General features: G+C 69.2%; 42 protein-coding genes (1 of these 42 running past the window's edge). 28 read left to right on the top strand and 14 right to left on the bottom strand.

Annotation, left to right across the window (positions count from 1 at the left end):
* Both E8A74_RS38145 and E8A74_RS38140 read right to left on the bottom strand, forming a co-directional pair.
* A protein-coding gene (locus E8A74_RS38145; RefSeq protein WP_136934028.1) for a flotillin domain-containing protein crosses the window boundary here: on the bottom strand, window positions 1-754 show its beginning. The gene continues 1421 nt to the left of window position 1, outside the view; only the first 754 of its 2175 coding nucleotides appear in the window; its start codon is at window positions 752-754; its stop codon lies off the left edge, out of view.
* Between the two features lie 99 nt (window positions 755-853).
* Complete coding sequence (locus E8A74_RS38140) at window positions 854-1690, bottom strand: OB-fold-containig protein (RefSeq protein ID WP_170229684.1); 837 nt, start codon at window positions 1688-1690, stop codon at window positions 854-856.
* 265 nt (window positions 1691-1955) lie between these two features.
* Between E8A74_RS38140 and E8A74_RS38135 the strand changes: the two genes are divergently transcribed.
* Window positions 1956-2909, top strand: coding sequence for an amidohydrolase family protein (locus E8A74_RS38135; protein WP_136934026.1), 954 nt, complete (start codon window positions 1956-1958; stop codon window positions 2907-2909).
* Here E8A74_RS38135 and E8A74_RS38130 read toward each other — a convergent pair.
* The 3 genes from E8A74_RS38130 to E8A74_RS38120 all read right to left on the bottom strand — a co-directional run bounded on the left by E8A74_RS38130 (window position 2901) and on the right by E8A74_RS38120 (window position 7252).
* Window positions 2901-3668: a DUF1295 domain-containing protein gene (locus E8A74_RS38130; RefSeq protein ID WP_136934025.1), complete on the bottom strand. Its 768-nt coding sequence runs from the start codon at window positions 3666-3668 to the stop codon at window positions 2901-2903. The two genes, E8A74_RS38135 and E8A74_RS38130, sit on opposite strands and share 9 nt — an antisense overlap.
* 3 nt (window positions 3669-3671) lie before the next feature.
* Complete coding sequence (locus E8A74_RS38125) at window positions 3672-4652, bottom strand: SDR family oxidoreductase (protein WP_136934024.1); 981 nt, start codon at window positions 4650-4652, stop codon at window positions 3672-3674.
* A 122-nt stretch (window positions 4653-4774) separates the two neighbouring features.
* Window positions 4775-7252: a tetratricopeptide repeat protein gene (locus E8A74_RS38120; protein WP_136934023.1), complete on the bottom strand. Its 2478-nt coding sequence runs from the start codon at window positions 7250-7252 to the stop codon at window positions 4775-4777.
* Between the two features lie 434 nt (window positions 7253-7686).
* Here E8A74_RS38120 and E8A74_RS38115 point away from each other — a divergent pair, with 434 nt between their 5' ends.
* On the top strand, window positions 7687-8481 hold the full coding sequence (locus tag E8A74_RS38115; protein ID WP_136934022.1) for an enoyl-CoA hydratase/isomerase family protein: 795 nt from the start codon (window positions 7687-7689) through the stop codon (window positions 8479-8481).
* 110 nt (window positions 8482-8591) lie between these two features.
* Here the strand turns inward: E8A74_RS38115 and E8A74_RS38110 are convergent, their stop codons facing one another.
* Window positions 8592-9479, bottom strand: a complete 888-nt coding sequence (locus tag E8A74_RS38110) for a 3-hydroxyacyl-CoA dehydrogenase family protein (protein ID WP_136934021.1) — start codon at window positions 9477-9479, stop codon at window positions 8592-8594.
* A gap of 313 nt (window positions 9480-9792) precedes the next feature.
* On the opposite strand from E8A74_RS38110, the gene E8A74_RS38105 reads away from it, so the two are divergent.
* The 3 genes from E8A74_RS38105 to E8A74_RS38095 are packed head-to-tail and all read left to right on the top strand — an operon-like array spanning window position 9793 to window position 22624.
* Window positions 9793-21033, top strand: coding sequence for a tetratricopeptide repeat protein (locus E8A74_RS38105; RefSeq protein WP_136934020.1), 11241 nt, complete (start codon window positions 9793-9795; stop codon window positions 21031-21033).
* A gap of 11 nt (window positions 21034-21044) precedes the next feature.
* The gene (locus tag E8A74_RS38100) at window positions 21045-21725 is read left to right on the top strand and encodes a lysophospholipid acyltransferase family protein (protein ID WP_170229683.1); all 681 of its coding nucleotides are present in this window, start codon (window positions 21045-21047) and stop codon (window positions 21723-21725) included.
* A 20-nt stretch (window positions 21726-21745) separates the two neighbouring features.
* Complete coding sequence (locus tag E8A74_RS38095; RefSeq protein WP_136934018.1) at window positions 21746-22624, top strand: aminotransferase class IV; 879 nt, start codon at window positions 21746-21748, stop codon at window positions 22622-22624.
* 65 nt (window positions 22625-22689) lie between these two features.
* Here the strand turns inward: E8A74_RS38095 and E8A74_RS38090 are convergent, their stop codons facing one another.
* Genes E8A74_RS38090 through E8A74_RS38075 form a run of 4 tightly spaced genes read right to left on the bottom strand, consistent with a single transcriptional unit; the run spans window position 22690 to window position 26220 of the window.
* Complete coding sequence (locus E8A74_RS38090) at window positions 22690-24792, bottom strand: hypothetical protein (RefSeq protein WP_136934017.1); 2103 nt, start codon at window positions 24790-24792, stop codon at window positions 22690-22692.
* Between the two features lie 36 nt (window positions 24793-24828).
* On the bottom strand, window positions 24829-25209 hold the full coding sequence (locus tag E8A74_RS38085) for a RidA family protein (RefSeq protein WP_136934016.1): 381 nt from the start codon (window positions 25207-25209) through the stop codon (window positions 24829-24831).
* Window positions 25210-25225: 16 nt separating this feature from the next.
* A complete protein-coding gene (gene recR, locus E8A74_RS38080) occupies window positions 25226-25897 on the bottom strand; it encodes a recombination mediator RecR (RefSeq protein ID WP_232379933.1) in 672 nt (223 codons plus the stop codon).
* Window positions 25897-26220: a YbaB/EbfC family nucleoid-associated protein gene (locus tag E8A74_RS38075; RefSeq protein ID WP_136934015.1), complete on the bottom strand. Its 324-nt coding sequence runs from the start codon at window positions 26218-26220 to the stop codon at window positions 25897-25899. Before E8A74_RS38075 ends, recR begins: the two co-directional genes overlap by 1 nt.
* A gap of 148 nt (window positions 26221-26368) precedes the next feature.
* Between E8A74_RS38075 and dnaX the strand changes: the two genes are divergently transcribed.
* Together dnaX and E8A74_RS38065 are read left to right on the top strand one after the other, a co-directional pair.
* On the top strand, window positions 26369-28414 hold the full coding sequence (gene dnaX, locus E8A74_RS38070; RefSeq protein WP_136934014.1) for a DNA polymerase III subunit gamma/tau: 2046 nt from the start codon (window positions 26369-26371) through the stop codon (window positions 28412-28414).
* A gap of 8 nt (window positions 28415-28422) precedes the next feature.
* On the top strand, window positions 28423-29766 hold the full coding sequence (locus tag E8A74_RS38065) for a WD40/YVTN/BNR-like repeat-containing protein (RefSeq protein ID WP_136934013.1): 1344 nt from the start codon (window positions 28423-28425) through the stop codon (window positions 29764-29766).
* Here E8A74_RS38065 and bioA read toward each other — a convergent pair.
* The gene (gene bioA, locus E8A74_RS38060) at window positions 29763-31100 is read right to left on the bottom strand and encodes an adenosylmethionine--8-amino-7-oxononanoate transaminase (protein ID WP_269749916.1); all 1338 of its coding nucleotides are present in this window, start codon (window positions 31098-31100) and stop codon (window positions 29763-29765) included. The genes E8A74_RS38065 and bioA overlap by 4 nt on opposite strands.
* Window positions 31097-32671, bottom strand: coding sequence for a sensor histidine kinase (locus E8A74_RS38055; RefSeq protein ID WP_170229682.1), 1575 nt, complete (start codon window positions 32669-32671; stop codon window positions 31097-31099). The genes bioA and E8A74_RS38055 overlap by 4 nt, the downstream gene beginning before the upstream one ends.
* 368 nt (window positions 32672-33039) lie before the next feature.
* Between E8A74_RS38055 and E8A74_RS38050 the strand changes: the two genes are divergently transcribed.
* From E8A74_RS38050 to gspN, 20 genes are all read left to right on the top strand, one after another.
* Entirely contained in the window at window positions 33040-35928 is a 2889-nt protein-coding gene (locus E8A74_RS38050; RefSeq protein ID WP_136934011.1) for a vWA domain-containing protein, read from the top strand.
* Window positions 35910-37097: a pre-peptidase C-terminal domain-containing protein gene (locus E8A74_RS38045; RefSeq protein ID WP_136934010.1), complete on the top strand. Its 1188-nt coding sequence runs from the start codon at window positions 35910-35912 to the stop codon at window positions 37095-37097. The genes E8A74_RS38050 and E8A74_RS38045 overlap by 19 nt, the downstream gene beginning before the upstream one ends.
* Window positions 37098-37133: 36 nt before the next feature.
* On the top strand, window positions 37134-37523 hold the full coding sequence (locus E8A74_RS38040) for a (2Fe-2S) ferredoxin domain-containing protein (RefSeq protein WP_136934009.1): 390 nt from the start codon (window positions 37134-37136) through the stop codon (window positions 37521-37523).
* Window positions 37520-37963 (top strand): hypothetical protein, encoded by a 444-nt coding sequence (locus E8A74_RS38035; protein WP_136934008.1) that lies wholly within the window; start codon window positions 37520-37522, stop codon window positions 37961-37963. The genes E8A74_RS38040 and E8A74_RS38035 overlap by 4 nt, the downstream gene beginning before the upstream one ends.
* Before the next feature lie 18 nt (window positions 37964-37981).
* The gene (locus E8A74_RS38030; protein WP_136934007.1) at window positions 37982-38542 is read left to right on the top strand and encodes an isochorismatase family protein; all 561 of its coding nucleotides are present in this window, start codon (window positions 37982-37984) and stop codon (window positions 38540-38542) included.
* A 134-nt stretch (window positions 38543-38676) separates the two neighbouring features.
* Window positions 38677-40080: a sigma-54-dependent transcriptional regulator gene (locus tag E8A74_RS38025; RefSeq protein ID WP_136934006.1), complete on the top strand. Its 1404-nt coding sequence runs from the start codon at window positions 38677-38679 to the stop codon at window positions 40078-40080.
* Between the two features lie 181 nt (window positions 40081-40261).
* Window positions 40262-41233, top strand: coding sequence for a type II secretion system protein GspC (gene gspC, locus E8A74_RS38020; protein ID WP_136934005.1), 972 nt, complete (start codon window positions 40262-40264; stop codon window positions 41231-41233).
* Window positions 41230-41586, top strand: coding sequence for a hypothetical protein (locus E8A74_RS38015; RefSeq protein ID WP_170229681.1), 357 nt, complete (start codon window positions 41230-41232; stop codon window positions 41584-41586). Before gspC ends, E8A74_RS38015 begins: the two co-directional genes overlap by 4 nt.
* Window positions 41587-41626: 40 nt before the next feature.
* A complete protein-coding gene (gene gspD / locus E8A74_RS38010) occupies window positions 41627-44257 on the top strand; it encodes a type II secretion system secretin GspD (RefSeq protein WP_136934003.1) in 2631 nt (876 codons plus the stop codon).
* A gap of 2 nt (window positions 44258-44259) precedes the next feature.
* The gene (gspE, locus tag E8A74_RS38005; RefSeq protein WP_136934002.1) at window positions 44260-46044 is read left to right on the top strand and encodes a type II secretion system ATPase GspE; all 1785 of its coding nucleotides are present in this window, start codon (window positions 44260-44262) and stop codon (window positions 46042-46044) included.
* 13 nt (window positions 46045-46057) lie between these two features.
* Window positions 46058-47284 carry a type II secretion system inner membrane protein GspF gene (gspF, locus tag E8A74_RS38000; protein ID WP_136934001.1) on the top strand — a complete coding sequence of 409 codons (1227 nt, stop codon included), beginning with the start codon at window positions 46058-46060 and terminating at the stop codon, window positions 47282-47284.
* Window positions 47285-47299: 15 nt separating this feature from the next.
* A complete protein-coding gene (locus E8A74_RS37995) occupies window positions 47300-47713 on the top strand; it encodes a type II secretion system protein GspG (RefSeq protein WP_136934000.1) in 414 nt (137 codons plus the stop codon).
* 7 nt (window positions 47714-47720) lie between these two features.
* Window positions 47721-48155, top strand: coding sequence for a type II secretion system protein (locus tag E8A74_RS37990; protein ID WP_136933999.1), 435 nt, complete (start codon window positions 47721-47723; stop codon window positions 48153-48155).
* Between the two features lie 14 nt (window positions 48156-48169).
* On the top strand, window positions 48170-48919 hold the full coding sequence (locus tag E8A74_RS37985; protein ID WP_136933998.1) for a pilus assembly FimT family protein: 750 nt from the start codon (window positions 48170-48172) through the stop codon (window positions 48917-48919).
* A 19-nt stretch (window positions 48920-48938) separates the two neighbouring features.
* On the top strand, window positions 48939-49817 hold the full coding sequence (locus tag E8A74_RS55690) for a type IV pilus modification PilV family protein (protein ID WP_269749915.1): 879 nt from the start codon (window positions 48939-48941) through the stop codon (window positions 49815-49817).
* Window positions 49814-50515 (top strand): type II secretion system protein GspJ, encoded by a 702-nt coding sequence (locus tag E8A74_RS37970; RefSeq protein WP_136933997.1) that lies wholly within the window; start codon window positions 49814-49816, stop codon window positions 50513-50515. The genes E8A74_RS55690 and E8A74_RS37970 overlap by 4 nt, the downstream gene beginning before the upstream one ends.
* Before the next feature lie 3 nt (window positions 50516-50518).
* Window positions 50519-51976 carry a type II secretion system minor pseudopilin gene (locus tag E8A74_RS37965; protein WP_136933996.1) on the top strand — a complete coding sequence of 486 codons (1458 nt, stop codon included), beginning with the start codon at window positions 50519-50521 and terminating at the stop codon, window positions 51974-51976.
* Window positions 51977-51998: 22 nt separating this feature from the next.
* Window positions 51999-53528, top strand: coding sequence for a type IV pilus biogenesis protein PilM (pilM, locus tag E8A74_RS37960; RefSeq protein ID WP_136933995.1), 1530 nt, complete (start codon window positions 51999-52001; stop codon window positions 53526-53528).
* Window positions 53525-54124, top strand: coding sequence for a type II secretion system protein GspM (locus E8A74_RS37955; RefSeq protein WP_136933994.1), 600 nt, complete (start codon window positions 53525-53527; stop codon window positions 54122-54124). Before pilM ends, E8A74_RS37955 begins: the two co-directional genes overlap by 4 nt.
* The gene (gene gspN / locus E8A74_RS37950) at window positions 54121-55425 is read left to right on the top strand and encodes a type II secretion system protein GspN (RefSeq protein WP_136933993.1); all 1305 of its coding nucleotides are present in this window, start codon (window positions 54121-54123) and stop codon (window positions 55423-55425) included. The genes E8A74_RS37955 and gspN overlap by 4 nt, the downstream gene beginning before the upstream one ends.
* Window positions 55426-55493: 68 nt before the next feature.
* Here gspN and E8A74_RS37945 read toward each other — a convergent pair whose 3' ends face one another.
* Together E8A74_RS37945 and E8A74_RS37940 are read right to left on the bottom strand one after the other, a co-directional pair.
* The gene (locus E8A74_RS37945; protein ID WP_136933992.1) at window positions 55494-56063 is read right to left on the bottom strand and encodes a cytochrome c maturation protein CcmE; all 570 of its coding nucleotides are present in this window, start codon (window positions 56061-56063) and stop codon (window positions 55494-55496) included.
* Window positions 56064-56179: 116 nt separating this feature from the next.
* Window positions 56180-56839, bottom strand: a complete 660-nt coding sequence (locus E8A74_RS37940; protein WP_136933991.1) for a hypothetical protein — start codon at window positions 56837-56839, stop codon at window positions 56180-56182.
* Window positions 56840-57087: 248 nt separating this feature from the next.
* Here E8A74_RS37940 and E8A74_RS37935 point away from each other — a divergent pair.
* Window positions 57088-57671, top strand: a 584-nt coding sequence (locus tag E8A74_RS37935) for a hypothetical protein (RefSeq protein ID WP_136933990.1), incomplete at its 3' end; no start/stop codon positions are given.

Here is a 57671-nt window from a genome sequence, read left to right as displayed (position 1 = left end):
TCTGATCCTGCTCGATCGTGAGGGCGCGTTTTTTCGCCTCGGCGTTCGTGAGCTGGATGGCGAGCTCTTTTTCGCGCTGGATCTTCGTGGTCTGCTCGGCGTTCGACTGGACGCTGTCCGTGATGGCGCGAAGGCCCTCGGCGTCGAAGACGTCCTGCGGGTCGAGTTCTTTCACGGGGACCATCGCGAGCGCGGTGATCGAGACGTTCTCCAGCGTGAGGCCGTTTTTCTTGAGCTCGTCGGAGAGCGTGCTCTGGATGTGCTCGGCGAACTGCTTGCGCTGGCCGTGCAGCTCCATGAAGGTCTGGTTCGCCGAGACGGAGCGGAGGGCGTCGGTCAGCTTGCCCTCGATGAGGTCGCCGATGGCCTGCTCGTCGAAGTTTCGCTCGCCGAACGAACGCGCGGCGGCGAGGACGTCCTCGGCGATGGGCTCGACCTTGATGTAGAGCTCGGTCGTGACGTTGGCCTTGATCTTGTCCCGCGTGACGAGGGCGTTCTTGCCCGAGCGCTCGACGGAGAGCTTGATCGAGTGGAGCGAGACGCGCAGGAGCTGGTGGAGGATCGGATAGACGGTGATACCACCGCCGATCACGACCTTGTTGCCGCCGGCGCCGGTGCGGACGAGGGCCTCGTCCGCGCCACAACGTCGATAAAACTTCGCCAGGGTGACGAAGAAGGCGACGAGGAGGACCAGGAAGCCGACCGTCCCGAGGGCGAATAACTGAAACTCGGGTTTCTGGAAGAGCTGAGGCATGGCTCGGATGCTCCGATCAAGAATACGCCACCGCAAACGCGGCCGGTCGATGAGACCGCCTCGCAGGGGGCCATGGCAAGAGAGAACGCGCTCGCCCGCTCAGGGCGCGCGACGTACGTGGGTGGTATCTTTTGTTTCCGAGGCCTCCGCTTCAACCTCTGCTTCGCTTTCGGCCCGCGTATCGCCCGCGATGCGAAGCGCGGGCGCGGGCGGCGCGTCGTCGTCGTCGAGCGGCGCGACGAAGATGCGACCGTCCTTGCTGTCGTAATCGACGATGACCACCTCGCGGCCGGCGCCGAGGACGGGTTCCCCCTCACGAATGCGGCAGATGACGTGCACGAAATGCCCCGCCCGGTCCTTGGCACGAATCTCGCCGAATTCGCTGGTGACGCGGGTCGAGATGACGACACCCGAGCAGCCCACGAGGTTCCTGCGGCTCGTGGCTTCCTCGCCAGCCGGCGCGACGACCTTGCCGAGGACGCGCGAGGCCGTGCGCGTAACGAGGTAAGCGACGAGGAGTGAAGCGGGCAGGCTGAACACGAGGGTCGAGGGCGCGAGGACGCCGGCGCGGCCGAAATACAGGGTGTTGAGCGCGAGGCCGGTGATGCCGAAGGTGACGGCGAAGGTCTGCCAGAGGACCGAAAACGGGACGCGGCCGGCGCCGAGGTCGACGAGGATCTTGCCGCCGAGGCTCGCGTCGTGGTCGTGGTCGGCGTCGTGGTCGTGGTCGTGATCGGCGTCCGCGTCGAGGTCGTGATCAGCGTCGGCGTCGACGTCCGCGTCGTGGTCGGCGTCCGCGTCGGCATCGTGATCGGAGCCGCCGACGAGCAGGCCGAGGACGCCCGTCATTTGCAGGAGCGCGAAGAGGATCGCGACCGTGAATACGATGGCGTAGGGGAGGTTCGCCCAGACGAAGAGGGATTGGAGGAAGTCCAAGGGGCGCGCCTCGACGGTGGCCCGATCGTGTGGCCGCGGCGGAGCGGGGTCAAGATGAAGCGCGACCGATTCGCGCGATGGCTCGCTGAAGGTCGAGGTTGTCCACGCGGGCAAGCGCGTCGAGGCCACGCGGGGCGAGGTGGAGCTTGTGGCTCGGCGCCGGCCCAGCGCAGGACCGATCTCGAGGCGTCATGAGGGCGAGGACACCACGGGCGCGGGGAGGGTCTGTCGCGCGGGGCCCGCTTGAGGCATGCTCGGCGCCGCCATGCACGATTGTCCCCTGCCCTGCCTCGCCGATCACGCGCCGCCCAAGGAAGCCTTCGGTGGGTGGCTTTCGGCGGATCGGGCCCCGCTGCCCGCTGCGAATGACGAGGAAGGCGAGCGCTTGTCGTCGTCGTTGCCCGAGGTGATCGACGCGCACGTGCACCTGTTCCCGGACCCGGTGTTCGTGGCGCTGTGGCGATGGTTCGAACAGTATGGATGGCCAATCCGGTACAAGTTGATGGCGCGGGACGTGGTGCGCTTCCTGCTGTCGCGCGGGGTGTCGCGGATCGTGGCGCTGCATTATGCGCACAAGCCGGGGATGGCGCGGGCGCTGAATCAATTCGTGGCGGGGCTTTGCCAGGAGGAGCCGCGCATCCTCGGGCTCGCGACGGTGCTGCCCGGGGAGCCGGGCGCCAAGGAGATCCTCGCGGAGGCGTTCGGGATGGGGCTGCGGGGCGTAAAGCTCCATTGCCACGTGCAATGCTTCTCGCCGGACGAGGAGTCGCTGCACGATGTGTACGAGGCGTGCGTCCGAGCAAACCGTCCGCTCGTGGTGCACGCGGGCCGGGAGCCGAAGAGCCCGGCGTACAAGTGTGATCCGTACGTGCTCTGCTCAGCCGAGCGGGTGGAGCGGGTGCTCGCGGAGTATCCGGGATTGAAGCTCTGCGTGCCGCACCTCGGTGCCGACGAGTTCGACGCGTACGAGCGGCTGCTCGAACGGTACGACAATCTCTGGCTCGACACGACGATGGCGATGGCCGAATACTTCACGGGCCCGGCGCCGTTGCGGCTCCTGCATTGCCGGCCGGAGCGGGTGCTTTACGGGTCGGATTTCCCGAATGTGCCGTATGCGTGGGACCGGGAGATCAAGCGGCTCGCGGCGCTCGGCATGCGAGAGGAAGCGCTCGCGGCGCTCGTCGGGGGGAATGCGAAGAGGCTGTACGGCTCAGAGTAAGCCCGGGACGAGGGCCTTGCGCTCGGTGGGGTAATCCGGGAATTTTTCGCGGTACCAGCGGTGGTGGGAGAGCGCGCGCGGCAAGAGGTTCGCGATCGTCCAGAGCGCGAACGCGAGGCCCGGCAGCGACCAGGTGCAGATCGCAAAGCCGATCCATTCGATGATCTCGCCGAAATAATTCGGGCAGCTCACCCAGCGGTAAAAGCCGCCACGGGGGATCTTGTAGCCGGTCTCGCCAGGTTTTCGCAGGTGCAGGAGGATCCAGTCCGCCTGCTGGTTGATGGCGAATCCCGCGAGGAAGATGGCCGCGCCGAGGAAGAAGCGAGGATCCGAGAGCCAGGCCGCGGCATATCGATCAGGGCCGGCGAGGCCGAAGAGCCAGCGGCCATTGAGGTAGGCGTTGAGCGAGGTGAACGCGAACCCGGCTCCGGCAATGGCGATCGGCATTCGCTTGGGGCCGCTCTTGATACGGAACGGGAAGATGTAGGCGCGGTGGACGTAGTGGAGCTGCCAGAGGAAAAGGAACGCGAGCGAAGCCGGGTCCGTGGGGCAGCCGCCGACGTAGAAGCAGGCGAAAAAGACGAGGACCGACGGCGACTCCATGAGGAGCCAGCCTGTGCGGTTGTCAACCGTGGGGCCCCAGGATTTCGCCTCGTGGCGGCCGTACGGCGCGGTGATGAAAAACAGAGCCGGGAAGATCAGGGCCGCGACGACGAGGGAGCCCCAAAGGAGGTATCGATAGAACGTGGGCTCGTCCATGGATCAGCGGGGAAGCAAGCCGTTCTCGCGGAACCACGCATAGGTCGCCTCCAAGGTCTCTTTCGTGGGGCGCGGCGTGAATCCCAGCTCGGCCTGGGCCTTTTGATGGCTCGTATGGCGATGAATGCGGAGCGCGTGCAAAGAGACGCTGTTGAAGAGCGGGTCGGTGCGGCGGAGCTTCGCAAGGCCCCCCGCAAGCGGCGCGACGGCACGCGCGAGCCACATGGGCGTGGTGAGGCGCGGCGGGCGGCGGCCCGTGACCTCACCCGCGACCGTCGCGAGTTCGGCAAAGCTGAGCCAATGGCCGGAGAGGAGGTAGTTTTCCCCACGGCGGCCGCGGGTGTCGGCTGCGAGGGCCGCTGCCACGATGTCACGGACGTCGACCCAGGAGAACCCGCCCTCGACGAGCCCCGGCATGCGGCCACGGGCGAGCGATAAGAGGACGCGGCCCATGCGCGAGGGCATGTAATCGTGCGGGCCGAGGACGGCCGCGGGATGCAAGACGACAGCGTCGAGGCCCTTTTCGACGGCGGAGAGGACGACGCGCTGGCCCGCGGCCTTGGAGCGGTCATAGGGAGGCTGGCGCGGGTCGGTGATGAGCGGGCGCTTCTCGTCGAGGACCTCGGACGCAGGTTCGGTGGCGAAGGCGTGGATCGAGCTGAAATGCACGAGCCTTCGGACGCCGTGGCGCATGCACGCGTTCGTGATGTTGCGGACGCCTTCGACGTTGATGGGCTCGACCTCGGGGTCGACGGATTCGAGCGATATCTTGGCGGCGCAGTGGTAGACGAGCTCGGCGCCGCGGATGACACGATCGACCGTGTCGGCGTCGCGGACGTCGCCCGTGGTTCGCTCGCAATCGACGCCGTCGAGCGCGCGTGGCCCATGTCGATAAAGCACATGCACGCGATGGCCGCGCTCGACGAGCGCGCGCGTGAGGTTCGCGCCCACGTGCCCCGTGGCCCCGGTAACGACGACATTCATGGCTGATCGGTCCTCCGTGCGCCCGGCACTATACCGGGCGCGGAGGACACGCCATCCGTTTTTTCCGATTTGGGAGCCGCGAAGCTGCTCTGCGAGGCCGCGCGGCGAACTCGCCTCGGGAGCTAGAGAATCCCGGGGAATTCGGTGTTGACGTCGTCGATGAGGTCCTGACGACCGATGCGCAGCCAGGCGTCGCGCGCCGCGTAGAGGTGGTTCTTGAAGATGTCTGGGTCCGCGGCGACCTGGGCCAGTCGGTAATGCGTCCAGCCGATCGAGTAATCGTCCTTGAGGGCCGAGAAGAGGCTGAGGGCGTTCTCGTAATGCGACCGTGCCGCGTCGTGCTCGAACTGCGTGAGCGCGATGTCGCCGAGGCTCTGGATGCAGTTCGCCTCGCCCATCTTCTCGCCGACCTCGCGGAGCAGCGGGAGCGCCGCGAGGTAGTACGCATGCGCGTCCTCGATCTCCGTGCACGCGAGCGCGACGTCGCCGAGGGTCGACAAGCACGTGCCCTCGGCGAGTTTGTCGCCGAGCTCCTTCAGGATGGGCAGGGCCTTCTGGTAATGCTTCTCGGCCACGGAGTGCTCGCCGAGCGCGAACGCGATGTCGCCGAGGTTCTGCAGGCACTGCGCCATCGAGAGGCGATCGCCGAGCTCTTCGAGGAGCGGGCCGACCTCCTGGTAGAGCGCACGCGCCTCGTCGTACTGCGTGCCCTGGAAGGCGATGTCCGCGATGCCCTTCATGCAGGTCGCGCTCGCCACCTTGTCGCCGAGCTCGTTGTAGATCGGCAGCGCTTCCTTGTACCGCGCGCGCGACTCCTCGTAGTTGTCGCTCAGGGCCGCGATCTCGGCGAGGTTGCGCAGGCAGTTGGCCTCGCCGAGCTTGTCGCCGATGTGCCGGTAGTACGGCGCGGCGTCGGTGTAGCGGAGCTTCGCCTCGTCGTACTCGTCGCGCTCGCTCGCGATGTCGCCGAGGCGCATGAGGCACGCCGCGATGCTGAGGCCCGCGCGCGCCTGGTGGAAGAGCGGGAGTGCGTCGAGGTACCGCGCGCGCGCCTCGTCGACCTCCCCACGCGCGAGCGCGATGTCGCCGAGTGCCTGCGTGCAGTCGGCCTCGCCGAGCTTGTCGCCGCCTTCTCGCGCCGCGTCGCGCGCGCGCTCGACGACGCGCGGCGTGCAGTGGCCCGAGGAGCCGATGAACGTGGCGAGCGCGACGGACGCGTCGATGCACGCGATGCGGTGCGGGCCGTCGATGCCACGCAGGATCATCGCCTCGATGTTGTCGCTGTCCGCCGCGAGGCGCACCGCGCTCTCGTCCCCCGCCGGCCATCCGACGTTCGGGCCGTTCGAGAGCGCGAGGCCAGTGTACCTCTGCGTCGCCTTCGCCGACTCCTCAGCGCCAGGACGCTGCAAGGCGACGACCTCACGCACGGCGCGGCGCAAGCGGGAGCGCCCCGACGCATCCTGCGCGAGGCCGAGGGCGACGAGCGCGACGCCCGCGTCGGCGGTGCCCGAGGACGCGAAGGCCGCGAGGTCCTCGGCGCGGACGCCGTTCGGCAGCGCAGCAAAGAGCGGCGCGAGGCGGCGCGCTTCGTCCGAGAGGCGGCCGCTCGCGAGCGCGAGCGCGACGGCGATCTCGATGGCGCTCGCCGACTCGGGGCCGTCCTCGCGCATGAGCAGTTCGTTCTGCTTCTGGTGCCAGGCGCGGACCGCGAGGTCGAGCGGACCGTCACCAGCCGCGCGCGCGAGCAAGGCGAGCGCGAGGGGATTGCCCGCGGCCTCGGTGAGCGCGAACGAGAGGCCCGGATCAGAGCGGCGTGCGTCGCCGGCGATCGCGAGGAACGCGGCCCGCGCGGAGGCCTCGTCGAAGGGTTTGACCGCGGCGACGTGGAAGCCGTCGGGCGGCGCCACGCTCGATCGCGAGGTGGCGATGACGGCGACGCCGGGGATGGCCGTGAGCCTCTGGAGAAGGTCACGCACGTTCGCGGGGTCCTTCGCGAGGGGCACGTCGAGATCGTCGAGGACGATCAAGGCCGGCGCGCGGCGCAGCGCCTCCGCGATGCGGTTGAGGAGCGGCGCCTCGGGCGTGACGCCGAGGGCGCGGCTGACCTCGACGACTGCCGCTTCGGTGTCGGCCGCCGTGTCGAGGTGCGCGACGTACCTGCGGCCGCCGAAGCGACGGACGGACGCGTCCGCGTGGAGGAGCGCGAGCGCGAGCGTCGTCTTGCCGAGGCCCGCGTCGCCGACGAGGAGCACGGGCCCGGGCGCGTCGCGATGGACGTGCGCCGCGAGCTCGGCGAGGAGCGCGTCCCGACCTACGCAGGGTCCTGCGTCGGGCACCGGCGTTCCGGCGACCCGTTTGTCCTCGGCGAGCAGGTGCTCGTTCCGAGCGACGGCGACCGGGTGCGCGCCGGAGATCTTGTCGAGCAGAACCTTGAGATCGGCGTTGTCCACGAGGAGCGCGATCTTGCCGGCCCGATCGGCTCCGCGCGCGACGCGCCGGGCGATGGTGCCGAAGTTCTGTGCGACGAACGCTTCGACGTCTGCGTCTTGAGGCAGGACTTCCGCGAGCAGCCGGTTCAGACCGGCCTTGGTAAGGACCATACCCGGCAGTTTCACCCCGAGACGCACGCGGGGACAAGATCGGTTGCGTTCCGGTCGAGCCTCGAACGCCGTTTGGAGGCCGGCCCGCGGAGCGACCACGCATCACGTTGCGAAAGGCTCGGTTCTGCCCGCTCCGCCCTCTTCCGTCGTCACGTAGTCCTGAGCACAACGACTGCGCATGACGGAGCCACCCCGGCGGCGAGGTGACCGTGCAGACCTGTCGGATCGGCCCGGTCGATCGTCGTTTCCGTGCACGAGTCGCGCACTTGCGCTCGACAAGGAGCGCGCGGGTGTCACACTCCAACTCGTCGCGCGCGTGCCGGTCCGCCCCCCCCAACCGGTGCGCTGCGCGACTTTTTTTTGCCCTCACGGCAAGCCGCGCCGGCGCATCGTCCCGACTTCCCATCGAGGCCGCGCCCTGGTAACGCGGCGCCATGACGGATACCGACCTCGTCCTCGTGGAGCGGACCGGCGCGATCGCGACGCTCACGATCAACCGGCCGACCAAGATGAACGCGCTGAACGCGCACCTCGTGACAGAGCTCGCGCGGGCGTTCGAGGCGCTCGCGGCTGCGGCCGACGGGGAGGACGCCGTGCGCGCGGCGATCCTCACGGGCGCAGGCAAGGCCTTCGTGGCAGGCGCGGACATCGGGGAGATGTCGGAGATGACGCCGGTGGCCGCGAAGCGGTTCGCCGACGCGGGGCAGCGGCTGTGCCATCGGATCGAGGCGCTGCCGTTCCCGGTGATCGCCGCGGTGAACGGATTCGCGCTCGGCGGGGGCTGCGAGCTCGCGCTGGCGTGTGACTTCATCTACGCGGCCGAGGGCGCGAAGCTCGGGCTGCCCGAGGTGACGCTCGGCGTGATGCCGGGCTTCGGCGGGACGCAGCGGCTGCTCCGGCGGGTGGGCGCGGCGCGGGCGCGGGAGCTCGTGTACACGGGCGACATGGTGAGCGCGGAGCAAGCGCTCGTGATGGGGCTCGTGAACGCGGTGCACCCGGCGGCGGAGCTCGTCCTCAAGGCGAAGGAGACGGCGCAGAAGATCGCGTCGCGGGGGCCGCTCGCGGTGGCGGCGGCGAAGCGCGTGATGCTGCACGGCGAGGGGGTCGACCTCGCGTCGGCGTGCGAGCACGAGGCGCAGTCGTTCGCGGGGCTGTTCGGGTCGGAGGATCAGCGGGAGGGGATGAAGGCGTTCTTGGGGAAGACGAAGCCTTCGTTCCTCGGGCGTTAGCACGCGAGCGACGCGTCGCTCTGCGAGGTCGCGTAGCGAACTCGCCTCGAGGGGGTGAATCGGCCGGGCTTTGCCTGGCCGAGAGGGGGACGCGAGGCGTCCCCTCGGGACTAACTGCTCTTCGTCTTCTGGCCCTTCTCGTCATACACGTAGAAGCCGCGGCCGCTCTTCTTGCCGAGCCAGCCGGCCGCGACGAGGTTCCGGAGCAACGCCGCGGGGCGGTACTTGTCCTCGCCGAGGTCCTTGTGGAGCACCTCGGCGATGGCGAGCACCGTGTCGAGGCCGATGAGGTCGGCGAGCTCGAGCGGGCCCATCGGGTGGTTCAGGCCGAGCTTCGCGCCCGTGTCGATGTCCTCGGGGCTGCCCACGCCCTCTTGCAGGGTGAAGCAAGCCTCGTTGAGGAACGGAATCAACATCCGGTTGACCAAAAAGCCCGGTCGATCCTCGGACGTGATCACGGTCTTGCCGAGACGAACCGAGAGCTCGTGCACGAGCGAGTAGGTCTCGGGCGAGGTCTGCACGCCGCGCACGATCTCCACGAGCTTCATGAGCGGAACGGGGTTCATGAAGTGCATGCCGATGACCCGCTCGGGGCGCGAGGTCGCGGCGGCGAGGCGCGTGATCGAGATCGACGAGGTGTTCGAGGCGAGGATCGCGCCCGGCGCGAGCGCGGCGTCGGCCTTGCGGAAGAGGTCGATCTTGAGGTCGACGTTCTCCGTCGCAGCCTCGACGGCGAGCTCGACGGAAGAGAAGGCGGTCATGCTGCCGGCAGGGACGATGCGCTCGAGCAATGCGCGATGCTCGTCGGCCGACAACTTCCCTTTCTCTACCTGCTTTCCGAGGATACTGCCGATCAGCGACTTGCCCTTGTCCGCGATCTCCAGGGATGCGTCGCAGAGGACGACCTCGATCCCGGCCGCGGCGGCGACCTGCGCGATGCCGCGACCCATCTGGCCTGCGCCGATGACACCAATCCGTTTCACGGAGGAAGCGTTCATGGGCCGCTTGATAACCCAAGGTGCGGCCGCGTGGAACGGCCGAGGGCGCGCGACGGGAGGACACGGGCTTTCCCGCGCGTTTGCCGCGCCACGAGCGGACGGCCGGGCCGGGATGGAAACGGCGCCTTGAAACGCCGGTCGAATGCAGCGTAGAGTCGGCTCGCGTCAAATAAATCCGAGGATCCTTCTCTCGACGACGCATGGCGGGAGAAGGACGAGCTGTCTGGTCCAAGGAGCCTTTCGCTGCACGTCGAGGTGCAGCGTATGGGTGACCGGATGATCGTGTCGTTGTGCTTCGCCGACCGGGGTAACGATGAGCGTTGAGAAAATTCGCGTGGCCCTCGGGGTCCTGCAGTCCGATCCCGAGAACGAGGCGGCCTGGAACGATCTCGCGGAGGCAGTGACGGCCCCCGACACGTCGACGAACGACGTGGAGCGTCTCCTGGGGCTCGCGCGGGCCAAGCAAGAGGAGCGGAAAGAATGGGGCGCGGTCGCCAAGCTCCTCGAGCTGGAGATCTCCTTTGCCGGAGGGACGCCCGTCGAGCCGCCGATGCAGGCGGAGCTCGCGCGCATCTACAACGAGGAGCTCGTCGACGCCGACAAGGCGCGAGCCGCCTACGAGCGCTTGCTCGAGCTTCGGCCGAACGACGACGCCGCAGCCGAGGCGCTGGAGAGCGACGCGACGAAGCGCGAGCGGTGGAGCGAGATCGTCGACCGCTACGTGGCCGAGTCCGAGAACGCAGACGGCCCCGCCTTCAAGAGCTCGCTCCTGGCGAGCGCGGCGGACGTGGCGCTCCGGTACGGGCACGCGGAGGCGCGTGATCGGATCGACGAGCTCATCGGACTCGCGCTGGCGCTCGATCCGAAGAACAGCCGCGCGACGCGGCTGCTCGAACGCGCGAGCGTGAAGGTCGCCGACTGGGACGGCGTGACGCGGGCGCTCTCGTTCACGCTGCGCGAAGGCGCGTCGAAGGAAGATCGGATCGCGGCGGGGCTCCGGCTCGGACGCGTCGCGGCGGAGAAGCTCGGCGACAAGGGCCGCGCCCGCGACGCCTTCGCGCAGGTGCTCGACCTGCAGCCCGGTCAGGCGGACGCGCTCGCGTTCCTCGCCGAACATTTCACCTCGAACGAGCAATGGGACGAGCTCGTCGCGCTCTACGAGGATCAGCTCAAGGGCGGCGGCGTGAAGCCGGGCGAGGAGCTCGGCGTGCTCGTCCAGATCGGCATGGTGCACTGGCGGATGCGCGGCCAGCCGCAAGCGGCGGAGGCGTACTTCGACCGCGTGCGTCGCGCCGATCCGACGCACGCCGGCATGCTCGCGTTTTTCCGGGAGCACCTGCTCGCCAAGGGCGACAAGGCGCGGCTCTACGCGATCCTCACCGACGCCCAGCGCGCGCTGCCCGACGGGGCCGACAAACGCGCGATCGCCTCGGAGCTCGCCAAGCTCGCCGAGTCGACCGAGAACGCGCACAAGGCGATCGATCAGTACAAGAACATCCTGCGCACCGACCCGGACAACCGCGACGCGCGCGACGCGCTGAAGCGGCTCTACATGCAGACGGAGGGCTACAACGCCCTCGTCGAGCTCTACCGGCAGGAGCTCGAGCGCACGCCGCAGACCGACGTGCAAGGTCGCATCCAGGTGCTGCGCGACATCGCCTCGGTCTACCGCGACCGCGCGAAGAACGACGCGGCGCTCGTCACGGTGCTCACGCAGATCGCACAGCTCGACGAGCGGGACATCGACGCGGTGCGTGAGCTGACGCGGGTCTACGAGACGCTCGGTCGCTGGCGTGACCTGCTCTCGTATCAGCAGAGGCTCGCGGAGCTGTCCACGAGCGACGCGGAGAAGGCGAACCTCTACCGCGCGGTGGCGCGGCGCTGGGTCGACCAGTTCTCGAACGTCCAGAACGCGGTGTCGGCCTACGAGTCGCTCCTCGCGGTGGCGCCGGGCGACGACGAGGCCGAGTCGCGGCTGAAGGAGCTCTACCTGAAGCGGCGCTCGTGGGCGCAGCTCTACGCGCTCTACGAGGCGCAGCTCCCGAGGACGGAGGACGCGGCGCGCATCGAGCTGCTCGGCGAGATGGCGAAGCTCGCGGCCGAGCGCCTCGATCGCGGCGCGGACGCGATCGCGCACTACAAGCAGATCTTGGAGCTCGACGCGTCGGCGCCGGGCGTGCTCGATGCGCTGGAGAAGCAAGCCGAGCGCGACAAGGATTTCGCGACGGTCGCCGAGGTGCTCGAGCGCCGCGTGGATGCGGCGACGGACGACGCCGGCAGGCTCAACGCGCTGCAGAAGCTCGGCGCGGTGTACGCGGAGCGGCTCAAGGATCCGGTGGCGGCGGCGCGCACGTGGCGTCGCGTGCTCGTGCTCTCGCCGGGGCACGCGCGCGCTCTCCGCGTGCTGCGCGAGTCGTACGTGGCGTCGGGCGACTGGGACGGGCTCGAAGAGCTCTACGCGTCGCAGAACGACTGGGAGGGGCTCGTCGAGTTCCTCTCGGGCGCGGCCGACAAGACAACCGAGCCGAACGTCAAGCTCGACATCTCGTTCCGCGCGGCGCGGATCTACGAGGAGCAGCTCGGCGCGCCCGAGCGGGCCGTGCGCTCGTACGAGCGTGTCCTCAGCGTGTCGCCGACCGACGCGCGCGCGGCGGCGGCGCTCGTGCCGATCTACGAGAAGGAAGAGAAGTGGGCGCGTCTGCCCGCGCTCTACGAGATCCTGCTCGGCGCCACGTCGGACGTGGAGGAGCAGGTCTCGATGCTGCGCAAGCTCGCCGCAGTGACGGGCGGGCCGCTCGCAGATAAGCAGAAGGCGCTCGGCTACGCGCGGCGCGCCTACGAGCTCGACGCGAGCGAGGACGGTCTGTCGCTGCTCGAAGCGTGGTCGCGCGCGGCGAGTTCGTGGGGTCCGTTCGTCGAGGCCGTCGAGGCGCGGCTGAAGCGCGACGAGGAGATCGACGGCGCGACGCGGCGCGCGCTGAAGCTCCGGCTCGCGGAGGTGTACGCGCGCGAGCTCGGCAAGGTGGACGAGGCCGCGGCGACGTACCGCGAGCTCGTCGAGGCGGATCCGACCGATGAGGAGACGATCCGCGAGCTCGACGCGCTGCTCCGCGCGAACGAGAAGAAGGACGACCTGCGCTGGCTCTTCCAGCTCCGCGCCGATCAAGTCGAGGGCGAGGCCCGCGCCGAGATCCTCGAGGAGTGGGCGACGCTCGAAGAGGAGGTCTTCGGCGACAACGCGCAGGCGATCCTGCTCCTGCGCAAGGTCGTCGAGGTGACGCCCGCGCGTGGGGAAGCGCTGCGTGCTCTCTCGCGCCTGCTCATCGCGGCGGGCGAGGCGGCGGCGGGCGCCGAGGTCGTGGCACGTCACCGCGACGTGTCCGACGGCGAGCAGCGCGGCCGCTGCGAGGTCGAGCTCGCCACGTTGTACCTGGAGAAACTCGAACGGCCGGTGGATGCGTTCGACGCGGCGGTGCGCGCGCTGGAGATCCTCCCGCACGAAGCGGATGCGGTGAGCATCCTCGCGCGCTTGCTCGACAAACCGGAGACGCGCGCGCAGGCGGCGCAGGTGCTGTCGAGCGAGTACGCCGAGACGGGTGACGCGCGCCGCGAGGCGCACGCGCTCCGGGTGTTGCTCGAGACCGAGACCGACACGTCGACGCGCCTCGCGCTCTTCCTCAAGCTCGCGGACGTCAACGAGGAGAAGCTCCGCGCAGTGGGCACGGCGCTCGATGTCGTGCTCGGCGCGCTGAACGAGTTCTCGAGCGAGCTCACGGTCTGGGATCGGGCCTCCGAGCTCGCCGCGCGGGCCGGTCGCCCGACGGACCTCGCCGAGGCGTACCGGACGCACCTCGTCGCGGCGCGCAACGTCGAGAGCGACAAGAAGCTGCCCGACGACGTGGAGATCGAACTCTGCGAGCGCGCGGCGATGCTCCATGACGATCAGCTCGGCGATCCGGAGGGCGCGATGCCCTACCTCGATCGCGTGCTCGCGGTGGACCCGACGAACGAGCGGGCGTTCTCGCGCCTGAAGCAGATCCTCACCAACGCGGAGCGGTGGAGCGAACTCGAAGCGCTCTACGACAAGGCCGCGCAGGGCACGCCGGATCAAACGACGCGGATCTCGCTGCTCAACGACGTCGCCGTGATCGCCGAGGAGATCATGAGCGATGCGGCGAAGGCCATCCGCTACTACGAGCGCATCCTCACGCTCGACGCGTTCTACGAGCCGGCGCTCGACGCGCTGCAGAGGCTCTACGAGCGCGAGGGGCGGTGGAAGGACCTCGCGGCGCTCCTGGAGCGGCGGCTGGAGACCTCGACCGACGAGGAAGCGGCCGACATCAAGCTGAGCCTCGGTCGGATCTACCTCGATCGCCTGCACGAGCCGGCGCTCTCGCTCGAACACCTCGAGCGCGTGCTGGAGCAACGGCCGGGTGACGCGGAGGCGCGCCAGCTCGTCGAGCGTCTGCTCGAAGTGGGCAGCCTGCGCCTGCGCGCCGCGCGCGTGCTGGAGGTCGTGTACGAGGCGCGCGATGAGGTGCGTCAGCTCGTGCGGGTGCTCGAAATCCGGCGCGAAGGCGCGACGGAGGAGCACGAGCGTCGCGAGCTTCTGCGCCGCGTGAGCACGCTGCGTGACGACCGGTTGCGCGACGACCCGGGCGCGTTCGCCACGTTGAGCGAGCTCGTCCCGCTCGAGCCCGACGACGCGATTGTCCGCGAGCGCTTCGTGGACATCGGCCGCAGGCTCGCCGAGCACGAGAAGATGGCGACGGTCCTCACGGCGGCCGCCGACGCGTGCAGCACGCCGCCGACCCAGGGCGAGATCCTTATGGTCGTCGCGCAGATCTGCGCGGACATGCTGGGCGACCTGGATCGGGCCGAGAAGGTCTACAGGCGTGTCCTCTCGATCGACGAGACGGATCCGAACCTGGTGATCCCGGCGGCGCAGGCGCTCGCCGAGATTTACACGGGCAAGGGCAAGCACGAGGCGCTCGCCGAGGTGCTCGGCATCGAGGTGCGCCTCGAAGAGGACCTCGAACGGCGCCAGAACCTCTACCGCCGCATCGGCGAAGTGTACGAGTCGGTCCTCGAAGCGCCCGACAAGGCGATCGGGGCCTGGCGCGCGCGCATGTCGGACGATCCGGAGGACCTCGAAGCGCTCTCCGCGCTCGAACGCCTCTACGAGCGCACGGGCGAGTGGCGCGAGCTCGTCTCCATCCTGGAGGCGCGGCAGACGCTCTCGAACGACGCGAACGAGCGCAAGCGGACGATGGTGCGCGCGGCCGAGACGCTCGCGAGCAAGCTCGACGACGTGTCCGGCGCCATCAGCGGTTGGCGCAACGTCTCCGACGAGTTCGGCCCCGAGCCGGCCACGCTCTCGGCGCTCGAAGCGCTCTACGAGAAGGCCGAGCGGTGGTCGGATCTCGCCGACACCCTCGACGTGCATCTCTCGCTCGCGAACGAGCTCGAGGAGCGGCTCGATCTGTTCGCGCGGCTCGGCGACGTGCGGCGCCTGCACCAGAGTGATCTGCCGGGCGCGCTCGACGCGTACCGCCAGGCGCTCGTCCTCGATCCGGCGAACGCGCGCTGCAGGAACGCGCTCGAAGCCTTGCTCGAGGATCCCGAGGCGCGGCGCGACGCGGCCGAGACCCTGCACCCGCTCTACGAGGCCGACGGCGACAGCGAGAAGCTCCTGCGCGTCCTCGAGATCGAGGTGGAGACGGCGGACAGCACGGGCGAGCGTCTCTCGAACTTGCAGAGCGCGCTCCGCACGGCGGAGGGTCCGCTCACCGACACCGGCCGTGCCTTCGGGTACGCGGTGCGCGGCGTGCGCGAGGCCGCGGGCGAGCCCGAGGTCGCGCAGTGGATCGAGACCGTCGAGCGCCTCGCGAAGGCGACGGGCCGGTGGGCGGAGCTGTCGGAGCTCTACCGCTCGGTCGTGGACTCGATCCTCGACGGCGACGTGCAGCAGGACGTGCGGCTGCGCGTCGGCGAGCTCGCCCGGACGAAGCTCGACGACAAGGCGCTCGCGGTCGAGTGGTACAAGAACGCGCTCGATGCGAGGAGCGACGATCGCCGCGCGATGGTGGCGCTCGAAGAGCTCTACGGCGAGGCGAACGACGCGCCGAACCTCCTCGAGATCCTCCGGCAGCGCGTCGACAACGCTGCGGACGACGTCGAGAAGAAGCGCCTCCTCTTCCGCCAGGCGGAGCTGCAGCGCGACGCGCTGAAGGATCCGAGCGGCGCGATCGAGACGTACGAGGCGCTGCTCGACGTCGAGCTCAACCCGAAGGCGATCGACGCCCTGGAGACGCTCTACAAGGAGTCGACGCGCTGGGAGGACCTCATCAAGCTCTACGAGCGTCAGCTCGATGGAGCGGTGGGCGCGCCGGCCGAGCTCCGCGTGAAGATCGCGAAGGTCGCGCACGAGCGGCTCGAAGACGTGTCCCGCGCGTTCGACGAGCTCGCCGAGGCGCTCGTGATCGACGCGGCGCACGTGGGCGCGGTGGGCGAACTCGAAGCGCTGCTCGAAGCGTCGGAGAACCCGGCGCACCGAGCGCGCGCGGGCGAGATGCTGGAGCCGGTCTACCTCCGTCGCGCCGACTGGGCGCGCGTGAAGATGGCCCTCGATGCGCGGCTCACCGCGAGCGAGGACCCGTCGGAGCGTCGCGACCTGCTCACGCGCTTGGCGACGCTGCACGAGGAGCAACTCGAAGACTACAAGGCCGCCCTCGAGACGGTGGCGAAGCTCCTGCACGAGGACCTCGGCGACGAGGGCGTGTGGCACGAGCTCGAGCGCCTCGCGAAGGTGGCGAGCGCGGAGCGGAGGCTCGCCGAGATCTACTCGGCCGAGCTTACCGAGATCACGGTCGACGACGGCCAGAGCGCCAAGCTTTGCCGCCGGACGGGCGAGATCTACGCGGACCTGAACGACGTCACGAGCGCGCTCAAGTGGTACCGGCGCGCGCACGAGTTCGAGCCCGAGTCGCGCGAGCTCTTCTCCGCGATCGACGGCCTGCTCGTGCGGGAGCGCCGCCACGAGGAGCGCGTCGAGCTCTACCGCTCGTCGCTCGACTACCGCTACGACAAGGAGCGGCTCGACGCGCTGCACACGATCGCGCGGCTCGAACGGATCGAACTCAAGCAGCCCGAGAAGTCGATCGAGACGTACCGGGCGGCCCTCGATGTCGACGAGTCCGACGCGCGCGCGCTCGACGCGCTGACCGAGCTCTACGCGGAGCTCGGCCGTGATCAGGACCTCGCCGATCTCTACCTGCGGCGCGCCGAGGCCGCGGCGAACGGCGAGGCTGGCGCGCCGTACCGCCTCGCGCTCGCGCGGCTGCTCCGCGACAAGATCAAGGACACGTCGTCCGCGATCGATCAGCTCGAAGCGATCGTCACCGACGTGCCCTGGCATCAGGAGGCGATCAAGGAACTCGAAGCCCTCACGCGCGACGAGGAGCACAAGGCGCGCGTGGTGGAGATCCTCCGCCCGCTCTACGAGCGCAGCGACGACTGGCGCCTGCTCGTGAAGCTGAACGAGGAGCGCTACCACCTCGCGAGCGAGGTGCACGAGAAGGTCGCCGTGCTGCGCGAGACCGCGCAGCTTTGGGAGACGCGCGGCAACGATCGAAGCCTCGCCTTCCGCTCGATGCGCGCGGCCTTCGCCCTCGACCCCGAGGACGGAGAGACGCGCGCCGAGCTCGAGCGCCTCGCGACGATGCTGGGCGCCTGGGAGCGGCTCAGCGAGAGCTACGAGCAGGGCATCGAGAAGACGACCGACGACGTGGTCAAGCGCGAGCTCCTGCTCGCCGTGGCCAAGGTCTACGACGAGAAGGTCGACGATCCGCGGCGCGCCCTCGGCGCCTACCGGAGGCTCAGCGAGCTCGATCCGACCGAGCGTGATCCGCTCGAAGCGATCGACATGCTGTCGATGCTGCTCTCCGACTGGCAGACGTTGATCGCGGTCCTCGAAAAGAAGAGCGAGCTTGCTTCGGACGACGAGAACGCCGCCATCTGGCGCCGGATCGCCGAGACGAAGCTGCAGATGCTCGACGACGAGGAGGGCGCCATCAAGGCGTACGAGCGCGCTCTCGAACTTGATCCGGAGAGCACGGTCACGGTCGACGCGCTCATCCCGCTCTACGAACCGCGCGACGCTGCCCAGCGCCTCGTCGAGCTCTACGCGCGTCGCGTGGAACTCGCGGGCTCGGGCGAGGCCGACCTCCGGTACGACCTCAACGTCCGCGCGGCCGAGCGTTACGAGAAGTCCCTCGACAACCGTCGGGAGGCGATCAACGCGCTCAACGCGGCGCTCGATGCGCGGCCCTCGGACGCGACGGTCCTCGCCTCGCTCGAACGGCTCTACCGCGCCGAGAAGATGTGGGACGAGCTGCTCGACAACCTGAAGCTCCAGGCGAGCACGGCGGACACGCGTGAGACGCGCGTCAAGCTCCGGACCGCGATCGGCGATCTCTACGCCGCCGAACTCGCGAGCCCGCAGGACGCGCTCGAACACTACCGCCTCGTGCTCGACGACGACGCCACGAACGATCACGCGATCAAGGCGATCCGCGCGATCGGCGAGGGTCGCGAGGAGCTGCGCCTCGACGCGGCCGACGCCCTCGAGCCCGTCCTCCGCGCGGCCTCGCGCTGGGAGGAGCTCGTCGGCGTCCTCGAAATGCGCCTCAAGGCGCAGACCGAGGGCATCGACCGCGCCCGCACGCTCCGCGCGATCGCGATCGTCGAAGACGAGAAGCTCGGCAAGCCGCTCGCCGCCGAGGGCGCGCTGCTCCGCGCGCTCGAAGACACGCCGGACGATCCCGAGCTCCACGCCGAGATCGAGCGGCTCGCCGAGCGCTCCGAGGGCTTCGGTCGTTACTGCGACGCCCTCTCGCAGCGCGCGGCGGCGACGTTCGACGCGGTCATCGCGAAGGACCTGTGGCTGCGCGTCGGTCGCATCGCCGAGGACAAGCTCAAGGACGATCGGCGCAGCGTCGAGGCGTACGCGAAGGCGGTCGAGCAAGCCGGCGACGAGCCGGCGCTGCTCGAAGCCCTCGACCGTCTCTACTCGCGGCTCGGGGACAACAAGGCGCTCGCCGACGTCCTCGAACGTCGCGTCGCCGCGATCTCCGACGAGCGCGAGCAGGCGAACTTCCACCATCGGCTCGCCACGATCCAGATCGAGGCGTTCGGGGAGAAGTCGCAGGGCCTCGCGACGCTGAAGCAGGCCCTCGAGCGGGCGCCCGATCACGCGCCCTCGCGCGAGGCGCTGGAGAAGCTCACCGACGAGCGGTCGCTCTTCGAGGAGGCCGCCGAGGCCCTGGAGAGCGTCTACAAGTCGCAGGGCGATCACGCGGCGCTCGCGAAGCTCTACGAGAAGCGCATCGGGTTCGTCGGGACGCCCGCCGAGCGCGTGCGGCTCCGGCTCGATCTCGCCAAGGTCCTCGAAGATCGCTCCGGCGATCCGAAGGCGGCCCAGGGCGCGCTCGAAGCCGCGCTCAAGGACGACCCGGCCGACGTCGACGTGCTCGCCGAGCTCGAGCGCCTCTCCCCGATCACGGGCGGGTGGGCGAGCGCCGCGGACGCGCTGGAGAAGGCCGTGTCCGAGAAGAGCGACCTCTCGACGGACGCGGCGCGCGACCTGTGGATGCGCATCGCCGAGTGGCGCAAGGACAAGCTCGCCGACAACGCCGCTGCCGAACGCGCGCTCGAACAGGCGCTCAAGCACGACCCGACGAGCGAGACGATCCTGCGCAACATCGAGGGCCTGCAGCGCGCGGCGGGCCGCGAGCGTGACCTCGTCGGCACGCTGCGCCGCCTCGCCGCGCTCGACGGCCTCGGCCACCTCGCCTCCGACCTGCGCCGCGAGGCGAAGGGCCTGGCCGAGGGCGTGCTCGCGGACGACGCGCTCACCGAGGCGATCCTCCGCGACATGATCAAGGCCGACGACAGCGACGCGTGGGCCCTCGCGGAGCTCACGAAGGTGCGCGACAAGGCGGGCGATTCGAAGGAGGTCTTTGATCTCCTCGTGCGCCAGGCCGAGCTCGCGGCCGAGGGCGAGAAAATCCGGGAGCTCAAGCACCGCGCGGCCTTGGTCGCCCGGGAGAAGCTCTCGGACGACAAGAAGGCCCTCGACCTCTACAGCCAGATCTTCGAGGACGAGCCGAACGACGCGAAGGCCTCCGACGCGCTCCGCGAGCTCTATGCGAAGGGCGGCAAGCACAAGGAGCTCTTGAACGTCCTCTCGCGCCTCGTGGACCTCGCGGAGACGCCTGCGTCCCGCGCCACGCTCCGCCTGGAGAGCGCGCGGATCTGCATCGAGAAGCTCGACGCGACGAGCGAGGCCATGGAGCACCTGCGCGCGATCCTCGACGAGGAGCGCACCCACGAGCAGGCCACGCTGCTCCTCTCGCAGCTCCTCGAAAAGTCGGGCCGCGACGACGAGCTGGCGGAGCTGCTCAACACGCAGATCGACCTCGCCAAGGAGCGCGGCGATCTCTCCGCGGAGCTCGTCTACAGCGTGCGCCTCGGGGAGGTCTTCGAGAACCGGCTGAACAACGTCCCGAAGGCGATCGAGACGTACAAGGCGGTGCTCGAGCGCGACGGCAACCACAAGGGCGCGCTGCTCTCGCTCGCGCGCCTCTACGAGAAGAAGGGCGACAAGGCCGAGGCGGCCAAGGCGCTCGAGACGGTCCTCTCCTCCGCCACCGGCGAAGAGGCCGTCAAGACGTCGCTCCGCCTCGCGGATCTGTACACGGCGCTCAAGGACGAGGCGGCGGTCCGTCGTGTCCTCGAAGCCGGCCTCAAGGCCGACGAGCGCGCCGCGGACATCCGCAAGAAGCTGCACGCGCTCTACGAGAAGCAGCAGGCGTGGGCCGAGCTTGCCGACCTCGTGAAGGGCGACGCCAACGCCGCGACCGAGGCGGGCCAGAAGGTGCAGCTCTACCGCAAGGCCGCGGACATCCACCTCGGCAAGCGGAGCGATCCGGGCGCCGCGGCGGACCTGCTCGTGAAGGCCTCGGAGCTCGCCCCCGGCGATCGGGAGCTGCTCCTCGTGCTCTGCGACGCCTACAGCGCCTCGGGCCGCGGCAAGCAGGCCGCGGAGGTGCTGCAGAAGATCGTGGAGTCGTACGGCGGCCGTCGCTCGAAGGAGCTCGCGACGATCCATCACCGGCTCGCCAAGGCGTACCTCGCCGAAGGCGACAAGGAGAAGGCGCTCGCGGACCTCGACATCGCGTTCAAGATCGATCCGGGCTCGATCGCGATCCTGCGCGACCTCGGCGTGCTCTCGATGGAGCTCGGCGAGGCCACGGAGGAGAAGGCGGCGCGCGACGCGCACTTCGAGCGCGCGCAGAAGACCTTCCGCGCCCTGCTCCTGCAGAAGCTCGACGAGAATTCGCCGATCTCGAAGGCCGCGGCCTTCTACTACATCGGCCGGATCCTCCACGCGCAGGGCGACGACAAGAAGGCGATCCAGCAGCTCGATCGCGCGATCGACGCCGACAAGAACTTCGCGCCCGCGAAGGAGCTGCTCGCCAAGCTGAAGAAGTGACCGCCGGGGGCTTGGGGGCAAAGCCCGACTTGCTCGGGCGTAGCCCCCAAGCGCCGAATACGCGGCGACGAGCCCTCGGCTACGCAGCAGGGCTCGTCGCTCGCGCCTTCCTCCGCTCTGTCCGCTTCTCCCTCCTCACCCACCCCGACCTCGACGGAACCGACGGCACCCCCTGGGTGCTCTCCTTCTGGCACGGCCAGCAGTTCGCCCTGCATCGCTGGCGCAAGCGACGCCGCACCGCCGTGCTCGTCAGCCTCTCCGACGACGGCGAGATCCAGACGGGCGCGCTCGGCTCGCTCGGGCTCGTCGTCGAGCGAGGTTCGTCCACGCGCGGCGGCGCGATGGGCCTCAAGGGCATCGTCCGCCGCATGCGACAGGGTCATGACGCGGCCTTCGCGGTCGACGGACCCCGCGGCCCGCGTGGCGTCGTGCGCGGGGACGGTGATCGCGTCGGCGCGATCCTCGCGGCTCGCCTCGCCGGTGGCCTCGTCGTGCCGCTCGCCTCGGCTTGCTCCTCTGCGTGGGTCCTCGCGCGCACGTGGGACAAGTTCGAGATCCCCCGCCCCTTCTCGCGTGTCGCCGTCGCGCTCGGCGCGCCGCTCGATCCACGCGGCCTCGACGGAACCACCCTCGCGCGCGCGATCGATGCGTCTCGCGAGGCCGCCCTGCGCGCGCTCGACGCCGATCCGTGACACGCTCTCGGGCGACGACCATGCGCCGCATCGCCTGCATCGACGGAAGGCTCCACGCGCCCGAGGACGCCAAGGTCTCGGTCTACGACCGCGGCTTCCTCTACGGCGACAGCGTCTTCGAAACCATCCGCACCTACGGCGGCCGCCCCTTCGCGCTCGACGAACACGTCCGGCGCCTCGAACGATCGGCCGCGCAGGTCGCCATCCCCATGCCGATCGATCCGCCTGCGTTTGCCGCCGAGATCGAACGTGCCCTCGCGGCCGCGGCGAACCCCGAGAGTTACGTACGCGCCACGCTGACACGTGGCTCCGGCCCGCCCGGCCTCGATCCGCGCCTCGCGACGCATCCGCTGCGCGTGATCCTCGTCGAGCCGCTCAAGCTCCTCCCGGCGGCGATGTACCGCGACGGCGTCTCCGTCATCACGCATCGCACCGAGCGCGCTTGCGACGCCGCGCATGGCGCCAAGGTCGGCAACTACCTCGCCAGCGTGCTCGCGATCCGCAAGGCGTGTGACGTCGGCGCGCACGAGGCGCTCATCCTCAACACGGCGGGACAGATCGTCGAAGGTACGACCTCCAACGTGTTTGTCGTGCAAGGACGAACCCTGATCACGCCGCCCGAAGAGGCGGGGATCCTCGCGGGCATCACGCGCGCGCACATCCTCGCGATCGCGGGCGAGGCAGGTCTCTCCGTCACGTTACGCCCGCTCGTCCCGGAGGACGTACACACGGCGGACGAGGTCTTCCTGTCGTCGAGCCTGCGCGAGATCCTGCCCGTCGTCGTGGTCGACGGCGCGCCGATCGGCAGCGGCAAACCAGGCGCGCATACGCAGGCGCTGCACCTCGCCTTTCGGCGGCATGTCGGAATGGGCGACGCAAAAGCGCCCTGGGAAGGCTGAGCGGAGATTCCCCCCTCTCCACGGCGTGGAGAGGGGGTCAGGGGGGTGAGGTCAGGGGAATGAGGTCAGGTCGACGCGTCCGCCGACTCCTCCGCCGGAGCGGGAGCCTGCGGCGCCGCCTGCGGCCCGAGCGGCGCCACCGGGATGCGGAGCGAACCGCCGCCCTGATGCGCGAGCACGCTGATCCCCTTCTGGAAGAAGCCCACCAGGAACGGGATCTCGTTCGGCGGCGACGTGATGAGCCCCGCCTCCTTCACCGCGCGCGCCACCGCGAGCACGTCCGTCGCGCGCTCGTTGCCCTTCCGCGCGCGCACCGAGATCGCCGCGTCCTTCATCCGCGTCGCGACGATCGCGCGCGCCTCCGGCGAGAAGAAGCGATCCGTCGCGGCCGCGATCTCCTCGGTCAGCGCCAGGTTCACCGCTTGCGGATCCCGCACGCCCTCCGGCCCGAGCCGCTGGCCGAGCCGCTGGAGCAGGTCCTCCAGGCTCCCGCGATCGGGCAGCCACGACCGGAACTCCGGCTCCTCGTGCAGCGACGCCGACCCGGGCGCGCGCGCCCAGCCGATGTCGCTCGTCACCTCGGCTTCGAGATCGGCCAGCGGGTGCGGCGGCTCGGCCTCGGGACAGGGCTCCACGAGCTCGCGGCAGCCTTCGAACCCGAGCGGCACGATCTGCCCCGACGTCGCGTTTTGCTTGCGGGCCGTGGCGATCCGATGACGCGCCCACTCCAGCGGCACGGGCGCCGGCGACACGCCGAGCCCTTCGAGCGCGCGGTTGCGGCCTTCCTTGAGCTGCGAGCCGCTCATCCACGCGCTGCCCGCGTTCAAGATGCCGATCGGATCCCTCACGATCACCTCGGCCAGGTGGTACCGGCCGCTCGCGTCGCGGCTCGTGATCGAGATGGCCGACGTCCCGCTTCCATCGGGCGGCAGGAACGTCGCTTCGAGCGTTGCCTCGGCCCGCGTGTCCACGCGCGCCACCCGCGGCTTCGTCGGGATCGCCGTCCCACGCGACTTCAAGATGTTGAGCGCTCGACGCGCGGCCTTGCGCGCGGTGCCCGGCGCTTCCTCCGCGTCGGCCACCGCTGCGATCGCCTCCACGTTCGAGCCCGCGAGCCACGCGTCCACGAGCGCCGCGCTGTGGTCGCCCGCCTTGCGCGCGGCCTCCACGGCCGTGTCCCAGCCGGCCGACAGATCGGCCGCCTCGAATGCCGGGGCTGCGGCGGCTGCCGGGGCCTCCGCGGCGGCGCCTTCCGCCTTCGCGGGCTGCGCCGGCGCCTTGCCCTTCGCCTGCGCGGCCTTCGCCTTCGCGGCGAGGGCTTCCTTCGCCGTCAGGGCCGGCTTCGGCGCGGCGGCCTTCGGGCCTCCGCTCGCCTTCGGGGGCGGCGCGATGATCGTCACGATGTTCGGCTTCGGCGCGGCCGGCTTCGCGACGGGCGCGGGCGCGGGCGCGGCCGGCTTCGCGACGGGCTTCGCGGCGACGGCCGGCTTTGCCTGGGCCTCCCCCGCGGCGGCCGGCGCGGCGGCGCTCGGCGCGCCGGCTTGCGGACGATCCCGACGCGGACCTGCGCCCTCGGGACGCGGCCCACGCTCCGGCCTCGGGCCTCGGTCCGGCCTCGGTCCACGATCCGGACGCGGACCCCGGTCCGGCCTCGGCCCACGGTCCGGGCGCGGGCCTCGATCGAAGCGCGGCGGCCTCTCGCCGCCTTCGGCGCGGGCTTGACCTTCTCCGGGCGGACCGGCCGGGCGGGGCGGGCGGGGACCCGGGCCCGGGCCCATCGCCGAGCGCGCGGCACCCGGGCCGGGGCGCGGGCGCATCCCTTCTTCCTGACGCGGAACGAAGTCGCCGCCGTGGTCCCTGCGGGGACCGCGGGGCGGCGGCCTGCCGCTGCTCGGCCTCGGCGTACCGGCCGGCGGGCGGGGCCCACGCATGTCGATCCGGCGCACGCCTTCCGGCCTCCCGCCGGGGCCGCTCGCGGCGGGCTTCGGCGCGGGCGCGGCGGCGCCTTCACCTGCGGCCGGCTCCGTCTTCGCCTCCCCGGCCTCTTGCGCGGGCTTTCCTTCTGCCGGGTTCTCGCCCCCGGGCTCGCCCTCGCGCCGCGTGCTCGCCGAGCGGACGATCCTGCGCGTCTTCTTTTCCGGGTTGTCGCTATCGTCCTTGGTGGTCATTTCGAGGCTCCCCTGGGGATTGACTTTGCCCAGGCGTCAAACATGGGCAATCGCATCGATTTCGACGGCGGCGCCCTTCGGCAGCGCCGACACTTGGATGGTCACGCGTGCGGGCGGCTCGGCGCCCACGACTTCTCCGTAAATCCGGTTGACGACCGCGAAATCGCCGAGATCGACGAGCCAGATCGTCGTCCGCGCGACATCGGCCCAGGACGCGCCGGCGGCGCGGAGCACCTCGCCGAGGTTCGCGAGCGCTTGCTTCGTCTGCGCCTCGATCCCGCCTGCGACGAGCTCCCCCGTCTTCGGATCGATCGGGATCTGGCCGCTGCAAAAGACGAGGTTCCCGGCGCGCGTGGCCTGCGAATAGGGGCCGATCGCGGCGGGGGCTTCGGTCGTGGAAATGATGGTTTTCGGCATCTCTCGTACCCTCCGTTCAGCCGAAGCTCTTCCGGCCTTCGATGGCGCGGCCGAGCGTGACTTGATCGGCGAACTCGAGGTCGCCGCCGTGGGGCACGCCGCTCGCGATGCGGGTCACGCGCGCGCCGAGCGCGGCCATCTCGCGCGCCACGAGCAGCGCCGTCGCCTCGCCGTCCACCGACGGCGGCGTCGCCACGAGCACCTCGTTCACCGGCGCCTCGGCGTCCGTCACGATGCGCTTGAGCTGCTCGAGCGGCAGATCCTCGGCGGAGATCCCGTCGAGCGGCGAGAGCAGCCTCCCGAGCACGAAATACTTCCCGCGCATCACCCCGCTCCGCTCGATCGCGAGCAGGTCTTGCACCCGCGCGACCACGCAGAGCAGCGCTTTGTCGCGCCGCTCGTCCCGGCAGATCGCGCAACACACGGGCTCGCCCGGCTGCGCGCCTTCGGCGATCTCGCCGATGTTTCCGCAGCGATCGCAGGGCCTCACGTGGTCGCGCAACACGGCGAGCTCGGTGCCGAGATCGTGCGCGACCTCCTCGTCCGCCGTCGCCAGGAACAGCGCGAAGCGTTGCGCGGTCTTCTCGCCGACGCCCGGCAGCCGCGCGAACAGGTGCGCGACGCGCGTGAGGCGTTCCGGCAGAGAAGAGGTGCGCGTGACGTAGGAGGTGGGGCTCCGCGTGGCCACTACGTGTGCATTCCCGGGATCTTCACGCCGCCCGTGACCTTGGCGATCTCGGCTTCGACGTACTTGTCGGCCTGCTCGAGCGCGGAGTTCGCTGCGACCGCCACGGCGTCGAGGGCCATCTCCAGGCCTTCGGCGGCGAGGAAGTCCGGATCGATCGCGATCTTCCGGACCTTGCCTTCGCACGTCACGGTGACCGTGACCTTGTCCGACGCGGCGGTCGCCGAGATCTCGTGGTCCTTGATCTTGGCTTTCGCCTCGTCGATTTTGCGCTGCATCCGGGCCGCTTGGCGGACCAGCTCGTTCATTCCACCGCGAAATTGCATGGGAGGCGGGTGTATGCCGTGAAGTCGGCTGGGCCGCAAGGCCGGACGAACGCCCGCGCGCGCCTCTTTGCTCACGCGGCGCGCCCGCCGTGGCGGTCCGGCTGCGTCGCAAGACGCCAGCGCGCCTTTCTGCTACGCCGAGGCGGCGATGAGCTACGTCGTCCTCGCGCGCAAGTACCGACCGCAGTCGTTCGAGGACCTCGTCGGTCAGGGGCACGTCTCGACCACGCTCGAGAACGCGATCGCCAAGAACCGCGTCGCGCACGCCTTCTTGTTCACGGGCGTCCGCGGCGTCGGCAAGACAACGAGCGCGCGTATCCTCGCGAAATCGCTCAACTGCGTGAAGGGTCCGACGTCGAAACCCTGCCAGGCGTGTGCTCCTTGCAAGGAGATCACCGTCGGCAGCGACGTCGACGTCCAGGAGATCGACGGCGCGAGCTACACGGGCGTCGACGACGTCCGCAAGCTCCAGGAGAGCTTGCCGTACCGGCCTTCGCGCGACCGGTTCAAGATCTTCATCGTGGACGAGGTCCACATGCTCTCGAACAACGCGTGGAACGCGTTCCTCAAGACGCTCGAGGAGCCGCCGCCGCACGTGAAGTTCATCTTCGCGACGACCGAGGTCCACAAGATCCCGGTCACGATCCTGAGCCGCTGCCAGCGCTACGACTTCAAGCTCATCAGCGCGCTCTCGATCACCGCGCGCCTGCGCTTCGTCCTCGATCAGGAGGGCGTCGCGTTCGAGGACGCCGCGCTCTCCATCATCGCCCGCGAGGCGGCGGGCAGCATGCGCGACGCGATGAGCCTGCTCGATCAGGTCCTCGCGTGGGTCGGCGTCGACGGCGACAAGCTCACGGCCGAGGGCGTCGCGCGGGTCCTCGGCGTCGCGGATCGCTCGGTCCTTCACGGCCTCGCGGCCGCGCTCGTCGACGGTGACGCCGAGACGTGCCTGCGCACGGTCTCCGACCTCGCGCACCAGGGCTACGATCTCCCCCACGTCGCGCGGGACTTCCTCGCGCATTTGCGGGACCTCGTGGTCGCCAAGGTCTCCGCGGATCCGACGGGCCTGCTCGACCTCGCCGACAGCGAGCTCGCCGACGTCAAGACCCTGGCGGCGCGCGCGGACGCGGACGACCTCGCGCGCTTGCATCAGGGGTTCTCGCGCTCCTACGACGACATCACGCGGAGCGGCCAGCCTCGCGCGGCGCTGGAGATGACGCTCGTGCGCCTCTCGCGCCGGCCGCCGCTCCTGCCGGTGGACGAGCTCTTGCGGCGGATCGGGGACATGGAGCGCCGCCTGCTCGGGGGAGGCGGCGGCACGCCGGGCCCCTCGGGCGGCGCCGGGCACGGCAGGCCCATGCAAGGCGGCGGAACGCCACCGGGCCCGCGCCGAGGCGCCTCCGCCGATTCGTCGACCGCTCCACCAAGCACGAATGCAACCTCCAACACAATTTCGTCCGTTTCAGCTCCCGCGAACGGCGCCACGAACGGCCGTCCGACCTTCTCGGCTCCCGCGAACGTCGCCGCGCACGAGCGTCCGACCTTCTCGGCTCCCGTGAACGGCGCCGCGCACGAGCGTTCGACCGTTTCGGCTCCCACGAACGGCGCCGCGCACGAGCGTTCGACCGTTTCGGCTCCCACGAACGGCGCCGCGAACGGCCGTCCGACCTTCTCGGCTCCCACGAACGGCGCCGCGGCACGGCCTTCGACCGTTCCGCCTCCCGCCGAGGGCGCATCCCGAGGATCTTCGGCCCCGAGCGCCCCCGACCTCGCCACGTTTCGCGCCGTGATCGAGCTCGTCCGCGCCAAGCGCGCGCCGCTCGCCTCCGTGCTCGAACACGCCGCGTTGCTCCGCATCGGCCCCGACGGCCTCGCCCTCGGCTTCGAGGACAACTCGTTCCTCGGCAAGCAAGCGCAAGACCCCCTCGCCAAGGAGGCCATCCGCGCCGCCCTCGCCGCGCATTTCGGCGGCACGCCCGAGGTCACGTTCGAGACGCTCCGCCCGCAAAGCGGCACCGTCACCGTCGCGCAGATCGACGGCGCCGACCGACGCGCCCGCCTCGACAACGCGCGCCGCGCCATCGCCGATCATCCCCTCGTCACGGCCGCGATCGAGCTGCTCGGCGCGGAGCTGCGCGACGTACGCCTCGGACACGAAGACGCCGCCGCCGCCGAGCGCATGAGCACGCGCTAACCTTCGCCATGCGCTTCTCCCCCTTTGCCGCGGCGATCGCGGCCGTATCACTCCTCGCCCCCGCCGCGGCCCACGCGAACGGCCGTTTCCCCATCGCCGACCAGCTCGTCGTGGATCCCAAGGATCCTGCGCACATCGTCCTCCGCACCACGTACGGCATCCTCGAGACCTCGAACACGGGCAGCTCGTGGTCGTGGATCTGCGAAGGCGCGGTCGGCTACGGCGGCACGCAAGATCCAGCGATCGGCGTGCTCGCGGACGGAACGATCCTCGCCGGCGTCTTCGAAGGCCTCAGCGTGAGCCACGATCGCGGCTGCGCCTGGGGCTTCGTCGAGGCCCCCTTGAAGGACGAGTACGTCATCGACGTCTCCGTGCACCGCGACGACCCCACGCGCGCCGTCGCCATCACCTCCACCGGCAAGGGCACCGACGGCTTCCACGTGATCATCGCCGAGACGGCCGACAGCGGCGCCACCTGGACGCAAGCCGGAAAGCCGCTCCTCAGCGACTTCATCGCCCTGACGGTCGACGTCACGCCCTCGAACCCGCAGCGCCTCTACGCGAGCGGCATCGTCGGCAAATCGTTCGCGCCTGCGATCGAGCGCTCCGACGATCGCGGCGAGACGTGGACGCGCACCTACCTCGACGCGGCCTACGCGAAGTTCGTCCCCTTCCTCGCCGCGATCGACCCGCAAAACCCCGACCGCGTCTACCTGCGCCTGAGCGGCGATCCGGTCGACAAGCTCCTCGTCAGCGACGACGCCGGCGCGACGTTCACCGAGGCCTTCACGGGTACGGACGATCTGCTCGGCTTCGCGCTCTCACCCGACGGCACGCGTGTCGCGATCGGCGGCCCCAAGGACGGCATCCAGATCGCGAACACGGCCGACCTCGCGTTCCAGAAGGTCAGCAGCATCTATACGCGGTGCCTCACGTGGACGACCGCGGGCATGTACGCGTGCGGCAACCAGTTCGTCGACCACTTCACGGTCGGCTTCTCGAAGGACGAGGGCAAGACGTTCGAGAACATCTACAACCTGCCCGAGATCTGCCCGCTCGAATGCGGCGAGGGCGCGACGACGCCGACGGCGTGCTTGATGAGCTGGCCCGGCATCGCGGCCACGCTCGGGATCGATCCGAGCGCGTGCGGCGGCATCGGCGCGGGCAGCGGATCGGGCAGCGGCAGCGGCGGCAGTGGGCCGCGCGAGCTGGAAGCAGCCGGCGGGTGTGATTGCGGCCTGGGGAGCGCGTCGGGCGCGTCCGGCGCCGCGGCCCTCGGCGGTCTCGCGGCGCTCGTCTTGCGCTTGCGCCGCCGGAAGGATCGCCGCGCGCCCGCCACGAAGACGCGCTAACGCAGCGCCGCCCGCACGCTCTCCTCGACGATCCCGAGGAGCGCGTCGAGGTCATCGTCCGTGATCGTGAGCGGCGGCGCCACGTACACCACGTCTCCGAGCGGCCGCAGATACGCGCCGCGCCGCCGCGCCTCGGCATACACCCGCCAGCCGAGCTCACCGAGGTACCCCGCGCCCTTCGACAGATCGAGCGCTCCGATCATCCCGAGCGATCGCGCCCGCGACACGCCCGGGATCTCCCCCATCGAAGCGAACGTCTTCGTGATCCGCGCGGCCTTCGGCTGGGCCTTCACGAGGATCTCCTCTTCGCGGAAGATCGCGAGCACCTCGCGCGCGATGGCCGCGCCGAGCGGGTTTCCGCAGAAGGAATGGCCGTAATAAAAGGCTCGCTCCGGCGCCCCGAGGAACGCGTCGAAGACCCGCCGCGTCGCGAGCGTCGCCGCCATCGGGAACATGCCGCCGGAGAAGCCTTTCGCGCAGCACATCAGATCGGGCGTGATGCCCGCGCGCTCGCTCGCCCACATCGTCCCCGTGCGCCCGTAGCCCGTGAACACCTCGTCGATCACGAGCAGCACGTCGTACCGATCGCAGAGCGCGCGCGCATGCCGCAGGTACGCCGCGTCGTACATCCGCATCCCCGTCGCGCCTTGCACGAGCGGCTCCAGCACGACCGCCGCGATCGTGTCGCTCCCCTCGGCGAGCAGCTTCTCCAGGGCCGCGAACGCCCGCGCGTAGCCCGCGTCGGAAGGCGCGTCGCCCTCGGGCGTCGGCACATGGATGCACTCGAGGAGCACGCCTGCGAAGGGCTTGCGGAACACCTCCACGCCCCCGAGGCTCGCCGCGCCGATCGTCTCGCCGTGGAACGCGCCGTCGAGCGCCACGAACCTGCGCCGCGCGGGCCGCCCCTCGTTGTGCCACATCTGCAGCGCGAGCTTCAGCGCGACCTCGACCGCCGTCGACCCGTCGTCGCTGAAGAACACCTTCGTGAGCCCCGGCGGCGCGACCGCCACGAGCTCCTCGCCGAGCTTCGCCGCGCCCTCGTGCGTCACGCCCGCGAGCGACACATGGCAGAGCCTTTCCGCCTGCCGCGCGAGCGCCGCCACGAGCCGCGGGTGGTTGTGACCGAGCGTCGAGACCCACCAGCTCGAATTCGCGTCGAGGTAGCTCCGCCCGTCGACATCGAAGAAGCGCGCGCCCGCGGCGCGGTCGACGACCAGCGGATCGACCTCGTCGATGTACCGCTGCATCGGCGTGTACGGGTGCCACACGTACTGCTTGTCCGCGCGCACGATCTCCGCGCGCCGCGCGGCCCTCTTGTCGTCGACCTTCGTCACGCCTTCCTCCCGGCGAACGCGCGCCGCACCTCCACCGGCATCGGCGGCAGCGAGCTCGTCCGACTGATCTCCGGCGGCACCGACCTCCGCCCCGGCGCAGGCTCGCCCTGCTGCGGCAAGAAGATCCGCACCTCCGTCCCTGCGCCCACGTCGCTCTCGATCGAGAGCCGCCCGCCGTGCGCGTCCACGATACGCGCCACGATCGCGAGGCCGAGCCCCGTCCCCGCCGCGCGCGTCGTGAAGAACGGATCAAGCGCGCGGTCGCGCACCGACGTGTCCATCCCCTCGCCCGTGTCCGCGACGCGCACCTCGACCCCGGACGCGCCGCTCTCCGCGTGCGGCACGAGCGTCACCGTCAAGGCTCCGCCGGTCGGCATCGCTTGCATCGCGTTCGTCACGATGTTCTCGAACACCTGCCTTAGCAGCATCGGATCCGCGTGGATCTTTTCGAGCGGCTCCGGCTCCACGAGCGTCACCTTCACGGCGGTCTGGTTCTGCGAGAGCGAGAGCGCGCGCTCCACGATCTCGCGCGGCGCCACGAGCTGACGCTCGCACCGCACGGGCCGCGCGTAGCGCAGGAGATCCCCGACGAGCCGGTTCAGCCGCGACGCCTCCTCGTCGAGGATGCCGAGCAGGGTCTGCCGATCGTCCTCGCCGAGGCCTTCGCGCCGCAACGTCGCCACGGCGGTCGTGATGATCGCCAAGGGGTTCCGCACCTCATGCGCGATCACCGCCGACAGCTCGCCGACGGCCGCGAGTTGCTCCTTGCGCACGAGCTCCGCCTGCGCCGCGCGCAGCTCCTCGTACGCCCGCGCGATCTCCGCCGACCTCTGCTTCAGCTCCGACGCGCGCTCCTCCAGGCGTTGCCGCAGCGCCACGTAACGCGACAGGAGCGACATCACGACGCCCATCACGAACGCCGCGTACGCGTACGGGCTCGTGAGCGGCTTGCCTTGCCCGAGCACCCCGTAAAGCGCGTCGTAGCCCGTGCTCACGACGAACGCGATCGAGCCCCACAACGACGGGAGCAGATCCGCCCGGCCGCGCAGCGCGCTCCGCACGAACACCGTCGCGCCGAAGATCGCCGCCGCGAACGAGCCGACCGACACCAGCGCCGCGAGCGGGTGCGCCGGCGTCGCGACCTCCACGACCGAGAGCCCGAGCAACGACACCGGCGCCTCGGCCACGGTGTCGAGCTGCCGCACGTGCTCGACGATGCTCGCGCCCCCGAGCAGCGCCGCCGCGCCGTAGATCGCGACGAGCACCCGCGGGGCGAGCCGCACCTGCGAGAGCTGCGCGACCACGTGCACGAGCAGCGCCGCCCCGAGCACGCGCCCCACGTCCGAAGCGAGCAGCGCCATCCGCACGACCGCCCCGTCGCGCATCAGGTGCAGCGCCGCCGCGCCCGCGGTGTGGACCGAGAGCGCGAGGCAAAAGACCCCGAAGAGCACGAAGTCGGCCTCGCGCCCGCGCAGGCGCTCCCTCCGCGTCGCGAGGAAGCAGAATGTGGCGATCGCGACGTACGCGACCACCCACGCGCTCAAGAATCCGGCGATGGAGTGGGCGTGCACGGTCCTCGGAGCTTTCCCCGATCCGGCGAACCTGGGCCATCGGGAAGCGGCCTCATCGTCGGTCCGGGAAGGGCCTTCGCCCGCGGCGAGCATGCGCGTGGACCCGGGCCCCGACAAGCCCGTTTTTTGACGCTCGCGACGCCCGGATCCGCGCCTCGATGTGAAACGGTTGCGGCCCGCGCAACTTTTTCCCCGGTAGATGTCGTTACCAGGGTCCTCGATGACGAAGCCCCCCACGGGCAATCCGGCTCCGTGTCGGATCGGTCGCGTGCACCGGCGTGGACCGTTCAGGGCACGTTGCTTGCTTCTTTCGCTCCGGATCCTTCAGTCTTTCTCCGCTACGAAGGATCCACCGGAGGTTTCGACCCATGGCGCGTGCGTCGGGCAGATCGACAGGGATGCTCGAGAAAAACGGCTCGACCGGCGCGGGATCACGCGCGGCCTTCCGAGCGACCTTGGCCCTCGCGATGCTCGTGCTCGCGCCTTTTGCCGTGGTCTTCGCCGCGTGCTCGGCCGAAGCACCGCTCGGGGCGCGGCCTGGGGAAGGGGGCAGCGGCGGCAGCGGCGGCACTGGCGGCAGCGGCGCCGGCCCGATCGTGGGCCCCTGCGTGGATGGCCAAGAGCGCGACTGTCACCTCACGATCGGCGAGCAAAACGGGATCCTCACCTGCCTCGACGGCACGCAAGCGTGCGTCGAGGGCACGTGGGCCCCTTGCGCCGAGGGCACCATCTCCTCGCGCATCGCGCCGCCGAAGGCGAAGATCCACGAGACCTCGGCGCGCCCCGACGACGGCGACATCGTCATCCTCAACCACGTCGCGAGCGCTTGCATCAACAACCCCTGCGATCCTTCGTGCCAGGTCTTCGACGAGCAGCCCGACGCTGGCCTCACGCCCGAGGCGGGGGCCAGCATCTACGACTGGCAGAACGGCGACCTCAGCGATTTCCCGAACGGCCTCGTGAACAAGGGCCTGAAGGAGCCGTGCTCGCAGGCGAGCGACTGCCAGTTCAACATGCAGTGCGAGAGCCCGAGCTCGAACACGTGCTCGCACCACAAGTGCTCCATCGGCGAGGGGCTCTACCCCGATTGTGATCCGTGCGTGAAGTCGATCTGCACCGCGGATCCGACCTGCTGCCTCATCCCGTACGCCGGCACGTGCGCGCACGACCCGTGCGTGACGGGCGTCGGCTTGAAGAAGACGTGCAGCACCTGCGTGAACACGGTCTGCACGGCGAACCCGAGCTGCTGCACCGGCACGTGGACGCAGGCTTGCGTGGACGCCTTCGCCGTCGCTTGCCCGAAGAGCTGCGCCGGGGTGCAAGGGAACTGGACGCCGAGCTGCGTCGACAAGGTCTACAGCCTCTGCGGCGCCGAGTGCAAAACCGACCCGCCCTGCACGCACAACAAGTGCTACTCGGGCGCCGCGCTGAGCGCCGCTTGTGATCCGTGCGTCGCGACGATCTGCCAGGCGAGCCCCTCCTGCTGCACGACGAAGTGGGACAACCTCTGCGTCGACAAGGTCAAGACGCTCTGCAACGAGACCTGCCCCGCGAAGGGCGTGTGCACGCCGTGGCTGCCCGGCGAGACCGACCCGAACTGCGCGGGCGTCGACCTCGCCGTCGGCGTCCCGTGCAACGGCGTCGTGCCCGTCTGCAACCACGGGAAGACCGCGGCCCCCACGGGCATCCGCCTCGTGCACTTCCCGGCGAACTCGCAGCAGTACCCGAAGTGCGCGCCCGACCAGACGCAGCCCAACATGATGGAGTGCCTCACGCAGGAGCCCATCCCGCCCGGCAAGTGCATCAACGTCGACGCGAACGCCTGCGGCCTCGGCAACGGCAACCGCGAGATCATGATCAACCCGCCGAAGAAGACGGCGGCGAGCCCCTACGTCACCGAGTGCTTCTGCGAGAACAACTGGTCGCTCTCGAGCGGCGGCAACGCCTGCGAGGCGCCCGATTGCTCCTCCGTCACGAGCCGGACCATCCGCCCCGTGAACATGTTCGTCCAGTTCGACCGCTCCGGCTCGATGACGACGAACGACCGCTGGGGCAAGACCACGGGCGCGCTGAAGGCGTTCTTCCAGGACCCGGCCTCGGCCGGCATCGGCGTCGCGTTGCGCTTCTGGGAGCACTTCAAGCCGGTCACCGGCTGCGACGACACGAACTGCAGCATCGACGCGTGCGCGGTCCCGCTCGTCACGCTCGGCAAGCTCACGACCGCGTCGGCGCCCACCGACACGCAAGAGCAGAAGCTCGTCACCGAGATCAACAACACCACGCCGGCCGCCGACACGCCGCTCCTGCCCGCGCTCGCCGGCGCCGAGAAGTGGGCCAAGGCCTACCAGCTCGCGAACCCGAACCAGCAGACCGTCGTCGTCTTCGTCACCGACGGCTACCCGAACTCCTGCGGCAGCGACGCGACGACGATCGCGGCCTACGCCGAGGACGCGTTCACGAACGCCGGCGTGCTCACCTACGCGATCGGCATCCAGGACGCGAACGTGTCGCTGATGAACCTCATCGCGCAGAAGGGCGGCACGTCGACCGCGTTCTTCGTCACCGACCAGGGCGACGCGCAGCAGCAGATGCTCTCCGCGCTGCTCGAGATCAAAGGCGACGTCGTCGCGTGCGAGTTCGATCTCCCGAACGCGGGCCTCTTCGATCCGACGGCCGCGACGGTCACGTTCATGCCCGCAGCGGGCGCGGCCGTGGCCTTCCCCAAGGTCCTGAACCAGGCCGCGTGCGGCACGGGCTGGTACTACGACACCCCGCAGAACCCGAAGAAGATCTTCCTCTGCCCGACCACGTGCCAGACGGTGCTGAACTCGGCCGGCGCGACGATCGACGTCGAGCTCGGCTGCCCGGGCGCGTACACCTCCACGACGTTCACGCACGTCTACGAAGCCAAGTGCCCCACGGGGTCCCAGGTGCAGTGGGGCTACTTCGCCTACGACAGCGTCACGCCCGGCGACGCGAACCTCGCCTTCGCCGCGCGCACCGCGGACACGGCGGCGGGCCTCACGGGCGCGTTCACCTCACTCGCGACGGCGAAGGCCTCGCCCGTCGACACGCAGCTCTGCACCATGGCCGGCCCCTCGCCGTGCCCGATCGACATGTACAAGACGCTCGGCACGCCCGGCGCGCGGCAGTCGTTCCTCGAGTTCTCCGTCACGTTCAACCCGACGACCAACAAGGGCGCCGCGCCGACCCTCAACGGCTGGGAGATCACGTACTCGTGCGTCGACAGCGAATGACCTCGCGCCTCGGGCCTCTCGCCGTGCTCTTCGGCCTCACGCTCGTCGCGTGCGGCGACGACAAGCTCCCGCCGCGCCCCACCACGACCACGTCGAGCTCCTCCGGCAGCGGCGGACAAGGCGGCGACGGCGGGCAAGGCGGCACGGGCGGCATCGGCGGGCAAGGCGGTACGGGCGGCGTCGGCGGACAGGGCGGACAGGGTGGCGCGGGCGGCAGCCCTCCCGCGCCCGTCTGCGGCGACGGGAACTTGAACCCCGAGATCGGCGAGGAGTGCGACGACGGAAACCCCGGCGGCGCCGACCTCTGCGACGCGAACTGCAAGCTCGTCACGAGCGAGATCGAGCCGAACAACACGGCCGCCCAGGCGAACACGTGGAGTTCGCCGTGGGGCGCGCAGATCACGCCGGCCGGCGACGTCGACGTCGTCTCGTTCAACCTCCCCGCGGCGGCGAGCCTCGTCGTCGAGACCCGCGACACCGGCGACGGCGCGTGCGCGAAGTCCGAGCTCGATACGTTCGTCGAGATCCTCGGCTCGAACGGCGCCACCGTGCTCGCGAGTGACGACGACGCGGGCGAGGGCTACTGCGCGCGCGCCACGCTCTCCTTCGCCGACGCGGGCCTGTACTACGCGCGTGTCACGGCCGCGCCCGCCTTCCCGAACGCGACCTTCCCCTACCGCCTCGTGATCGACACGTTCACCAACACCTGCGGCGACGGCGTGCGCACGCCCGGCGAGCAGTGCGACGACGGCGGCACGACCGCGGGGGATGGATGCAGCCCGACCTGCATGCTCGAGATCCACGAGAGCGAACCAAACGACACGATCGCCCAGGCAGACGTCTTCACGAGCGGCTGGCAGGCGATCCTCTCGCCCGTCGCGGACGCCGACTACGTGTCTGTCCAGGTCGCGACGAACGGCGCCACGATCACCGCGCAGACCCACGACGCCGGCCTCGGCGGCTGCGCGATGAGCACGCTCGACACGGTCGTCACGATCTTCAACGCCATGGGCAACACGCTCGTCACGAACGACGACGCGCTCGGCTACTGCTCGCTCGCCAAGGCGGAGAACGTCGCGGCCGGCACGTACTTCGTGCGCGTCACGGCGGGCGGCCGCGCCTCGGATCCGAGCTACTACGGCCTCTCCGTCCTCGTCACGACCCCCTGACTTGACCGCCGGAAGCCCCGGCGTAAGGCTCGCGTCGTGCCTCAGCGCCAGCGTTACCTCTTCGTCTGCGTGAACCGCCGCCCCGACGGCACCCCCAAGGGCTCGTGCGCGCAGCGCAGCGCCGTCGAGATCCACGCGGCCCTCAAGGACGGTCTCAAGGACCGGGGCCTCGCGAAGACCGAGGTGCGCGCCTGCACGTCGAGTTGCCTCGACGTCTGCTGGGCCGGCCCGGTCATCGCCGTCGAGCCCGACGGCTACTTCTACGGCCGCGTCACCCTGGAGGACGTCCCCGAGCTGCTCGAATCGCTCGCGAACGGCACCCGCGTCGAGCGACTCGTTTTGCCCTCCAACGATTTTGACGAGAAGACCGCTGCGCCTCCCCTCCCCGCGCCGAAGTCCAAGCCGGCGGAGGGCCAGGAGCCGTGAGCGGCTTCGAGTTTCGCGAGACGATGGCGGGCAGCTACCACCGCGTGGACGAGCCGCACGTCGAGCGACCTCTCTCGTTCACGATCCGCGCCCGCAGCGCGCCGCTCCTCCGGTTCCTTCGCCGCCCCGAGGTCGAGATCGAGGGCGCGATCGACGCCCCGGGCCTCGCGGGTCACCGCTACCTTCGCGGCACCCTCGGCATGGATCTCCTCCGCACGGGCACGCTCCCCTACGCGTTCCACTTCCAGGGCGACGACGACAAACCCTACGTCTTCGAGGGCCAGAAAGACGTCTCCCTCAAAGAGCTGCTCGAATCGATGACCGTCTTGCCCGGCGCCATCAAGACCGAAGAAGGCGCCCTCATCGCCCGCGCGCTCCTGCGCTTCGACGCGCGCAGCGACCTCGTCAAATTCTTGAGGAGCTTCCGGCTCTCTCGCTGACCCATTGGAGGACAAACGATGCGACGGCTCGATCCCAAGGCGAGCGTGGTGCTCGTCGTCGACGTGCAGGACAAACTCGCCGCGGCGATGCCCGAGGACCGCATGAAGGACCTCGTCCGCGCCGCCACGGTGCTGCTCGAAGCGGCCGACTTGCTCGGCGCGCGCGTGCTCGCCACCGAGCAGTATCCCGCGGGCCTCGGCCGCACGATCGCCCCGATCGGCGACAAGCTCCGCGCCATGAACGCGCCCGTCGTCGAGAAGATCGACTTCTCCGCCTGTGACGAGCGTGGCTTCGAGCGCGCGTGGGCGTCGATCGGCGCGCCGCGCACCGCGATCGTCCTCGGCATGGAGACGCACGTCTGCGTCATGCAGACCGTGCGCGAGCTCGCCACGCGTGGCACCAGCGTGCACGTCGTCGCCGACGGCGTCGCCTCGCGCCGCGACGATCACCGCGCCATCGGCCTCGATCTCTGCCGCAACGCCGGCGCCACGATCACCACGATGGAGACCGTCGTCTTCGACTGGCTCGGACGCGCAGGGACGGACGCCTTCAAAAAGCTCTCGAAGCTGATCCGCTGACACCCTGGCAATCGGACATCCTGGCACCAGCTCATCCCGTCGATTTTCGTGATCCCAGCTACCTCGCCTTTGCCAAGTTGACGAACCGTCAGACCACGTGGACACCGTGCCTCACGGCGTGACATGTTGTCGCCATGGTTGACGAGCTGTCAGGATCTTCGACGCCCGCGCCTCCCGAGGCGAAGGCGGGGGCCGACGCGCCCACCGTGCTCGTGGTGGACGACGAGCCCAGCAATCTTGCTTCCATCGAGAAGATTTTTCAGCGCGACGGCATGCGCGTCCTCACCGCGCCGTCGGCCCGCGCGGCGCTCGACCTCCTTCGGGGCCACCGCGTCGAGGTCGTCCTGACCGACCTGATGATGCCCGGCACCAGCGGCATCGAGCTGCTCCGCGCGATCAAGCAGCTCGCCCCCGATACCGAAGTCGTCCTCATGACGGCCTACGGCACCGTCGAGACGGCCGTCCAGGCCATGCGCGAGGGCGCCTACGACTTCGTCGAAAAGCCCCTCAAGCGGATGACGATCATCAAGAGCGTCCGCAAAGCCGCGGAGCGCCGCTCCCTCGTCGCCGAAAACCGCTCCCTCCGCCAGGAGCTCAAGCTCCTGACGAAACGCGAGATCATCGGATCCAGCCCCGCGCTTCGGCGTGTCCTCGACGTCGCCACGCAGGCCGCGCCCTCCTCGGCCACCGTGCTCGTCCTCGGCGAAAGTGGCACCGGCAAGGAGCTCGTCGCTCGTTACATCCACGACCACAGCGCGCGCCGCCACGGGCCTTTCGTCGCGGTCAACTGCTCCGCGATCCCCGAGACCATCCTCGAAGCCGAGCTTTTTGGCCACGAGCGCGGCGCCTTCACCGGCGCATTCGCACGCCGCGAAGGCCGATTCGCCAAGGCCGCGGGCGGCACCCTCTTCCTCGACGAGATCGGCGAGCTCAGCCCCTCCGTTCAGGTCAAGCTCCTGCGCGTCCTGCAGGAAAACGAATACGAGCCCATCGGCGGCGATACCGTCCGCGCCGACGTTCGAATCGTCGCTGCCACGAACAAAGATCTTCGCGCCGAGATCGCAGCGGGCCGCTTCCGCGAGGACCTCTTTTATCGTCTGAACGTCATCGCCATCACGGTTCCTCCGCTTCGGGCGCGCCGCGAGGACATCCCCCTGCTCGTCGACCATTTCCTCGGCGTCTACTGCGCGAAGAACAATCGCGGCCGCCTTGAAGCCCCACGCGAGGTCATCGCGCGCCTGCTCGACTACTCGTTCCCGGGAAACGTCCGCGAGCTGGAGAATGTGATCGAGCGCGCCGCCGTGCTCTGCCGCGGCGAGAAATTGTCCGTCGAGGACCTCCCCGAGTCGATCCGCGAGAGCCTCGCGGCCGCGCCCGAGACGATCACGTTCTCGGTCGGCACGCCGCTCGACGAGGTCGAACGCCGGCTCATCCGGGAGACCTTGCGGTACGCCCATGGCGACAAATCCGTCGCCGCCCAGCTCCTCGGGATCTCCACCCGCACGATCTATCGCAAGCTCGGAGAGATCGAGGGTTGATCACCGGGAAGACCGGCGCTCCCCCGGCGCTTGAAAATCCGATTGTCACTTTGGCAATCCTCGCCGCCCCCACCCTCCCCCCTTCGCCACGTTGTCGATCGTGGCCTTCCCGCGCGAAAAAAGGGGCGGGAAGCGCTAGGATCGGGGCTGGCACGTCTCTCGCTAGTACGGAGCTGGGCTCATGGGACTCGACGCGATCCTGAAGCGCTACTTTCCCGCGGTCATCTGCCTCTTGATCGCCTCCGCCGCCTATTTCCAGGCGTCCGGAATGGGCGAGCTCGTCGCCGGCAGCGTGCTGCTCGATCCGTCGTCGATGCCGCCGCCTCCGCCGCCGCCCAAGAGTGGCGCGCCGCACACGAGCTCCGGACAGGAGCGTTCGGTCAACGCCGCGCCGATCCTGGGCCGCAATCCGTTCGACTCGATCACGGGCCCACTCGACGGCAAGCCCGTCGAGCTCCCGAGCGCGTCCGAGGCGCCGCCGCCCGACAACAGCGATCCCTATAACGATCCCGTCTGCGACGTCGGCAAGGTCCTTTTGATCACGCAATCGGAGGATCCCGATTGGTCGTTCGCGGCCATCGCGGGCTCGGACGGCAAAGCGACGCTCCGTCGGCGCGGCGACGACGTCTCGGGGCACCAGATTTACTGGATCGGCTGGGATCGCGTGTGGCTCATGAGCGGCAGCTCGCGGTGCCAGATGCAGGTGCACGGCGAGCCGCCGAAGAAGATCGCCGCCGCGCCGAGCGCGACGACCACGCCGGACGCGCCGAAGCCGAAAGGCAAAGGGAAAGGCGTCCCCAAGGAGATCGCGGACAAGATTCACAAGGTCAGCGAGAACCAGTTCGACATCGAGCGCTCGGTCGTCGACCAGATCCTGGAGAACCAAGCGGAGCTCATGCGGTCGGCGCGCATCGTACCCGAAAAGGAGGGCGACAAGGTCGTCGGGATCCGGCTCTTCGGCGTGCGCCCGGAATCGCTGCTCGGTACACTCGGCCTCGAGAATGGCGACCGCCTCCAGTCCATCAATGGCTTCGAGATGAGCGACCCGCAAAAAGCGCTCGAGGCATACGCGAGGCTCCGCACCGCGGACAAGCTCCAGGTGAGCGTCAATCGGCGTGGCAAGCCGATGAACATCGACTTCAACATCAAGTGACCAGGACGAACGGTTCCGCGACGAACGGCATCGAGACGGGAGACCGAGGGATGGCCAAGCTCAAGCTGCCTGCATTCAACGAGGGGAGCCTGCTCCAGCGAACGCTGCTCTACGTGGGCACGTTCGTCGTGGGCTCGATCGGCTTCGTCGCCCTCGCGAGCCTGCTCGTCGTGACGATCGCGAAATCGGTCCTGCCCGCCCGGGGTGAAACGAGCGAGGCGAGCGAATCGAGCTCGGACAAACCGGCCGAGGTCGCCGCGGCCACGCCGGGGAAGCCCACCAGCAAGATCCCGCGCCCGAAGCGGAGCAAATCGGCCGCCCCGGCCGAACCGCCCGCCGAAGCCACGCCCTGACGTCTTTCCGTAGCGAATGACCGAATCGAATTCGAGGATCATGAACACGCCTTACAGAAACTCCCGGCTGGGAAGGTTTGGCTTCGGCTTCGCGGCGCTGCTTTGCGCCTCCGCGCCTGCGATCGTGTCCGCGCAGAATGGTCCGCCGCGCGGCGCCCCCGTCCTCAAGACGCCCGGCGCGCGTCCCCAGCCTGCCCCGAATGCCGGCGCGCCCGCCGCGGCGGCGCCCGCCGGCGCTGCGGGCGGCCCGAATACGGGTGCTCCTCCCGGCTTCCCGCCCGGCCCGCCGCCGCGCGCGGCCTCGCCCTTCGGCCCCGCGCCCGTCGTCGGCGAAGATCCCATGGCCGGCGTCAAGCAGGGGCCGAAGGAAATCGATTTCAAGCCGCGGAATGGCAATTTCATGGTCTCCTTCAACCTGGAGGAGGCCGACCTCAACGAGCTCGTCAAGGCCATCAGCAACATCACGGGCCGGCGCTTCATCTATGGCGGCAAGCTCCGCCAGATCAAGGCCACCGTGTATTCGCCGGACAAGGTCACGGTGCAGGAGGCGTACAGCGCGTTCCTCTCGATCCTCGAGACGAACGGCCTCACCGTCATTCCGCACGGCCGCTTCCTCAAGATCGTCGAGACGCCCGGCGTCGTCTCGCAGACGACGCCCATTTACGGCGCCGGCACCGCCGTCCCCGCCGAGGATCGTTTCCTCACGCGCATGTATCGCGTCGCCAACGTCGATCCGAACGAGGCCGCGAACGTCCTCGGGAAGTTCAAATCGAAGGAAGGCGACATCACGGTCCACCCGTCCGGCAATCTCATCATCATGACGGACACGGGCTCGAACGTGCAGCGCATGATCCGCATCCTCGAGGACATCGACGTCGGCGGCGCGGGTGATCAGATCTGGTTCGAGCCGATTCATTATGCCGGCGCGAACGACGTCGCCATGAAATTGAACGAGATCCTCGATCTCAAGCCGGGCGGCAGCAAGGCCGGGGGCAAGGCCGGCGCGGCGGGCGGCGGCGGCGGCGCAGGCGGCGCGCGGATCCTCGCGGACGACCGCACGAACTCGCTCGTCATCACGGCCAATCAGCCCGATTACATGCGCCTCCTCGAGCTCATCAAGCGCATGGACGTCCCGCAATCCGGCGACGGGCAAATGCACGTCTTGCCGCTCCAGCACGCCGGTTGCAAGGACCTCTCGGGCACCCTCAATCAGCTCCTCGGCGGCTCGGCCGGCGCCGGTGGTGGTGCCGCGGCCGGCGGTCGCCGCGGCGCGCAGGCGGCCCCGCCCGTCCCCGGCTCGACCGAGGACATTTTCGAGGGCCAGGTCAAGATCACCTGCGACGAGGGCTCGAACAAGCTCGTCGTCACCTCCTCGCTCCGCGATTACGCCGCGCTTCGCAGCGTCATCGACGAGCTCGATCAGCCGCGCCGCCAGGTCTTCATCGAGGCCGTCATCATGGACGTGAACGTCGACCGCACGAACGACGTCGGCGTCCGCTGGCACATGGGCGCGCCCGTGCCCACCAGCATCGACCAGACAACCGGCCCCGGCTTCGTGTACGGCGGCAACGACGCGCTCAACTCCATACTCGCACCGCAATCGGTCGCGACCCAGCTCGGCGCCTTCGCGCTCGGCGTCCGCGGGCCGACCATCAACAATGCGGCGGGCCTCCTCGGCACGGGCGTTACGATCCCGGCGTTCGGCGTCATCATGCACGCGATGGCGACCGACTCCGATTCGAACGTCCTCGCCACGCCGCACATCCTCGCGACGGACAACATCCCCGCCACGATCGAGATTGGCCAGAACATCCCCCTCCAGACGAACGTCGGCGGCAGCCTCGGCGGGCTCGCGAGCGCGGCGGGCGGCGCGGCGGGCGCGGCGGGTGGCCTCGGCGGCCTCGGCCTGCTCGGCGGCCTCGGCGGTTTCGCGGCGCCTCGCCAGGACGTCGGCACGAAAATCGAGGTCACGCCGCACGTCAACGACTCCGATCAGGTCCGCCTCGAAATCACGGAGGGCATCTCCGAGGCCGGCGCGCCGCAAGGCCAGCTCGGCGCCATTCCGATCATCAAGCGCCAGGCGAAGACCACGCTCGTCGTCCGCGACCAGCAGACCGTGGTCATCGGCGGCCTCATGCGCGACGCCGTCACGAATTCGCGCACGAAGATCCCGATCCTCGGCGACATCCCCGTCCTCGGCGCGCTCTTCCGCACCACGAAAAAGACCACGCAGAAGACGAACCTCCTGCTCGTCCTGACCCCGTACATCATTCGTGATCAGGAGGACCTCCGGGCGATCTTCGAGCGCAAGATGCAGGAGCGGCAGGAGTTTCTCGATCGGTACTTCGTCTTCGGCGACTCGGAGTGGGAGCCCCCGAAGGATTACGCGCGCGCCAATGGCCTCGTCGAGGACATCCGGCAATCGCAGCTCAAAATGGCGGAGCGGGCGCGGCTCGAAGAGGAGGCCAAACCCAAGGGCCCGCGCTCGCATGAGCCCGGACAACCCATTGCGGTGCCGAGCATCGCCGTCCGCGGCGGCGACGACGGCGGCGGGGCCGTGCAGACCGCGACGCCGCCGGCGGCAGCGGGCGGCAATGCCCCGGCTGCGCCCACCCCGCGACGCCGCCCGGCCGGCGGCACCACCCCGAGGCCCGTGGAGCGCGTGGAATAAATATGAACCCGGTCGCCCGAGAAGAATACGTTGGCGAGATCCTGGTCCGCCACGGCGTGGTCGACGCGCAGAAGCTCGCGCCGCTCTTCGAGACCGTGCGCGAGCGCGGCCAGACGCTCACGGAGCTCCTCGTCTCCTCGAACCTCGCGGGCGAGGAGAAGATTGCACGCGCCCTCGCGACCGAGATGGGCCTCGATTTCGTGCCGAAGATCGACGTCGATCAGGTCAAGTTCGACGTCGCCTCGCGCCTGCCCATCATGTATGCGAAGCAGCGCTTCATCCTCCCCATTTTCGAGGATGAGCAGACCGTACACGCGGTCGTCGCCGATCCGCTCGACACGCTCGCGGTCGACGACGTCCGCGCGATCTTCGCGAAGCCCGTGGAGATCTCGGTCGCGACGAGCAAACACGTCCTCGACGCGATCAACCGCGTCTGGGAAAAAAGCGACGCGGGCCAGTCGAACCTCGAAGGCGACAAGCACGAGGAAGAAGACAACCTCGTCGACATCATCGACTCGGACGACGACGCGCCGATCATCGCCTGGGTGAACAGCCTCTTCGCGCAGGCCGTCCGCGAGCGCGCGAGCGATATCCACATCGAGCCCGAGGAGCGCGACGTCGTCGTTCGGTATCGCATCGACGGCGAGCTCTACGTCGCGCGCCGCGCCTCGAAGCAGTTCATGGCGCCGATCGTCGCCCGCGTGAAGATCATGGCGAGCCTCAACATCGCCGAGAAGCGCCTCCCGCAGGACGGCCGCATCACGCTGAAGATCGCGGGCAAGAGCGTCGACATCCGCGTCTCCACGGTCCCGACGAGCCGCGGCTTCGAGCGCATCGTCATGCGCCTCTTGCACAAGACGAGCATCCTCCTCGGCCTCGACGATCTCGGCTTCGCTCCGCGCGAGTACGGGATCATGGATCACCTCATCAATCGGCCCGACGGCATCATCCTCGTCACGGGCCCGACCGGCAGCGGCAAGACGACCACACTTTATGCGTGCCTGAACCGCATCAACGATCCGAGCCGCAACATCCTCACGGCCGAGGATCCGGTCGAGTACGAGATCGGCGGCATTCACCAGGTCCACGTCCACCCCTCGATCGGCCTCACGTTCGCGAGCGCGCTCCGCGCCTTCTTGCGCCAGGATCCGGACGTCATCATGGTCGGCGAAATCCGCGACAAGGAGACCGCCGAGATCGCCATTCACGCCTCGCTCACGGGTCACCTCGTGCTCTCGACGCTCCACACGAACGACTCGGCCGCGGCCGTCACGCGCCTCGTCGAGATGGAGATCGAGCCGTTCCTCGTGCGCTCCAGCGTCATCGGCATCCTCGCGCAGCGCCTCGTGCGCATGCTCTGCCAGCAATGCAAGGTCCCGTATCAACCGACGGCGTACGAGCTCAAGCAGCTCGGCCTCGACCCCGAGCGCCTCGCCTGGAAGGCGAAGCGGATCCCGTCGCAGCGGTATTCGGTGCACGGGCTCGAATACGAATACGTCGGGCAGAAAATGGGCGGCTCGCCGGTTTTCTTCAAGCCGGGCGGCTGCGACGCCTGCTTGCAGAAGGGATTCGTGGGGCGGCGCGGGATCTACGAGTTGCTCGTCATCGACGACGCGATCGGCCCGCTCATCCTCAAGAACGCCGACGCGCAGACGGTCAAGCGCGTCGCGATCTCGCAGGGGATGGACACCATGCGCGACGACGGCGCGCGCAAGGTCCTCAGGGGTATGACGACGGTCGAGGAGGTCCTCGCCGCGACCCAAGAGGATATCATCGTAGACGAATAGGGAGGAGCGAGCCGTGGCCGTCTTCGAATACAGAGGCATCCTCGTCGCCACCGGAAAGCCGGTGAAGGGCGTGCGCGACGCGGAGAACGCGAAGGCGCTCCGCGTCCTTCTGCGCAAGGACGGCATCCTTCTCACGACGGCCGCGGAGGAGAAGGCCGCTGCGGCGAAGACCAAGAAATCGATCAACCTCCTCGCCTTCACGCAGCGCCCCTCGACGAACGACGTCGCCGTCGTCACGCGCCAGCTCGCCACCCTGCTCAAGGCGGGCATTCCGCTCTTCGAATCGTTGACGGCCCTCATCGATCAGGTCGAAAAAGAGGCGCTCAAGCGCGCGCTCACCCAGGTCCGCGAGCAGATCCGCGAGGGTACGAGCTTCGCGAAGGCGCTCGAACAGCACCCTTCGATCTTCCCGCCGCTCTACGTGAACATGGTCCGCGCCGGCGAAGCGTCGGGCATGCTCCAGCAGGTCCTCGAGCGCGTCACCGCGTTCCTCGAGTCCCAGGCGAAGCTCACATCGAAGGTCAGCTCGGCGATGGCGTATCCCATCCTGATGGCGATCCTCGGCGTCTCGCTCGTCTCGGTCCTCATGGTCGCGGTCGTGCCGAACGTGACCTCGATCTTCGCGTCGATGGATCAGGCATTGCCCTGGTACACGGCGACGCTCATCGGCACGTCCGATTTCCTCAGCAACTACTGGTGGCTCGTCCTCGGCCTGCTCGCGGGCGGCATCTGGGGCTTCCGTCGCTGGAAGCGCACGCCGGCGGGCCGCCTGAAATGGCACGGCTTTTTGCTGAAGGCGCCCATCGTCGGCAAGCTCGTGCAGATGATCGCGATCGCGCGCTTCTCGCGCACGCTCGCCACGCTGCTCAGCGCCGGCGTCGCGCTGCTCGGCGCGATGGACATCGTGAAGAACGTCCTCGGCAACGCCGTCCTGGAGAAGGTCATCGCCGACGCAATCAGCTCGATCCGCGAAGGCCAGAGCATCGCCGAGCCCTTGAAGCGCAGCGGCCAGTTCCCGCCGATCGTCACGCACATGATCACGATCGGCGAGAAGAGTGGTCAGCTCGAAGAGATGCTGGAGAACGTTTCGAACGCGTACGATCTGGAGGTCGAGATGCGCGTCACCGTGCTCACGAGCCTGCTCGAACCGCTCATGATCGTCTTCATGGGCGGCGCGGTCGGGTTCATCGCGTTCTCGATCCTCATGCCGCTCATCCAGATGTCGAGCTTCGCAGGATAGAAGGGGAATCGGGGCGTGGCGCGTCGCAGGCAGAGGGAGACGACGATCTGGTTCCCGTGGGAGCGGGGCGGCGGGATCCTGCGCGGCCGCGGCATGGCGCGGGCGAAGCTCGTGGGGCTCGCGCTCGGGATGGCCACGCTCTTGCTTCTCCTCGGCGCGCGGGAGCGGCGCAAGACGGGCGTGCGATCCACGATGGCCACGATCAGCGTCGTCCGGACGGGCCTCGACGCGTACCGGGCGGACCACGAGCGAAAGTGCCCCCCGTCGCTCGATGCGCTAAAAGCGGAGAGCTATATCGGGATCGACCCCATCGACGCGTGGGGCAGGCCGCTCCGGCTGGTTTGCCCTGGTCAGAAGGACCCGGAGGGGTACGATCTCACGAGCGACGGGCCGGATGGTGAAATCGGCGGTCTCGACCGCGTGGAGTGAACGGACCATGAAGGTGAAAGCGAATCGAATCCGGAAGTGGAAGCGTGCGGCGTCGCGGGGCGTGACGCTGGTCGAGGTCCTGATCGTGCTCGCGATCATGGCGATCATCGCGGGCGGCGCGACGGCGCTCGTGTTCCCGCGGTACAAGGAGAGCCAGATCCGCGGCGCCGTGCTCAGCGCGGGCGTCATCAAGACCGCGGCGCAGCAGTACATGCACCTCGACAGCATCGGTGGCGGCTGCCCGACGATCAAAGAGCTCGTCGACGGCAAGCACATCGACGCGACGAAGACGGAAGACCCGTGGGGCACGCCCTTCAAGATTCAATGCGACGGCGACGAGATCACGGTGATCTCGGCGGGCCGTGATCGCAAAGAAAACACGCCCGACGACGTCAAGGACGTTTTCAAGGACGCCGACATCAAGCGCGTCGCGGCGCTCTGACGAGGACCCTATCGATGCCGCGCGCCTCCGCCTCTCTCGTGACTTGCCACGCCTCCGCGCGATCGCGCGGTCGGCGTGGCATGACGCTGGTGGAGGTCCTCATCACCCTGGCGATCATGACCCTCGTGACGGGGACGGCGGTGGTCGGGCTCGGGACGCTTCGGCGCGCGCGGCTCAGGCAATCGTCGGTGATGATCGCCAGCGCGGTGCGGGTCGCGTATGGGCACGCCAATGCGATTGGCAAGCCCGTGCGGCTCGTGTTCGATTTCGAGCAGCGGATGGTGATCCTGGAAGAGGGCGCAGGCCAGCTCTCGGTCGACAAGAAGGACAAGACGGGCGGCGCGGCGGCCGCCACGGACATCGAGCAGAAGGCGATGGAGGAGGCGGAGCGGATCGTGAAGGGTCCTCGCGCGCCGCGCCCCTCGTTCACGCCCACGAAGGCGTTTGGATTCGAGCCGCAGGGCGAAAAGCCGGGCAAGGACCTCGCCGACGGCGTGCGATTCCTCTCGATCGACACCTCGCATCAGGAGGAGCCGATCGAGGAGGACCGCGCGTATCTTTATTTCTGGCCCGGGGGGCAGACGGAGCGGGCGGCGATCCAGGTCGTGCTCGGCAATCCCGCGGAGGCGGATCCGGAGCGCGACATCATGACGGTGCTCGTCTCTCCGCTCACGGGCAAGACCTCGCTCCAGAAGGGTCGCGTCGAAATGCAGAGGCCGCGCGACGAATCCGAGGAATCGGAGGCCAGCGATTCCGGTTTCTGAGGGGTTCGGGGAGATCGATATGAAACGGAGAGGATTCACGCTGCTCGAGGTCATGGTCGCCGTCGCGATCCTGGGCCTCGGTCTGACCGCGATCCTCTCGGCGCAGGCGGGCGCGTTCTCGGCCTCGTCCCACGCGCGGAACCTGAGCGTCGCCACCTCCCTCGCCCGCTGCAAGATGGGCGAGGTCGAAGAGCACCTCTTTCGCGAAGGCTTTCAGGAGCTCGAAGAAATCGAGAGCGGCCCTTGTTGCGAGGGCGACGAGACGCCGAACCTCAAGTGCACGTGGAAGATCGAAAAGCCGCAGTTCCCCGAGCCGAAGCCCGGCGAAATGGAGCTCGACACCGGCCTCGATTTCAGCTCGACGCAAAATGGCGGCGCGAATCCCTCGGGCGCCTCGGGCGCCGCGGGCGGGCTCGGCGCGATGGGCGGCCTGCTCGGCCTCGCCGGCGGCGCGACGCCCCCGGCGACGGGCGACCTCGCGGGCGGCGGCCTCGGCGACGTCGCGGGCGCGCTTGGCGGCGCCACGGGCGCGGATGCGCTCGGCGGCATGCTCCAGCTCGTCGGCACGTTCGTGTATCCGGCGCTCAAATCGATCTTCGAGACGAACACCCGCCGCGTCACGGTCACGGTCACGTGGACCGAGGGCTCCCGCGAACATTCGTTCGATATCGTGCAATGGGTGACGAACCCGAAGCCGACGCTCATCACGAACGACGCGCTCGACGCCGTCGAGGCCCAGATGAACCCGACGGGCGGCGGCAATCCCACGGGCGGCGGTAATCCCACGGGCGGAGGCAATCCCACGGGCGGAGGCAATCCGTTCGGGGGCGGCAATCCTTTCGGCGGCGGTGGCCGTCCCACGTTCCCGGGCATGCCCGGGGGAGGCATGGGCCGATGAAGACGCGTCGTCGTGCATCGATTCGTGGCCTCACGCTGCTCGAAGCGATGGTCTCGATCGGCGTCCTCGCCCTCATCGGCTCGCTCATTTATGGCGCGTTCGACGGCATGTCCCGCTCGCGCAAGGGCATCACGGGGATGAACGACCGATACCACCAGGGCCGCGCGGCCATTCAACGCATGTCTCGCGAGATCCAGGCGGCGTTCGTCTCGAAGCACGGCGATTACACGAACAGCTCCACGATGATCTCGCAGCAGGTCCGCAAGACCGGGTTCATCGGCCAGGACGAGGGCACGTTCGATCGCCTCGATTTCACCTCCTTCGCGCACCGCCGCCTCGCCCGCGACGCGCACGAGTCCGATCAATGCGAGATCGGCTATTTCGGCGCGCGGAACGACGCCGGCACGATGGACCTCGTCCGGCGCGAGGACAAATACCTCGACATGGAGCCGCAAAAGGGCGGCGTCGTGAATGTCCTCGTCGAGGACGTGCAGAGCTTCGACATCCAGTATTTCGACGCCACCATCTCCGAATGGGTCGACACCTGGGACACGACGCAGGTCACGGGCCAGCCGTGGCGCCTGCCCCAGCAGGTCCTCATCACGCTCGTGCTGAATGGCGGCCCCGGCGGCAAGCCGATCGTCCTTCGCTCGCGCGTCTCCCCCGCGATGCAGCTCGCCCTCGATTTCGCGAACTGAGCCATGAACGAGCCGAACCGCGAAAAGGAGGCCAGGAAGCTCCGCCGGCGAAAACGAGAGCGCCGCGGCGTCGCGCTGCTCATGGTGCTCGGCGCGATCACCGTGCTGACGGTGTTTCTCACCGAATTGCAGCAGGAGACGACCTCCGAGCTCGCCGCCGCGCTCGCGGACCGCGACGCGCTCAAGGCCGAATACCTGGCGAAGAGCGCCGTGAACCTCTCGCGCCTGCTCATCGCCTCCGAGCCGACGATCCGCACGAGCGTCCCTCTTCCGTTGCCCTTCAAGCAACTCCCCGTCTGGGAGTTCACCGACATCGCGCTCGGCCCCTTCAATGACGAGACCGGAATGGCCACGTTCGGGGGAATGCTCGGCGTCGATACCACGCAGGGCAAGGGCCTCGGCATCACGGGCGGCTCGTTCACGGTCAAGATCGTCGACGAGGATTCGAAGATCAACGTCAACCGGGCCGCGCCGATCCCGGACATCGATCTCGAACGATTGCTCGTCAGCCACATGCAGGGCCCGCAATACGCGCCGATGTTCGATGGCACGGACCCCGACGGCCAGTATTCGACGATGCAGACGATCTGCGGCGCCCTGACCGATTGGGCCGATCAGGACGAGAACCTCTCGACGTGTTACGTCGGCTCGCAGGCCCAAGGCTCCACGGGCGCCGAGGACAACTATTACCAGACGATCGGCCTCGAATATCGCCGCAAGAACGCCGCGTACGACTCGCTCGAAGAGCTGCGCCTCATCCGCGGCGTCGGCGACGACTTCTGGGCGACGTTCGTCGAGCCGAACCCGGACGATCCGAAATCACGCACGCTCACGGTCTGGGGCCAAAAAGCGGTCAACGTGAACACGGCGAACCCGCAGACCCTGCTCGCCGCGGCTTGCTCCGTCTGCTCGGGCGGCGCGGGCGCGACACAATCGAACGCAACGCAGGGCATTCCCCTTTGCACCGACCCGACGATCCAGGCACAGTTCCTCGGCCTCCTCGGCGTCCTCAAGACGTTCCCGATCCCCATTTTCTCCAAGCCCGCCGATTTCCCCAATCTCCTCAAGACGGGCACCGTCCCCGGGCCGCTCGGCGCGATGCTCGGGCCGATGCTCACGCCGCTGCTCACGCAGGCGGGCCTGCCGTGCGGGCTCAACGCGGGCGCGACCAAGCAATTCACCGTCACGAGCAAGGTCTTCAGCATTTACGCCGAGGGCGTCGTCCCCGGCCGCAAGCGCACGACGCGCGTGCGCGTCCACGCCGTCGTGGACACGCGCGGCGTCGATCCGCTCACGGGCGGCACGGCGACCGGCTCGACGTCCGCGCAGGGACTCACGCAGGGGGCGGCCGCGGGAGGCTCGACCTCGGCCGGCGGCACGGCCACGGGCAGCGTCGTCGATCCGCTGACCGCGCTCGCCACGAACCCGCTCGGCAAGATCGTCTATTATCGCATCGATTAGGTTTCCTCGAGAGAGCATCACGATGTCCAAAATTCTCGGTATCGACGTCGGCAAAGCGGTGGTGAGGGTGGCGCTCCTGCGCCTCTCGTACCGCAAGATCACGCTCGAGGCCCTCGGCGAGGCGCCCGTCACCGGCCTCGAAATCGACGCCGTCCGCGCCGCCGTGGGCAGCCACAAGGCCGACGCGATCTCGATCGCGATCTCGGGCGAGCGGACGTTCTTCCGGTCGATCGACATGCCGACCTCGGCGCTGAAGGAGATCGACAACGTCCTGCCGTTCGAGCTCGAATCCCTGATCCCGTTCGAGATCACGGACGCGGTGTTCGATTACCGCATGGACAAGAACCCGGGCGGCGACACCGTGCCGATCTTCGCGGCCATCGCGCGCATCGAGGACGTGAAGCAGCGCATCGACGCCGTGCGCGAGGCCCTCGGCATGGAGCCCGAGCGCGTCGGCACGGGCGCGCTGCCGCTCGCGAACCTCGCGGGCGTGATGCCTGAAATTGAAAAACCGTTCGGCAAAGAGGCCGCCGCGGGCGAGGCGGCGCTGCCCGTCGCGATCCTCGATCTCGGCGAGGCCACGAGCGACATCGTGATCCTGCGCGGCGGCGACCCCGTCTTCGCGCGCACGCTCTCGCGCGGCACGCTCGGTTTGCCCGGGAGCGCGCCCGCGCTCTCGCGTGAATTGCGACAAACCCTGGCGGCCTGGCGCGCCTCGGGCGGCAGCCCGCTCGCGGGCATGTACCTCGTCGGCGGCGGGGCGAGCGCGCAGGGCGCGGAGGCGTATCTCGCGACCGAGCTCGGCATCACGATCCTGCCCTTGCCGAAGCCACGCCTCGAAGGCGTCACGGCCGAGCAAGAATCGATGCTCCCGCGCTTCGCGAAGGCCATTGGCCTCGCGATGGGCCTCGCCGGCAAGGCGCGCGGCCTCAACCTGCGCCAGGGCGACCTCGCGGCCGCGCGCAGTTATCCTTTCCTCCGCGAAAAAATCCCGCTCCTCGCGGGCCTCGCCGCCGCGGTCGTCGTGAGCTTCGGCTTCAGCCTGCTCGCCCAGCACCGGAGCCTCTCGGCCGAGAAGGAGATGCTCCTCTCGCGGCTCGAAACGGCGACGGGCGACGTGTTCGACGAGGAGACGAAGGAGCCGGAGAAAGCGCGCAGCATGCTCGACAAGGGCCCCGGCAGCGCCGACGAGGACCCGCTGCCGCGCGCGGACGCATTCGACGTCATGGTGAAGCTCTCGGAGGTCGTGCCCAAGGAGATCACGCACGACGTCCTCGAGTTCGACGTGAACCGCGGCCACGTCTCGATTCAAGGCACGGTCCCTTCGATCCCCGACGCGCAGGCGATCGCGGACAAGATGAAGGAGCACAAGTGCTTCAAGGAAGTAAAGATCAGCCGCACGGCCCAGTTCAGCGAGGGCAAACAGAAATACGTGCTCGAGCTCGACGTGAAGTGCGACGATAAGAAGAAAAAGACGACGACGAAATCCTCGGGCGCCGCTGACACGGCGGACTCGTCCTCGCCCGCGGCCGGCAAGGAGGAAGGCAAGTGACGTTCGCGGAGCGCCTGGACAAACTTGAGCCGCGCGAGCGCAAGCTGCTCGGCGTCCTCGCCGGCGTCGTGGCGGCGCTGCTCGTGCTCGCGATGCCGATCTACGCCTGGAGCGCCGTGAGCTCGTCGCGCACCGAGAACGACGAGATCCGCGCCCTCATCGACGAGGTCTACAAAGCGCGCCTCTCGGTCGCCGAGCGCAAGGCGAAGCAAGACGCGCTGCTCGCGCGTTACGGCCGCCCCGCCCCCGCGCTCGCCGGCTTCATCGAGGACGCCGCGAAGCAGAACGGGATCACGATCGCGGACGCGCAGGACAAACCCGAGGTCCCGCACGGGAAGAAGTACTCTGAGCGGCTCACCGTGGTGAAGATGCACAAGGTGGGTATGCTGGCGCTGGTGAAGACGATCGAGCGGATCGAGCAATCGGGCCACGCCGTCGCGGTGACGCGCCTCAACATCCGCCCGCGCGCCGGCGAGCCGGACTCGTACGAGGTGGAGCTCGGCGTGAGCGCCTACGACCGCAAGCCGGACGCGAAAGAAAAAGACAAGGACAAGGGCGAGCCGAAGGATACGGCCGAGGAGGAAAAGACCCCGTGAAGGCCCGTCTCCTGCGTATCGCAAAATTCCTCGCCTACCCGGCGCTTTATTGCTTGTGCCTCGGGCTCTTCTTTTATCTGGCCTTCCCCTGGGATCGCTTGAAGGACCGCCTCGTCGCCGAGTTCCAGGCCGCGCAAAAAGGCAAGAGCGCGGGGCAACGGCTGGAGATCGACGAGCTCGATTCGTACTGGTTCACGGGCGTCGAGGCGACGGGCGTCCGGCTCTACCTGCCCCCGAGCGACGACACGTCGTCGAGCTCCTTCAGCAGCAGCGCCGACAAGGACAAACCCGCCCCGAAGGAGAGCGTGATCGAGGTCGAAGAGGTGGAGGCGCGGCTGCAGATCCTGCCGCTCTTCCTCGGCCGCGTGCGCATCAAGTTCTGGGCGAAGGCCTTCGACGGCGAGGTCAAAGGCACGGTGCCCGTGGGCGGTTCGAGCGGGCCCGTGGAGGTCGAGCTCGAAGGCGTGAACCTCGCGAAGGTCGACGTGATCAAGGACTTCCTCGGCGTGCCGGTGAAAGGCGTCGCGAAGGGGACGTTCGAGCTCACGGCCGAGGGCGGGAAGTTCAGCAAGGCAAACGGCGCGCTCGACCTGACGATCGCCGAGATGGTCGTCGGCGACGGGAAGTCGAAGATCAAAGGCCAGATCGCGCTGCCCGAGGCGAAGCTCGGGGACCTCGTCATCGCGGCCGAGGCGAAGGAAGGCGTCCTCAAGGTCACGAAGCTCGAAGCCAACGGCACCGACATCGAGCTCGCGGGCGACGGGAAGGTGAACGTGCGCGAGCCGTGGAACAGCTCGGCCGCCGACCTCTACGTGCGCTTCAAGTTCACCGACGCCTACCGCAACAAGAGCGACCTGACGAAGTCGCTGCTCGGCGCGCCGGGCTCGAGCGCGCCGTCGCTCTTCGAGCTGGCCGATCCGAAGATCAAGAAGGCCAAGCGGCAGGACGGATTCTACGGCTGGCACGCGCACGGCGCGCTGTCGCGGATGAAGTTCGATCCGCACTCGACCGACGGGCCGGCCGCAGGTCGTGGCCGCGGCAAGGGCGACTCACCGTTCCCGTCGAAGAAGTCCGGTTTGCCCCTGGGCACGTCGACGGTGAAGGACAAGGGCGACGAAGAGCCCGCGCGCGCGCCCGCCGCCCCGGAGCCGAAGCCCGTGGAGCCGCCGCGCGAGGCACCCCCGCCGCCGGAGCCCGCGGACAAACCCGCCCCGGCGGGCGAGCCCGCGCCCGCGATGCCACCCGAAGAGCTGCCCCCGGCCCCCGCCCCGCGAAACCGGGGCCAAGCCGAGCCCGAATGAACGATTGAAGCGAAAACGCCGGGCCCCTTCTCCAGGGCGCCCGGCGTTTCTCTTTGGAGCCGATCCGATCAGTTGATCGGCATGCCCTTCGCCTCACCTTGCTGCATCTCGTGGGTCTTGGGGTCGTACTTCGAGGTGCACTTCGCCATGACGAGCGTGGCCTCGAATTCGGCCGCCGACTTGAGCGAACCCTCGACGGTGACCTGCACGCCGCCGGTCGGTACGTCGCGGAACGTGTCGGGAATGACGCACTGCGGATATCGAACGGGCAAGGTCTGCTTGCCGTCCTTGCCATGAATGGTGAAGCGATACTCGCAAGGCTTGTCGCGCTTTTCGAGGGTGCCCGGCACGAGCTCCCCCTCGACGCGGACCTTGCGGCCCATCAGTTTGTCCTGCTGCGAGAGGAGCTGATCGACGGGCGTCGCGTAAATGGCCGCTTCCTTGAAGCCGAACATGAAGAGGCCGACCAGCGCGCCGCCCATGACGAGCAGCGTGACCAAGAGGCCCATGCTGCTGTTCTTCGGCCGCGCCTTCTCGGCCGGCTGGGGCACGGTGAGGGGCGGCATCACCGCCGGCCCGTCGTCGTCCCGTCCAATCCCCGCAGCCTGCGCGAGCTCCTCGTCCAGCTTCTTGCTCATGACAAGCTCAGGGTAGCGAACCTTTCCGGGCAGGTCGAGGGGCAGGAAAGGAAAGCAGGGCGGGGGTAGGTACCTCCGCCCTGCTTCTCGGATGTGGAGCCGAGCCCCGGCTGCTTCTAGTCCTGGCGCTTCTGCTGGCCGCTCTGCACCCCCTCCTGGCCCCACTGGCGCACGAAGGCGCGCGTCTGGTTACGCAGGTTGGGCACACCACTCGCGTCCTGGGCGAGCAGGAGGATACGAATCTCGTTGCCCTGCTCGATCAGGCCCGAGCGGCCCGCCATCTGGCCGAGATCGAAGAGCGCGCAACGCTCCGCCGCGCTGGTGGGCCGCGCCGCGTGCTGCTCGCCGGAAGGCGGGCTCATCGTGTACGCGATGTGGATCGCATCGCCGCGCAAGGTGGAGAGGTCCACGCCCGCCTTGGGGCTCGCGATGATCGCGACGCCCCCCTCGATGTCCTCGACGCGAAGGTTCGAGTGCTGGACGAGCGAGGAGCACATCTCCTGCTCGCTCATCATGCCCATGCCCGCTTGTCCGCCCTGGCCCTGCCCCGCCTGGCCCTGGCCCCACTGCCCCGCCTGGCCCTGGCCATACTGCCCCGCCTGGCCCTGACCGTAGTACGGGCTCGGTTGCCCCTGCTCCGCGGGAGCAGCGGCCTCGAAGGCCGGCGTCGGGCGCTGCTGCGCACTCTGCGCGGGTTTCTCGCCGCGCCCGCATCCCACGCCGAGGGTCATGAGGGCCGCGGCACCGAGCATCGTGAGCTGCATGGTCTTCGTCATCGAAAGTCCTCCTGAGAGGTAGAGGCATCGCCTCCGAACGCGGGGAGGCACTCGAAAGAAAGCCCCTCGCGATCCGGAAAACCCCCCTGCCGTTCGTCGGACATTGCAGCCGACGTGCCCTCGAGCACGTACGGCGCGGACACTCCACGAGCGGCACGGCGTGCACGCGGCCACCGTCCAGGGACACGACGCGCTCGTGCTGCTCTTCCTGCACGCCCGGCAAAGTCCGCGTTAAGGTGGGCGCGATCGTGGCGCGCCTCCCCCTCTCTCGTCGTGTGCAAAAAGGCCCGAGTTTTCTGCTGCTCTGGCTGCTCGTCGGAAGCTCTGCCTGCTCGGGCGCGAGCGTACGTGACAGGCAGCAGCCGAGCGGGGGAAAGCAACCAAGCGAGCAACGTGCGCCGGCAGGGGGGACGCCGAGCTCGGCCGCGGGCGCGCAGGTGACGCGTTTGCCGCTGGGCGCAGCGGAGGAGGCGGGCCTGCCGATGTCGGTGGAGCCGGTGTTCGGGGAGGCGGCAGCGCTGCTCGTGTCGCAGGCGGCGGGCGAGCCCGAGGGGTATGTGCGGTGGGTGGAGGAATCCGGTCGGATGGGGCCGATCGTGCGGCTCGTGAATGAAAACGTGGTGCTTGCGTTTGCGCGGAGCGACGGGAAGCGGGCGCTGGTGACGTCGGCGGGCGGGGATCGGCTGTGTTTGTCGGTGTTCGAGAAGGCGTCGGAGGTGGCGGAGATCCGCGGGTGTGAGCGGGTCGGGGACGTGAAAGCGATTGCGGTGAGCGGGGAGCGGGTGGCTTTGATCTCGGTGGAGGCGGTGGGGGCGAATGCGGGGTCGGGGGA

The organism is Polyangium fumosum (assembly GCF_005144585.1).
In the GTDB taxonomy this organism is placed as follows: domain Bacteria; phylum Myxococcota_A; class Polyangia; order Polyangiales; family Polyangiaceae; genus Polyangium; species Polyangium fumosum.
The sequence above is the reverse complement of the archived record's forward strand: the minus strand, read 5'-3'. Positions and strand labels throughout refer to the sequence as shown.

Coding starts and splice junctions, on each gene's coding strand:
- E8A74_RS38135 (WP_136934026.1), top strand. CDS start 1,956: ATGCACGATTGTCCCCTGCCCTGCCTCGCCGATCACGCGCCGCCCAAG.
- E8A74_RS38130 (WP_136934025.1), bottom strand. CDS start 3,668: ATGGACGAGCCCACGTTCTATCGATACCTCCTTTGGGGCTCCCTCGTC.
- E8A74_RS38125 (WP_136934024.1), bottom strand. CDS start 4,652: ATGAATGTCGTCGTTACCGGGGCCACGGGGCACGTGGGCGCGAACCTC.
- E8A74_RS38120 (WP_136934023.1), bottom strand. CDS start 7,252: ATGGTCCTTACCAAGGCCGGTCTGAACCGGCTGCTCGCGGAAGTCCTG.
- E8A74_RS38115 (WP_136934022.1), top strand. CDS start 7,687: ATGACGGATACCGACCTCGTCCTCGTGGAGCGGACCGGCGCGATCGCG.
- E8A74_RS38110 (WP_136934021.1), bottom strand. CDS start 9,479: ATGAACGCTTCCTCCGTGAAACGGATTGGTGTCATCGGCGCAGGCCAG.
- E8A74_RS38105 (WP_136934020.1), top strand. CDS start 9,793: ATGAGCGTTGAGAAAATTCGCGTGGCCCTCGGGGTCCTGCAGTCCGAT.
- E8A74_RS38095 (WP_136934018.1), top strand. CDS start 21,746: ATGCGCCGCATCGCCTGCATCGACGGAAGGCTCCACGCGCCCGAGGAC.
- E8A74_RS38090 (WP_136934017.1), bottom strand. CDS start 24,792: ATGACCACCAAGGACGATAGCGACAACCCGGAAAAGAAGACGCGCAGG.
- E8A74_RS38085 (WP_136934016.1), bottom strand. CDS start 25,209: ATGCCGAAAACCATCATTTCCACGACCGAAGCCCCCGCCGCGATCGGC.
- E8A74_RS38075 (WP_136934015.1), bottom strand. CDS start 26,220: ATGCAATTTCGCGGTGGAATGAACGAGCTGGTCCGCCAAGCGGCCCGG.
- dnaX (WP_136934014.1), top strand. CDS start 26,369: ATGAGCTACGTCGTCCTCGCGCGCAAGTACCGACCGCAGTCGTTCGAG.
- E8A74_RS38065 (WP_136934013.1), top strand. CDS start 28,423: ATGCGCTTCTCCCCCTTTGCCGCGGCGATCGCGGCCGTATCACTCCTC.
- E8A74_RS38050 (WP_136934011.1), top strand. CDS start 33,040: ATGGCGCGTGCGTCGGGCAGATCGACAGGGATGCTCGAGAAAAACGGC.
- E8A74_RS38030 (WP_136934007.1), top strand. CDS start 37,982: ATGCGACGGCTCGATCCCAAGGCGAGCGTGGTGCTCGTCGTCGACGTG.
- E8A74_RS38025 (WP_136934006.1), top strand. CDS start 38,677: ATGGTTGACGAGCTGTCAGGATCTTCGACGCCCGCGCCTCCCGAGGCG.
- gspC (WP_136934005.1), top strand. CDS start 40,262: ATGGGACTCGACGCGATCCTGAAGCGCTACTTTCCCGCGGTCATCTGC.
- gspD (WP_136934003.1), top strand. CDS start 41,627: ATGAACACGCCTTACAGAAACTCCCGGCTGGGAAGGTTTGGCTTCGGC.
- gspE (WP_136934002.1), top strand. CDS start 44,260: ATGAACCCGGTCGCCCGAGAAGAATACGTTGGCGAGATCCTGGTCCGC.
- E8A74_RS37990 (WP_136933999.1), top strand. CDS start 47,721: ATGAAGGTGAAAGCGAATCGAATCCGGAAGTGGAAGCGTGCGGCGTCG.
- E8A74_RS37985 (WP_136933998.1), top strand. CDS start 48,170: ATGCCGCGCGCCTCCGCCTCTCTCGTGACTTGCCACGCCTCCGCGCGA.
- E8A74_RS55690 (WP_269749915.1), top strand. CDS start 48,939: ATGAAACGGAGAGGATTCACGCTGCTCGAGGTCATGGTCGCCGTCGCG.
- E8A74_RS37970 (WP_136933997.1), top strand. CDS start 49,814: ATGAAGACGCGTCGTCGTGCATCGATTCGTGGCCTCACGCTGCTCGAA.
- E8A74_RS37965 (WP_136933996.1), top strand. CDS start 50,519: ATGAACGAGCCGAACCGCGAAAAGGAGGCCAGGAAGCTCCGCCGGCGA.
- pilM (WP_136933995.1), top strand. CDS start 51,999: ATGTCCAAAATTCTCGGTATCGACGTCGGCAAAGCGGTGGTGAGGGTG.
- E8A74_RS37945 (WP_136933992.1), bottom strand. CDS start 56,063: ATGAGCAAGAAGCTGGACGAGGAGCTCGCGCAGGCTGCGGGGATTGGA.
- E8A74_RS37940 (WP_136933991.1), bottom strand. CDS start 56,839: ATGACGAAGACCATGCAGCTCACGATGCTCGGTGCCGCGGCCCTCATG.